This window comes from Rhizobium sp. 22-785-1 (assembly GCF_053521965.1).
Map to the genome: position 1 here is coordinate 569355 of NZ_JBNWDI010000002.1, position 45538 is coordinate 614892.

Sequence of the window (45538 nt, forward strand, 5' to 3'; positions counted from 1 at the left end):
AGCCGCAAGGGCCTGACGGTGCAAATCGACAATACCGATGCCGAAGGCCGTCTCATCCTGGCCGACGCACTATCCTATGCCGATGAAGATCCGCCGGAACTGATGATCGACATGGCGACGCTGACGGGGGCGGCTCGCGTTGCGCTCGGACCGGATGTTCCGCCGTTTTACACCGATGATGAAGACCTTGCCCACAGCATTGCCGATGCCGGCATCGATACCGACGATCCGCTTTGGCGGCTGCCGCTCTATATGGGCTACGACAAGGATATCCGCTCGCGCGCGGCCGATCTTACCAACGCGCCCTCGGGCGGCATGGCTGGATCGATCACGGCGGCGCTCTTTCTCAAGCGCTTCGTTACCGAGACGAAGAAGTGGGTGCATTTCGATATTTACGGATGGTCGCTCAGCGAGCGACCGCATTCATCGATCGGTGGAGAGGCACAGGCTATCCGTGCTCTGTTCCACTATATTTCCCGCAGCTTCGTGAAGCGGTAGAACTGACCATACCAATTCATCATCCTCGCCATTACGGTGAGGATGATGAAACTCGGCCTATTCACCGACCAGAACGTCCTAAACCAGGACCTTCTGGTCTTTTCGGTCTTCCTGACCGAAGAATTTCAGATAGCGCTGCACCTCATCCGCCTCGCCTGTCGCCTTTTGCGGATTGTCGGAGAGCTTGACTGCGGGGCGTCCGTTGGCATCGCTGACTTTGCATACGACCGAGATCGGCTTCAAGCCCTCGATGGTTTTAGGCGCGCAACCGGCAAAATCGTTTGTGAGATTGGTGCCCCAGCCGAAGCTCATGCGCACGCGTCCCTCGAAATGCTTGTAGGTGTCGATGATGGCATCGACATCCAGGCCGTCTGAGAAGATGAGGAGCTTCTTCTTCGGGTCCCGGCCCATTTTTTTCCACCACTCGATGATCTTTTCGCCACCTTCGATAGGCGGCGCGCTATCCGGTCTGAAGCCTGTCCAATCCGCTACCCATTCCGGCGCGTTGCGCAAAAACGCTGCAGTGCCGAAGGCATCGGGCAGGACGATCAACAGGTTGCCGCCATAAAGCCGGTTCCAGTCCTTCATCACCTGGTAGGGTGCCGCGGCCAGTTCCTCGTCGTTCTGCGCCAGAGCGGCAACGACCATGGGAAGCTCATGCGCATTGGTGCCGACCGCTTCAAGATCGGAATCCATCGCCAGCAAGACATTGCTGGTGCCAGTGAAAGCGGGGCCGATACCTTCCTTCAGGGCTTCGACGCACCAGCGCTGCCACAGGAAACTATGGCGGCGGCGCGTGCCGAAATCGGAGATGCGCAGGCCAGGGAGTTCGCGAAGGCGCTCGACCTTTGCCCACATCTTGGCTTTGGCGCGGGCATAAAGGACGTCCAGTGTGAAGTAGCCGAGTGAACGCATGGCGCTTCTCGAGCGCAATTCGTTGACGATGGCGAGTGCTGGAATTTCCCATAGCGTGGTATCCATCCACCGGCCATGGAAATTTAGCTCATACTGCCCGTCGCGCTTGAACAGCTCGTATTCCGGCAATTGATAGCTCGACAGCCAGGATAGGAACTCCGGCTCGAAAATCTGCGAGCGGCCATAGAAGGTGTTACCGGCAAGCCAGATCGCTTCCTTTTTCGTCAGTCGCAGGCTGCGAGCGTGATCGAGTTGTTCGCGCAGTTCTACCTCGTCGATCTCCTCTGCGAGCCGAACGGTCTTTGTTCTGTTGATGAGGGAAAACGTTGCGTTGACCTCTGGATAGAGCTTCCAGATCATCTGCAACATCAACAGCTTGTAGAAATCCGTATCGATGAGGCTGCGGATGATGGGATCAAGCTTCCAGGTGTGGTTGTGAACACGGGTCGCTATGTCTGTCTTCGTCATTGCTGCTGCTATCCCCCGCGCCAGACCCCTGCACCATGTAAGTCCGGCATCGCCGCGCATTTTCAGAGGTCATCGACCTTGTGGGTCAAAGACTTATCTGAAAAACGCATGGCAAGTCCAGACCAGTTCACCCGAGTGCGGTACGTTGGGGAGCGGTCTTACCTCTCAGAAATCCGTAGCGGGAGGATTGATCCCCGGATACCAGTCCTTCGATGTCGGGACCCTGGTGCCGAAATAGGACGTGCCGGACGAGCCGGAGCAACGATAACCCTGAACCGGCAGGCCATCGCTACCGAAGAGATCGCGATAGGGGCCGATGGGCCTGCTGGACTGAACAGTCGTCGAGTAGCAATGATACCGCTCCATTGGCTTGAGCGTCTTGGGGTCCTTCACGCCAGGCAAATTGGCATAAGCGTCTGGTGCGGGAAGATAACCGTCCTTGTAAACGGTCTGCGCCGTGCCAGCCTGCGGCAGAGCGAGAGCCACCAGGCAAAGAGCCAGGCCGGAAAAAGCGCGCTTCAAACGTCTCATCATGTCGCATCCCGATGCAAGAGAAGCTCTATATAAGCCATGCAAGTGGTGTGCGCAGGATGTCGCTTCGAAACGTTTTCGTGAGCAAATCAAGGACGGCGATAGGCGGTGGGCCTGTCATAGAGCCAGCCTATGCGCTGAATAGCCTCGTCCAGGTTCTCGCGTGCAACATTCATCGTATGGCCGTTGGCATGCAGCAGCGTCGTTTCATCTTCCATGATGCCGACATGACCCTTCCAGAAGACCAGATCGCCGCGGCGCAGTTCTTCGCGCTCGATCTCGGTTCCGAGAGACTTCACCTGCATATCCGTATCGCGCAGTGCGAATTTGCCCGTCATCGCCATGGACAGTTGGACGAGACCCGAACAATCGATGCCGAAGCCGGAGCGGCCACCCCAGAGATAGGGTGTTTCGAGAAAGCGAAGTGCGACCGAGACATAATCATCGCAGACGAAGCGATCGACGGGGAGACAATGGGCAGCAATTACACCCTCGCCTTTCGCCGTCATCAGGTAACGCGTCCCACGCTTTTCCTCTTCGCCGACGAAGGTCAGGCGGCTTCCCATGGAAAGGGCCGAAACAGGCGGCTTTCTGAGTTCTGCTGCTGGATAGAGAAAGGTGCGGGGAGCAATGACGGTGTGTGTTGCCACCTCTACCGCGCCGATCGCGACCTGTGGCATGTAACCGACATAGCCATCCGCCTCCGCCTGCACGAATGCCCAACCATCGGCTCGGTCGAAGACGCGGATCGCCTCCCCCATAAGCAGTTCGGTATCGATCCCCGATACCATCTCCGGCTTTGGCCGAAGTCCGACCACCGGAAGAGCGACCTGTGCGGGCTCGCCCGTGATGAAACGCTCTGCCTGGACCCTGCCCTCAAGCTTCGCATCCGCTAGATCGGGGCGAATGACATTCAGACGGCGGTCAAGGGTTTCGGCGGATGTCATGGTGATTTGGTCCTGGTTTGAAAGAATAATGCCAGCGTTCATCGAACGGCAATGCGGCGACTTTTTAACATCAAGTCTCGCGCGCCTTATCAATAATCAGATCGCCGAATTTTTCTAGATAGAGAGCGCCTGCGACCGTGCGTTTGATCACCACATTGCGGCGATCCTTTTCGTCGCGTTCGCGATCGACAAGGCCCAAAGCACCCATACTGTCCAGTGCGCGAGTAATCACAGGCTTGGTGACGCCCAGAACACTCGCCAGGGCTCGCACGGTGTGCGGCGGCGGCACCAGATAGATATGGAGCAGGATCGCAGTCTGTCTCAGCGTCAGGTCGGGCGCTTCGCCTTCTACCTGAGCCAGCGCGACGCGGTGCCACAAGCCGAGCGCCTGGCTTGGCGACAATTCCACTGGCACGTTGGAACTCTCCGTTCTTTGAAAAATCCCCATTATCATCGCGCCAAGCGGTGAATAAAAACAAAACCGCCGCCATCGAAGTTGTCTCTTCGAAATGGCGGCGGTCTCGATAGGCTCGTTTTGAGCTCTCGCGTCCCCTCTGGACTTGAACAACCAAGAAGCAGGAAGCGTGCCAACCCGCGATCAAGCCGAATCAGACGCTGAATGCCCTCAATTCCCATTGGTCGCGAAGGGCGAGAGATCATTTTTTAATCGCCGCGCAAAATTAAGACGCAGCCCTCCGCCTGTTAAGGCAGAGGGTCAGGTGCTTCGTCAGACCTTGGCACCATGCGCGGCACCGACTTCGCGGGCCTTTTCCTGCTTATTATAGCGGATGGAGGACCACAGCGCGATGCCGATAAGGGTCGCGCCGCCAAGACCGGTGATCACTTCCGGAATATGGACGAGGCTCTGCGTGTACATGATCACCGAAAGGATCAGGATTGCGTAGAAGGCGCCATGCTCGAGATAGCGATATTCGGCAAGCGTTCCCTTCTCCACCAGCATGATGGTCATGGAGCGCACATACATGGCGCCGATACCAAGACCGATGGCGATGATGAAGAGGTTCGATGTCAGCGCAAAGGCGCCGATAACGCCATCGAATGAGAAGCTGGCATCCAGCACTTCGAGGTACAGGAAGGCACCGAAGCCGCCCTTTGCCGCGCCTTCCAGCATCTGCTGGCTGCGATCGAGAACGCCGCCAAGGACTTCGACCAGAAGGAAGGTCAAGAGGCCCCAGATCGCCGAGGTGAAGAAGACATTGGCCGCTTCCGGACCGAGCTCGGGATTGGCGCTGTTGCTGATGATGCGGGTGAAGACCAGCATGATGATCAAGACGAAGGCGATCTCGATTCCCTTGATCGAGGAATAGGTGGCGATCTTCTCCTCGAACCAGCGCACCCAGTGAACTTCCTTCTCATGGTCGAAGAAGAAGCTGAGGCCCACCATCATCAGGAAGGTACCGCCAAAGGCCGCAATCGGCAGATGCGCGTCCTTCATGATCTGGGCGTAGCGATCCGGCTCGGTCGCTGCCATGACCATGGCCGTCCAGGGGCCGACATTTGCGGCGATGACGACGATCAGAAGCGGGAAGACGATACGCATGCCGAAGACGGCGATCAGAATGCCCCAGGTGAGGAAGCGATGCTGCCACTCCGGCGTCATGTCCTTCAGCTTGTTGGCATTGACGATGGCGTTGTCGAAGGAGAGCGAGATTTCCAGCACGGCCAGCACCGCGCAGATGAAGAAGATCGTGGCCGTGCCACTGACGGTGCCGGTCATTTCCCAGCCGAGATAGCCGCCGAGAATGAGGCCGACGACGGTTACGATAAAGGCCCACTTGAAATAGGAGAGCGTGGATTGCGTGGTGGGCGTCATCACAAAGCCCCCGCAACATTAGAGCAGAAGATGTGCGTGACGTCGCGCGCCAGCACCGAATGCATGGTTGAGTTGTTCATGGGTGTTCATCCGCCGGCGTCATAAGCAGGCGGTACCGACATCGCGAGAGCGCCGTAAAACTCTCGCCAGAGGGGCCCGGCACCAAGGTTTCATCCTGCCCGATGTCAGGGGCAGAATGTCACTCTAGTCTCTCAACTTCGTGATGCCGTCAAGATTAAAGTTGTTTTTCGGCTACCTGTCGGCCTTTCTTCGCTGCGATAAGCCCTATTTTACTTCTCAAAGGTTGTATTTACATCCAAGGGTACAGGTTTGTTGTTCACCAGAGGATCAGACCAGATCTTCGACGGGCTGAACCGCCGTCCTGGCCTGCTTGCGCTTCACAGCATTTTCCCGGAAGAAGATGTAGAGTCCCGACAGGACGATCAATCCGGCCCCGATGACGATGCTGATTTGCGGTACATCGCCGAAGATCAGCCAGCCGAAAATGACGGCCCACAGCAGCAATGTGTATTGCAAGGGCGCAACCGTCGCCGCGTCGGCGAGTTTGAGCGCGCGATTGACCAGCACATGCGCGGTCATCGCCACGATGCCGAGAAGTGCGAGCAGCGACAGGTCGAAACCGGATTGTATTGGAATCCAGCCGGACGGCGTGACGAGAATGGCGACGATGCCGGCAAGCCCTGCCCCGATAATCTGCCAGAAGGCCAGGACCGTGTCCGGCGTGTTGCGAAGCTGCCGGCCGGACAGCATCATGAAGGCAAAGGCGGCACTGCCAAGGATGGAAAAGAAGGCTGCACTTGTTAAAGACGCAGAGCTTGGTTTCAGCGCGATCAGCACGCCGACAAAACCGATGCCGATGGCCGTCCAACGCCGCCAGCCGACTTTCTCACCCAGAAGGAAGGGTGACAATGCGGCCACATAGATAGGGGCAGCCAGCCAATAGGTCATGACGTCAGCCAGCGGAAGCGCTGCGACAGCGAAGTAGAAACAGAAGAGTTCGGCTGTTGAAAAGAACACACGTGCTGCCTGAAGGCCGGGGCGCTCGACATTCACCAGTTTCGGCAACCCTGCCCTCCAAACGATCGGCAGCAGGATAATGACGGCCGCGATGCTACGCACGGCAATGACCTGACCGAGGCTGTAGGTGGAAACGAGGAACTTGCCCATCGCATCGTTGAGCGCGAAGAGCACCATGCCGAAAAGCATGACCGCGACGCCGAGACCCGTCGGCGAAAGCTGGCGAAGAAAATGTGGCATATGTCTCAAACTCCCTGACCGCAATGACTCGGCGAGCTTGTTCTCCGAGTCAAGGTCGTCCGGCGCTTATATTAGCGTCACATAGTGATGTCAGACGGACAAAAGCTGCCGCATCGTGTGCTGGAAGCGACGCGCGATCTCATCGCGGCGAATATGGGCGCCATCTCGCACCACCGCCTTACCGCCGATCCAGACAGTACGTGGCTTGACGAGATTGCCGAAAATCCAGCCATCGAGAATGTCATCACATTGCAGGTAGGGGGCCGCGTCTACGTTGAGGGATGAAATATCCGCGGCCATGCCCGCTGCGATCCCGGCCTTTACACCCAAGGCCTTGGCGCCACCCGCCAAGGCGCCATCGAACAGGGTACGGCCCGTCGAGCCATTCGCTGGAGCGATGACATTGCGCGCCCGGTGGGACAGGCGCTGCGAATATTCGAGCTGGCGCAATTCCTCGCCGACGCCTATCAGCACGTTGCTGTCCGAGCCGATGCCGAAGGCGCCGTCATGTTTGAAGTATTCGACGGCAGCAAAAGTGCCATCCCCCAGATTGGCTTCCGTGATCGGGCAGAGACCGGCGACTGCTCCCCTCCCGGCGACGCCTCGCGTTTCCGCTTCGGTCAAATGCGTCGCGTGGATCAGGCACCAGCGATCCGTCACCTCTGCATTGTCCAGCAGCCATTCGACCGGTCGCTTGCCCGACCAAGCGATGCAGTCCTCAACCTCTTTCACCTGCTCGGCAATATGAATGTGAAGCGGCGCGTCAGGGGCGAGTTGGGCGGCAAAGCTTAGCTCTTCCGGCGTTACGGCTCGCAGGCTGTGCGGGGCCACACCCACCACGCTTTCGGGCAGGGCTGAAACCGCCTGACGGCAACCCTCCAGCAGACGCTCGAAACTATCGGGCGAATTGACGAAGCGGCGCTGGCCTTCCACCGATGGCTGACCGCCGAAGCCGGAATGGGCGTAAAGGACTGGCAACAGTGTCAGCGAAATCCCGGTTTGCGCGGCGGCTGCCGCGATCCTTTCGCCAAGCTCGGCGAGATTGGCATAATGAGCGCCATCCTTATCGTGATGGAGATAGTGAAACTCGCCCACACGACCGAAACCGGCCTCCAGCATCTCCATGTAAAGCTGAGCTGCCACCGCCTCCACCTGCTCCGGCGTCATCGACAGGGCGAAGCGGTACATCAGCGTGCGCCAGCTCCAGAAACTGTCTTGCGTGGCACCGCGCCGCTCCACCATGCCGGCCATGGCGCGCTGAAAGGCGTGGCTGTGAAGGTTCGGCATGGCCGGCACGAGAACCGCATGCCGATCATCGCCGGCCGCCGCTTCCACGTCCGGCGTGACCGACATCACCTTGCCATCGGCAATCTCGATACGGACATTGTTTGCCCAGCCTGTCGGCAGCAAAGCGGTTTCAGCATGGATGAACATGTCGGCTCCTCAATTTCCTCGAACAGGCTCTTGCCTCTACCTCCTTTATGTATATACATATTGATCAGAAGGGAAGGAAAAACTGATGGCAAACCGGAATTCCACCTCAGACGGCAACGGCATTTCGCTTTGGCGAAACGCCCGCATTGCGACGCTCGATCCTTCCCGCGACGGCCTCGGCATTATCGAGGGCGGCACGATTGCCGCCAAAGACGGGCGGATCGTATTTGTCGGCCCAGAATCCGAGCTTCCCTCCAGCCTGATCGACCAGGCAGAGACCGTCGATTGCAAAGGTCGTTGGATCACGCCCGCGCTGATCGACTGCCACACCCATCTCGTTTTCGGCGGCAACCGCGCCATGGAATTCGAAATGCGCCTGAATGGTGCAAGCTATGAAGAGATCGCCAAGGCCGGCGGCGGGATCGTTTCCTCCGTGCGCGACACCCGCACCAGGAGCGAAGACGAACTGGTGGCAGAAGCTCTTCCGCGTCTGGACACGCTGCTTGCCGAAGGCATTTCCACCATTGAGATCAAATCCGGTTACGGGCTCAATATCGAGACCGAATGCAAGATGCTGCGCGTGGCGCGCAGGCTCGAAACATTGCGCCCCGTTCGCATCCTCACCAGCTATCTCGCTGCCCATGCGACGCCTGCCGAATATAAAGGGCGAAATGCGGATTACATAGCCGACATTGTATTGCCTGGTATGGAACACGCTCATCAGGAAAAGCTCATTGATGCCGTCGATGGCTTTTGCGAGGGCATTGCCTTTTCCGTTGAAGAAATGCGCACTGTCTTCGACAAGGCCAAAGCGCTCGGTCTTCCCGTCAAGCTCCATGCCGAACAGCTTTCCAATCTTCACGGCGCGGAACTGTCAGCCTCTTATCGTGCGCTCTCCGCCGATCATCTGGAATATCTCGATGAGTCCGGTGCGAAAGCGCTCGCCCAATCCGGCACCGTTGCCGTTCTTCTACCGGGTGCCTTCTATGCGCTGCGCGAGACGAAGCTGCCGCCCATACAGGCTTTGCGAGATGCGGGTGCCGATATTGCGCTTGCCACCGATTGCAATCCCGGCACCTCGCCGCTGACATCGCTGCTGCTGACCATGAACATGGGCGCGACGCTTTTCCGCATGACGGTGGATGAGTGCATAACCGCAACGACCCGCAATGCCGCAAAGGCTCTCGGTGTTCTCGCCGAGACCGGAACAATCACGGTCGGCAAATCCGCCGATCTCGCCATCTGGAACATCGAGCGCCCAGCGGAGCTCGTCTACCGCATCGGCTTCAACCCACTTCACGCACGCATCTTCAAGGGACGGACGATCTGACCATGACCATCATTCTTCATCCGGGCGCTGTGCCGCTTGCCGATCTGGCGACAATCTATTGGGGGAATGGTGCTGCCAAGCTTCATCCATCCTTCGATGCGGGTATCGAAAAGGCGGCCAAGCGCATTGCCGATATCGCCGCCGGCAATGCGCCGGTCTATGGCATCAATACCGGCTTCGGCAAACTTGCCTCGATCAAGATCGATGCCGCAGATGTGGCGACCCTTCAGCGCAATCTGATCCTTTCCCATTGCTGCGGCGTGGGCGCGCCCCTGCCGGAAAATGTCGTGCGGCTGATCATGGCGCTGAAGCTGATTTCGCTTGGTCGTGGCGCATCTGGTGTCCGGCTGGAACTGGTGCGGCTGATCGAGGCCATGCTGGAAAAAGGCGTCATTCCGCTGATCCCGGAAAAGGGCTCCGTCGGCGCTTCGGGCGATCTCGCGCCGCTGGCGCATATGGCAGCGGTGATGATGGGCGAAGGCGAAGCCTTCTTTGCCGGAGAGCAGATGCCAGCTCGCGATGCGCTGGCAAAGGCCGATCTCGCGCCTGTGGTTCTGGCTGCCAAGGAAGGTCTGGCGCTGATCAATGGCACGCAGACTTCGACGGCACTGGCTCTCGCCGGTCTCTTCCGCGCCCATCGCGCGGCACAGGCAGCACTCATTACCGGCGCGCTGTCCACCGATGCGGCCATGGGGTCTTCGGCGCCTTTCCATCCGGACATCCACACGCTTCGCGGCCATAAGGGCCAGATCGATGCGGGCTCGGCCCTTCGCCAACTGCTGGAAGGCTCGGAAATTCGTGTTAGCCACATCGAAGGCGACGAGCGGGTTCAGGACCCCTATTGCATCCGCTGCCAGCCGCAGGTGGATGGCGCATGCCTCGATCTTCTACGCCAGGTGGCGAAGACGCTCGAAATCGAAGCCAATGCGGTGACCGATAACCCGCTAGTTCTTTCCGACAATTCCGTCGTATCCGGCGGCAACTTCCATGCGGAGCCAGTGGCTTTTGCAGCGGACCAGACCGCTCTTGCGATCTGCGAAATCGGTGCAATCGCCCAGCGGCGCATCGCCCTTCTCGTCGATCCCGCCCTCTCCTATGGATTGCCTGCTTTTCTTTCGAAGAAGCCCGGCCTGAACTCCGGTCTGATGATCGCCGAGGTGACATCGGCTGCGCTGATGAGCGAGAACAAGCAGATGTCGCATCCGGCGTCTGTCGACTCAACACCGACCTCAGCCAACCAGGAAGACCATGTGTCTATGGCATGCCACGGCGCGCGCCGCCTGCTTGCCATGACGGAAAACCTCTTTGCCATTCTCGGCATCGAGGCGTTGTCTGCCGTGCAGGGCGTCGAATTGCGCGGACCGTTGAAGACGAGCCCGCAGTTGCAAAAGGCCATGTCGGTCTTGCGCGCTGCCATCCCGTCACTGGAAGAAGACCGCTACATGGCGCCCGATCTCAAGGCTGCAGCCGACTTGATCGCCACCGGCGCGCTGGTCGATGCAATTTCGGACGGCATTCTGCCAAGGCTGGAGGCGTAAGATGTCAGTGGTCGATATCCATCAGGGGAGTTCGCCCGTCATTCTCGGCCTGCCGCATACGGGAACCGACGTTTCGGTCGCGATCTGGGAGCGGCTGAACGACAATGGCCGCCTGCTTGCGGATACCGACTGGCATATTCATGAACTCTACTCCGGTTTGCTGGACGACGCGACGACGGTGCGGGCCACCTTCCATCGCTATGTGATCGATGCTAACCGCGATCCGTCCGGCACAAGCCTCTATCCGGGCCAGAACACCACTGGCCTTGTTCCCGAAACCGACTTCGACGGCAAAGCGATCTGGAAAGACGGGCAAGCGCCAAACGAAGCGGATATCGCTTATCGGCTAGAGCATTTTCATGCACCTTATCACGCAGCACTTACAGCGGAAATCGAGCGCGTGCAGGCCATCCATGGCGTCGCCGTTCTCTATGATTGCCATTCCATCCGCTCGCATATTCCCTTTCTCTTCGAGGGCAAGCTACCGGATTTCAATATTGGCACGGATATGGGCAAGACCTGCGATCCGGCCGTTGAGGCCATTGCGGTCGATGTTACGACGGCAGCGGAAGGCTACACCTCCATCCTCAACGGTCGCTTCAAGGGCGGTTGGACCACGCGCCATTACGGCCAGCCAGACAAGGGCGTCCACGCGATCCAGATGGAGCTTGCGCAATGCACCCATCTCGCGACAGAGGCACCGCCGTTTGCCTTTGATGCCGACAAGGCGGCGACACTCCGCACCCATCTCAAAACCATTCTGACGCGCATGGAAGATTGTGCGCTCACACTCAGGACATAAGGGGAAAGACCATGACAAATCCGCGTCATAACGAACGTGAAGTCCGCGCACCACACGGTCCGGAACTGAATGCCAAGAGTTGGATGACCGAAGCGCCGCTTCGCATGCTGATGAATAATCTGGATCCGGACGTTGCCGAACGTCCACATGAGCTGGTGGTCTATGGCGGCATCGGCCGCGCTGCGCGCACCTGGGCAGATTTCGACCGGATCGTCGCCACGCTGAAGGCCCTCAACGAAGATGAGACGCTGCTGGTGCAATCCGGCAAGCCTGTCGGTGTGTTTCGCACCCACAAGGATGCGCCGCGCGTGCTGATCGCCAACTCCAACCTCGTTCCGCACTGGGCGACCTGGGAGCATTTCAACGAGCTGGACCGTAAGGGTCTCGCCATGTACGGCCAGATGACCGCCGGTTCGTGGATTTACATCGGCACGCAGGGCATCGTTCAGGGGACCTATGAAACCTTCGTGGAAGCGGGACGCCAGCATTTTGGCGGCGACCTGAAGGGAAAGTGGATTCTGACCGGCGGCCTTGGCGGCATGGGTGGCGCGCAGCCGCTCGCCGCCGTCATGGCAGGTGCCTGCTGCCTGGCTGTCGAATGCGACGAGACCCGCGTCGATTTCCGCCTTCGCACCCGCTATCTGGATGCCAAGGCCCATACGCTGGATGAAGCGCTGGCACTGATCGACCAGTGGACCAAGGCAGGCGAAGCGAAGTCTGTTGGCCTCATTGGCAACGCCGCCGATATCTTCCCGCAACTCGTCAAGCAGATGAAGGCGGGCGGTGCACGTCCCGATATCGTCACCGACCAGACTTCCGCCCATGACCCGATCCATGGCTACCTGCCCTCCGGCTGGAGCGTTGCCGAATGGCGCGCCAAGCAGGAGAGCGATCCGAAGGCGGTGGAGACAGCTGCCCGCGCTTCGATGAAGACGCAGGTGCAGGCCATGGTGGATTTCTGGAACGCCGGTGTTCCGACGCTCGATTACGGCAACAATATCCGCCAGGTTGCCAAGGAAGAAGGGTTCGAAAACGCCTTCGCCTTCCCCGGCTTCGTGCCTGCCTATATCCGCCCGCTGTTTTGCCGCGGCATCGGTCCGTTCCGCTGGGCTGCCCTTTCGGGCGATCCGGAGGACATCTACAAGACCGATGCGAAGGTCAAGGAACTGCTGCCGGACAACAAGCACCTGCACAACTGGCTGGACATGGCGCGCGAGCGCATCGCCTTCCAAGGCCTGCCGGCGCGCATCTGCTGGGTCGGCCTCGGCGATCGTCATCGCCTGGCGCTTGCCTTCAACGAGATGGTCAGGACTGGCGAGTTGAAGGCTCCGGTCGTCATCGGTCGCGACCACCTCGATTCCGGTTCCGTCGCCTCGCCCAACCGCGAGACCGAAGCGATGAAGGATGGTTCGGATGCCGTATCCGACTGGCCGTTGTTGAACGCGCTGCTCAACACCGCATCGGGCGCCACCTGGGTGTCGCTGCACCATGGCGGCGGCGTCGGCATGGGCTTTTCCCAGCACTCGGGTGTCGTCATCTGCGCCGACGGCACGGATGATGCCGCGCGCCGTTTGGAGCGCGTGCTGTGGAACGACCCGGCGACGGGCGTGATGCGCCACGCGGATGCCGGTTACGACATTGCGCTCGATTGCGCCAAGGAGAAGGGCCTTCGCCTGCCCGGCATTCTGGGGAACTGAGCAATGAAGCGGCTCAGCACCTCTGACTACAAGCGCATGCCGTGGAAGAACGGCAAGGGAGAGACGGTGGAAATCGCCGTCTTTCCTCCCGGCGCATCCATGGATGTTTTCGAGTGGCGGATCAGCATGGCGAGTGTCGCCAATAACGGAGCTTTCTCGCTTTTTCCGCAGATCGATCGAACGCTATCGATTCTCTCCGGACACGGCATGTCACTCACCATCGACGGTGCGGCACCGGTTCTTTTGGCGATGGGAAGCGATCCGCTTCGTTTTGCCGCCGATGTCCCTGTCGACGCAACGCTTGTGGATGGTGCGATCACCGATCTCAACGTCATGACGCGTCGTGGACGATTTGTGCATAGAGTTGAGCGACGTGCTGGTTCGTTCTCGGTGCGTCGCTGTGAGCGTGGGGAGACGGTTTATGTTCTAGCGACAGGCCCCGTTATGGTCACCAGTGCGGGCGAGAAGGTGAAGCTGGAAGCGATGGATTGCGTGCTCGTTGAAGAGGATGCCAGCGTTAAGGCTGAGAATATCGTCTGCTATGAAATCCGATTTCAAGAGGCCGCTTAACGCTCGACCAAGAGATGCTTAAGCCACGCTCTGCTTGAAGATGACGGCCAACTTCCCTCTCCGCCGTCATCCTCGGCCTTGAGCCGAGGATCCATAAGACATTAATGCCGTTGGGAAAAATGGATCCTCGAGTCGAGCCCGAGGATGACCGGAGGGAGAGTTTGGGGCCGCCAAAAGAAAGGCCCCGCGCAAACGGGGCCTCCATTTTCAAACTTCAATCCGCATCACTTCATCGTCGGCATGACGAATTCAGCGCCAGACTTGATGCCCGATGGCCAGCGGGCAGTGATCGTCTTGGTTTTGGTCCAGAACTTGATCGAGTCCGTGCCGTGCTGGTTGAGGTCGCCGAAGCTCGAAGCCTTCCAGCCGCCGAAGGAGTGATAGGCGAGCGGAACCGGGATCGGAACGTTGATGCCGATCATGCCGATATTGATACGCGAGGCGAAGTCGCGGGCGGCATCGCCGTCGCGGGTGAAGATGGCGACGCCGTTGCCATATTCATGCTTCATCGGCAGGTCGAGCGCTTCTTCGTAATTCTGGGCGCGGACGACGGAGAGAACCGGTCCGAAGATCTCCTGCTTGTAGATATCCATGTCAGGCGTGACGTGGTCGAACAGGCAGCCGCCGACGAAATAACCGTCCTCATAGCCCTGCAGCTTGAAATCGCGACCGTCGACCAGAAGCTTGGCGCCCTGCTCCACACCACTGTCGATCAGGCCCTTGACGCGCGTCTGCGCTTCCTTGGTGACGAGAGGACCCATGTCGGCCTTGTCATCGGTATAAGGGCCGATCTTCAATGCCTCGATCTGCGGGATCAACTTTTCAACCAGACGGTTGGCGGTCTCTTCACCCACCGGCACGGCAACAGACACAGCCATGCAGCGTTCGCCAGCCGAACCGTAACCGGCACCCATCAGCGCGTTGACCGCCTGATCGAGATCGGCATCCGGCATGATGATCATGTGGTTCTTCGCGCCGCCGAAGCACTGGGCGCGCTTGCCGTTCATTGCGGCGGTACCATAAACGTAACGGGCAATCGGCGTGGAGCCGACAAAGGAGACCGCGCCGATATCCGGGTTGGTCAGAAGGCCGTCCACTGCGCTCTTGTCGCCATTGATGACGTTGAGAATGCCGGCGGGCAGACCTGCTTCGATCATCAATTCTGCGAGACGGATCGGCAAAGATGGATCACGCTCGGATGGCTTGAGGATGAAGGCGTTGCCGCAGGCGATTGCCGGGGCGAACATCCACATGGGGATCATGGCAGGGAAGTTGAAAGGCGTGATACCAGCACCGATGCCGACAGGCTGGCGGATGGAATACATGTCGATGGCCGGGCCTGCACCTTCGGTGAACTCGCCCTTGGCGAGATGTGGAATGCCGCAGACGAACTCGCAGACTTCCAGGCCGCGAATGATATCGCCCTTGGAATCTTCGACCGTCTTGCCGTGCTCGCTGGAGAGCAGCACCGCCAGCTCATCCATGTTCTTGTTGAGGAGTTCGACGAACTTGAAGAAGACGCGGGCGCGACGCTGCGGGTTGGTCGCTGCCCATTTCGGCTGCGCGGCCTTGGCGCTCTGTACCGCCGCGAGGATTTCCGCGTCGCTTGCCAGCGCCACGGTCGCCTGCACTTCGCCGGTTGCCGGATTGAAGACATTCGACGTGCGGCCGCTTGTACCTGCTACGCGCTTGCCGTCGATGAAATGGCCGATCTCGTTCATGGTGTCCTCCAGGGATTCTTGATGACCCACCATCCTGTTTTCAGTTGCACAAAGCAATGGTCAGGAATACGCATCCGTTGTGCATAAAACGAAATAAGGGCGCAGCGATGGACTGGGACGATGTGCGAATTTTTCTCAGCGTAGCGCGCAGTGGTCAGTTTCTGGCTGCCGCCAAGATTCTGGGCGTCAATCACGCGACGCTCAGCCGTCGCATGACAGCACTGGAAAAGGCGCTCAGTGCCCAGCTATTCATCCGGACAACGACCGGCTGCATTTTGACAGAGGACGGGAATCAGTTTCTGGTGGCGGCGGAGCGGATGGAAACCGAAATGCTCTCGGTGCAGGCAATGCTTGGCCAAGGTGTGGCGGGCATCAGCGGCACCGTGCGCATCGGCGCGCCGGACGGTTTTGGTGTTTCGTTTCTTGCGCCACGCCTGGGAGAGTTGACGGCGGCTCACCCGGAACTGAGAATCGAGCTCGTGCCGGTGCCGCGATCCTTTTCGCTTTCGCAGCGCGAGGCGGATATTGCGATCACCATCGAGCGGCCCGAGCAGGGGCGGCTGATCTACTCGAAGCTGACGGATTACTCGCTCGGTCTCTACGCGTCGAAGAGCTACCTCGAGGGGAACCCGGCGCCTGAAAAGGTCGAAGATTTAAGGCAGCATCGGCGGATCGGTTATGTCGAGGATCTCATCTTTTCGCCGTCACTCAATTTTACCGCAGAGGTTCTCCGCGACTGGGATGCGACCTTCGCGATTTCCAGCGCCATAGGCCAGACCGAAGCAGTACGCTCCGGTGCCGGGATCTGCATCCTGCATGATTACATTGCCCGCAACGATCCAAGCCTTGTACGCCTACTTCCCGAGATATCGATTCGCCGATCCTACTGGACCGCCTATCACGAAAATGCCCGTCAGCTTGCGCGGGTAAGAACGGTGGTGCAGTTCCTGCAGGATATCGTCGCGAAGGAGCGTCGCAGCTTCTCGTGAACGAATAGCCTATCGGGTCGATATGCTGCTCTGCAGGAGAGCGAGCAGGACCGATCCCGCCTCCTCGATCTCGCCGCTATTGTCGATGGTCGTCACGTCGAAACTATCGCAGATTGCCTCCACCTTGCGGTCGAGCCGGCCCATGATTTCCGACATGCTCTCGCGGCCCCGGTTCGCCAGCCTGGCGGAGAGGATTTCCGGCCGTGCTGTGACCACCACCACTTTCAAGTTGGGGAAGGCTGCTCTGAAGTGGGGAAGTGCGGAGCGTGAGCCATTCGCCACCGCCACGCCGCCCTTCTTCAGATGCTGCTTGACCGAAGCGGGTATTCCATAATGCAGACCGTGGGCACTCCAGGACACACAAAATTCGCCGGCTACCTTTTTTCGTTGGAAGGTCTCTTCGCTGCAACCCTCATGGTTCTCGCCACCCGCGTCACTGTCTCGGGTAATGATACGCCGGACGAAATGCACATCTGCCTGATCACGCAGCCGCTCGGCCGCGTAGTCGATCAGCGTGTCCTTGCCGGCACCGCTCGGACCGACAACGACGATCATCGTTCCGAGGGTGTCCAAATTCGGCGGAAATGCGTCTGACGATACAACGCTCATGCGACACGTTTTCCCTGCCGCCAGACGCTGCGCACCACGGGCACACCGCTTTCGCGACGCACCCGTACGAGGTCGGCGCGCAGTCCTTCGGCAATAGAACCGCGATCTGTCAGACCAACCGTCTTTGCCGGTGTTGCCGTGACCATCGCAAGTGCCTTGGGAAGGGTAATCCCGTCCACCTGATCGGCGAGCAGGAAGGGCGCGTAGAGCAGGCTGAAAGGCACGTAATCAGAGGACAGCACATCGAGAACGCCGAGTTCGGCGAGATCGCGCGCAGCAATATTGCCCGAATGGGATTTGCCGCGAACGATGTTCGGCGCGCCCATCAGAACACTCATGCCCGCCGTGTGCGATGCTTTTGCGGCTTCGACGCTGGTGGGAAATTCAGCAAGCCGCACACCATGGCCGATCGCCTCCTCGACATGGGCTTCAGTGGCGTCGTCATGGCTGGCAACGGTGATGCCGCGTTCGGCGCAGCGGGCGGAAAGGTAATCGCGGTGCTTGCCGGAATATTTCCCGGAGGCCGAGACGCGCCGGTCGACAAAGGCCCTGAAGGCCTCATCGCTCAGACCGCGCTTTTTCTGGTAGAACATGATGTACTGGTCCATCGTCTGAAACTGACGCTGGCCCGGGGAGTGATCCATCAGCGAAATCAGCCGCACATGCGGATCGTTTTCGAAATCCTCGAAATGCTCCAGCACGTCGGCGGAAGCAACCTCGCAGCGCAGATGCAGCAGGTGATCGGAGCGAAGGCGATCTTCACCCTTGGCCTTCTCGATGGCATCGGCCATGTCGCGCATCTCGCCGCGCTCGAAGCCGCCATCCTCATCCGAGCCGAGGCGCAGACAATCGAAGACGGTCGTGATGCCGGAGGACGCGACCTGCGCATCATGGGCCTGAATAGCGGCAATCTTGTCCCAGGTGACGCCCGGGCGCGGGGAATAATGCTGTTCGAGATGGTCGGTGTGAAGCTCGACGAGGCCGGGGATCAGATAGTCCCCTTCTAAGTCTTCGCCGGTTTGCGATGCGCCTTCGCTGATATCGGCAATCACGCCATCGCGGATCAGGACGGAACCTTGGATAACATCGTCGGAGAGGACGATGCGCGCATTGGATAGGACATGTTCAGCCATTTCGGACGTCTTTCGTATTGGAAGCAGCCAGTGGCTGCCAGCTATGAACGGTAAAGGCTTCGCCTCGCTCTTTCTCGACAAAAAGGCCGAGGCCGGAGATGGTCAGGGGGCGATGGATGAAGCCGGAAAATGTCTCGGCCAGGATGTCGGCCATCTCTTGCCTACGTGCCTCACTCACCGGCCCTGTCAGTGTCATGTGAAAGCGGAAATCATCCATCACATAAGGGTAACCCCAGCGATGAAGATTGGCGCGCTGGCTTTCGCTGAGCGTTTCCGGCTTACGGCGGGCAATATCGCGCTCCGACAACGGCGCGCGGAAGGGCTCGAAATGTCTCACCACATCGGCGGTGAAATCCTGGAGCGGCTGATGGAGCGTGGCCGGAACCAGTGCGAAGAAAGGCCCGAGTGAGCCGATGACGATTTCGGGAATATCGAAGGCGGCGTGTGAAGCTGCAAAGGCGGAGAATGCCTCCACCAACTCGCTCTCATGTCTGCCTTCGGCCAGTTCGAAAGGCGCTTTCAGCGTGGCGTGGAAACCGTAGCGTCTTGGTTCTTCGGTGAGGTCAGCGAAGCTTTCATAGTCGTCAAAGCCCTCACCGGAAAAGGCGTTGCGTCCCAGCCACCGTGACGCTGTCTCAGTCAGCGGATCGCTGCCGGGGGGCGAAAAATAGATTGCGTAGCGCACAGGGTCGCACTTTCAAACGTCATGAAAACAGCGGAAGCGTCATTTGAGACGACTTGTCTCGGCCCCGCAAGGTCAGAAGTGCGGGGTAGACCTTTTCCATGACAGAATGATGATACCGGGCAGGAAATTTGCCGGATATCAGTGGCATGTTTAGTGATGCGTTTTGCCGATGAGGCGCGAGCGGATCGCGTTGGACATATTGTCGAACAGGAAGACGACGATGAGGATCAACAGCACCATATAGGCGACCTTGTCCCAATCCTGATTGGTGCGCATGGCCTCCAGTAGCTTGAGGCCGATACCGCCTGCGCCCACCGCGCCGATAACCGTGGCGGAGCGGGTGTTGCTTTCCCAGAAATAAAGCGATTGGGAAATGAACACAGGCAGCACCTGTGGAATGACCCCAAAGCGGTTGACGATCATGGGTGACGCCCCGACGGATTTCACGCCCTCTCGCTGTTTGTCATCGACATTTTCCAGAGCCTCGGCATAGACCTTTCCGAGCGCACCCGTGTCGGTGAAGAAGATTGCGGCAATGCCGGGGATCGGTCCGGGACCGAAGCTTCTGGTGAAGAACAGCGCCCAGATCAGCATGTCGATGGAGCGCAGGAAATCGAAGAGCCGCTTCATGCCCCAATTGGCCGCCTTGTTGGCAGTGATGTTGCGGGCGGCGATGAAGGCCAGAGGAAAGGCGAAGAGCGTACCGAGAAGCGTACCAAGGAAGGCCATGACCAGCGTCTGCAACAGCTTGGACAAGATATCCTCATGCTGCCAGGCATCGTTGCCGAGGAAATCATCGGCCATCTTTGAAATATTGGACTGGGCCGGATCGACGCGATTCTGCCATAGCGCCAGCGCTGCCAAGTCGCCCCAGCTCTTGCCCCAGAACTGCGAACGGGTGTCGAAGAAGAAATTGGCCCAACCGAGGAAGCGGCGCTGGACATAAAGCTGCGAGGTGCGAATTTCCGCCTGACCGGCAAAGCCGTACTCGACGACGACCTTGTTCTCGTCCTGGCGGATTTGAACAGGCGCGCCGGCCGGGGCTGTGACGCGGTCAGCGCCGATGGTCACGGGATAGAGCGTGCCGTCGACGTAGACATTGGCCTGCGTCGGGGTGATGTCGATGCGGTTCTGCTGATCGCCATAGGTCACGCTATAGCCGCCATCCGGCAGCGGCTGGAGCCAGCTAATATTGGCGTTGGCTGGATACTGCCCGCGGCTCGTCCATTGCGGCACGACCTTGCCATCATCGAAGCGAAGCCGTGGCTGGGCGCGCCAGGAATACCAGTCCTGAATATAGCTGGAAGCGCGGTCCCAGCGACCGTTGGTCAAGGCCGGGCCGACATTGAAGGCGAAGAAGCAGATGACGAGATAGGCGATGGCTGCAACCAGACCGACGAACAGTCCGTATCGGCGCATGAAGCCCTGCTGAAAGACCTGCGGATATTGGGACAGAAGACGTTCGCGGTCCGCACCATTGATGACAAAGCTTGTGGACATCAGGCCGCTCCCCGTCCGAATTCAAAGGATTGCTGGCCGATTAGCCGACGGCGCAGCCAGCCGGAGAACTGGTCAACAGCAATGATGGTGATCAGCAGCATGATGATGATGGCATAGGTCTTCGCGGCATGATCGTTACCGATCGCCAGGCGGAAGACCTCGCCGATACCACCGCCGCCAACAGCACCGATGATGGTGGAGGCGCGCACATTGATTTCGGCGCGCAGCAGCGCATAGGAAACGAAATTCGGCAAAACCTGCGGTACGATGGCAAAGCGCACACGCTCCAGCCAATTGGCACCCGATGCCCGCAAGCCTTCATCCGGCTTCATATCGGCATTTTCGACCACTTCGAAGAACAGCTTTCCGAGTGCGCCGACGGTATGGATGGTGATGGCGACGATCGCGGCAATGGGACCGAGCGAGAGAATGGCGGTGAGCAATCCGGCAATGACGATTTCCGGAAAGGCGCGCATCACTTCCAGCATGCGCCTGACGGCAAAACGCACCGCACCGGCACCCACCAGATTGGTGGAGGCGAAGAAACACAACGCGAAGGCTAAGGCCGTGCCGATCAGCGTCGAGACCACCGCGATGTTCAGCGTGATAACGAGTTGGTAGAAGAAATGCGGAATGTAAAAACCGCCACCAATATAGACCCGCTCAGACACATAGTCGTATTTCAGCGATCCATCGGCATAGGGCGATGGCAGGTCGAACATGGCACGAACGACTTCCATCGGACTGTTCGGCAGGAAGGTCTTCATGAAGTCGAAGAAATAGGGCAGCCGCTCGAAGAACTTGCCGGAATTGGCGCTGTTGGCGAAATCCAGCGATGCGAAGAGAAGTGCCAGAAAGACGACAATGGCGATGCCTGTATAGATACGCCGCGTCAGCAGCTGTTGCTGGTAGTGACGCATGACCTTTTTCGAGGTCTCGTTCAGGCTGTCGTGCGTGATTGGCGTGCTGGCCATATCCTGGCGTCCCTTGCGCGAGCGTCTCGGTGACGAGATCTTATCGCCACTGCCCCGACTTACGGTTTTCCTACATGTCCGGGTGCAGGCCAAAGCCAAGCTCGCCGGAGATGCGCTTTAAAAAAACGGCGGCGTCATTTTCGACGCCGCCGTCTCATGCAATTGTCGGCAATCAGCCGCCGATGACGGCCTTACGGGCGTCGACGATCGTCTGATAGAAGGACGCATCGACCTTGATGTATTCCTTGTTCTTGCCCTGGGTGAAGCCCTGGAAGCAGGCCAGATCCTTCTTCGGCAATTCAAGGAAGAAGTTCTCGATCTTCTGCTTCATCGGCTCACCAACCTTGTTGGCAACCATCAGCGGGCCGTTCGGGATCAGTGGCGACTTCCAGACTTCGACCAGATCGTCCATGTCGAGGTTACCCTTGGCGACCATCTGGTGAAGGTTGCCGGAGGTATAGCCTTCTTCCCACTTGCCAACGCCGGAGCCGAAGGTGGTGCCGACATCGAACTTCTTGTCGAGAACGGCGAGAACGAGGTTCTCATGGCCGCCACCGAAACCCGTTTCGGAGAAGTATTCCTTGACCGGCTTGCCGGTTTCCTTCGGCAGCGCGACGTTCGGGATCAGGTAGCCGGAGGTGGAGTCAGGATCGGCAAAACCGAGCTTCTTGCCCTTCGCGTCTGCCAGCGACTTGATGCCGGAATCCTTGCGGGCAACCATGATGGTGTAATAACCGCTGGAGCCGTCAGCGCCAGTGTAGGTCAGGATCGGATCGACAGCCTTCGGGTCCTGAATGGCGATCTTGGCGTAGGAGGATGCGCCCATGGAAGCAATGTCGATGGTGCCGCCCAGCAGACCCTGGATAACGCCGTTATAGTCCGGCGACGGGAAGAGCTGAACCTGCTCGACACCGGTTGCAGCCTTCAGACCATCGGCAATGCACTGGGCGTTGCGAAGTTGGTCGTTGGAGTTTTCGCCGCCATCGAGACCGATACGCAAAACTTTGACGTCCTGGGCAAGAGCCGAACCGGCCAGAAGGCCAAGCGCGACCGCAGAAAGAAGAGCTTTCTTCAACATGGATGTATCTCCTGTTTTTCCGGCAAGCCGGAGTTTTGCATGATGTGGGCTTTGATACGGGCGCCCCTGACGCGGGCGGATCGATGCTGTGCAGTCCTTACAGCCCAGCCATGGAAAGGGGCTTCAGAGCAGTAGCTTCAGGACCGGCAGATGGGTTTTGGACGCGGGCGCTGAGCTCTGCGCCTTCAATGGTGATGCTGGTCGATGTCATGGTTTCGTCGATACCGGCACCGTGCGAATCCGTGCCGTAGATGTCCTTGACCGCGCGCGCATCAAGCTCGGCCGGCGTGCCGTCGAAGACCACGCGACCGCCTGCCATGCCGATGATGCGTTCACAATAATTGCGCGCCGTATCGAGCGTATGCAGGTTGGTGATGACGGTGATGCCTTCGCGCTCATTGATATCGCGCAACGCATCCATGACGATCTTGGCGTTCAGCGGGTCGAGCGACGCAATCGGCTCGTCGGCAAGGAGCATGCGCGGCGACTGCATCAGCGCGCGCGCAATGGCAACACGCTGCTGCTGGCCGCCGGAAAGCGTTCCCGCAGGCTGCATTGCCACATGCTCGATGCCGAGGCGCTCCAGTGCGGCGATCGCCATCAGACGCTCTTCGGTGGTGAAGATGCTGAGCAGGCTCAGGACCGTGGAGCGGTGATTGAGGCGACCCAGCATGACATTGGTCAGAACGTCGAGACGCGGCACGAGATTGAACTGCTGGAAGATCATGGCGCAATCGCGCTGCCAGTGGCGCAGGGCAGCCCCTCGCAGTGACGAAACCTCAAGATCACCGAAATGGATGGAGCCGGATGTCGGATCGACCAGACGGTTGATCATACGCAGCAGGGTGGATTTGCCCGCACCCGAACGTCCGATGACGCCGACCATCTGACCCTGGGGAATATCGAGCGTCACGCTGTCGACGGCGGTCGATTTGCCGAAGCGGCGCGTAACCTGCTTGAGGTGAAAAGTCATAGGCCAAATCCAGTCTCGTTATTTCGGATTCGGCCTATCAGGGGTGCGTGAAGCGTGAATGTCAGTTTGATGAAGAAATTATTACAAGGCTGACGTTACGGGAGATGGTGTTCGTTTACCCGTCATACTTGGCAAGAAAGGCCTCCGCTTCGAGCGAACGGAAATCATCGAGGGCAGCGCGAAGCCTCGCGTGATCCCAATCCCACCAGGCCAGTCGGTCCATGCGCTCGCCGATCTCTTCTGGAAAACGGCGCCGGATGATTTTGGCCGGGACACCGCCGACGATGGTATAGGGTGCGACATCTTTCGAGACCACCGCACCGGCCCCCACCACCGCGCCATTGCCGATGGTGACGCCGGGCAGAATTGTCGCACCGTGGCCGATCCAGACGTCGTGGCCGATGACGACGCGCTTTGCCCGCCTTGCGGCAAAGAAATCGATCTCGTCTTCAGCGTCGTCCCAATAGTTATGGGCGCGGTAGGTGAAGTGGTGGAGCGTCGCGCGCGACATGGGGTGATTTGTGGCGTTGATGCGCACCGAAGCGGCGATATTGACGAATTTGCCGATGGTGGCGCACCAGACGGCACCGTCCTGCATGATATAGGAATAGTCATCCATCTCCACCTCTTCGATGCGGCAGCGCTCCGATACTTCGGTGTAGCGGCCGATCTTCGAGTTCGTGACACGGGCAGTCTCGTGGATCACAGGTTCAAGTCCGACTTTGACACTCATGCTGCGATCTTTCTGGGGGAGAACTGCGAGACATCGAGAATACGATTGGCCACGGCTTCACGCACTTCCTCATCGTGAAAAATGCCGAGAAGGGCCGTTCCTTCGGCCTTCTTTTGCTGGATCATCTCCACCACCACCTTGCGGTTGGCGGCATCGAGCGAGGCCGTCGGTTCGTCCAGAAGCAGGATGGCATGGTCGGTAATGAAGCCGCGGGCAATGTTGACACGCTGCTGTTCGCCGCCGGAAAAGGTCGCGGGTGGCAGAGACCACAATTCCCGTGGCAGATTGAGTTTGGACAGCAACTCCCCTGCCCGTTCGCGTGCCTCTTCGACCGGAACTTTTCGAGCGAGCAGCGGCTCCGCCACCACATCGACGGCGGCTACGCGGGGAACGGTGCGCAGGAACTGGCTGACATAGCCAAGGCTGCGGTGGCGGACTTCGAGCACGGTGCGGGGCGCGGCACTGCCGATATCGACCATCTGTCCCTCATGCTTGATGAGTATCTGGCCGCTATCGATGGCGTAATTGCCATAGAGCATCTTGAGGATGGAGCTTTTGCCGATCCCCGAAGGCCCGCCAAGCACGACGCATTCGCCGGCCTGGACGGAGAAGTTCACATTGCGCACGACGGGCAGTTCAATCCCGTCACGCAGATGCATGGTGAAGCTTTTGAAGACTTCCGAAACGATGAGGGGGGTCGGCATGTTACACCTGCAGGATGGAGGAAACGAGGAGCTGAGTATAGGGCTCACGCGGGTCGTCCAGCACGCGGTCGGTCAAACCCTGCTCGATGACGTTGCCGTCTTTCATCACCATCATCCGATGCGACAAGAGACGTGCAACCGCAAGGTCATGGGTGACGACGATGACGGATAGACCAAGATCGTTGACGAGGCCGCGAACGAGATCGAGAAGCCTCGCCTGGACCGAGACATCCAGACCGCCGGTCGGCTCGTCCATGAAGACGAGGCGCGGCGAGGTGACGAGGTTGCGGGCGATCTGCAGGCGCTGGCGCATGCCACCGGAAAAGGCACGCGGCTGATCATCGATGCGATCGGTGCTGATCTCCACCCGCTCCAGCCATTCGCTGGCGGTGTTGCGGATATTGCCATAATGGCGGTTGCCGACCGCCATCAGCCGCTCTCCGACATTGGCGCCCGCCGAGACCGTCATGCGCAGACCGTCAGCCGGATTCTGGTGCACGAAGCCCCAGTCCGTGCGCATGAGAAAACGCCGCTCCGCCTCTCCCATGTGATAGAGGTCGCGGACCGAGCCATCCCGCATGCGATATTCGACGCTTCCCGTCGTCGGCATCAGCCGGGTGGAAATGCAGTTCAGCAGCGTCGTCTTGCCTGAGCCGGATTCACCGACGATCGCCAGAACCTCTCCCGGCCAGAGATCGAAGGAAACGTTGCGGCAACCTGCGCGGTCGCCGTAATATTTCGAGACGTCGTGGACTTTCAACAGCGGTTGGTCGCTCATTCTGCGGCCTCCTTCACATCGGCCAGCAGATGGCCGCGATGGCCATGGTCGCGCCGATCTTCGCAATGATCGGTATCGGAACAGACGAACATGCGTCCGCCCCGATCATCGAGGATGACTTCATCGAGATAGACATTGTCCGCGCCGCAAAGCGCACAGGGCTTGTCGAAGGTCTGGATCTCGAAGGGATGGTCGTCGAAATCGAGGCTGACGACTTCGGTGAAGGGCGGCACCGCATAGATGCGCTTTTCACGACCAGCGCCAAACAGTTGCAAGGCCTCCGACATATGCATTTTCGGATTGTCGAATTTCGGCGTTGGCGACGGGTCCATGACGTAGCGGCCCGCAACCTTCACCGGATAGGCGTAGGTGCGGGAAATCCGGCCATTATGGGCAATGTCCTCATAGAGGCGCACATGCATGAGGCCGTATTCTTCCAGCGCATGCATGACGCGGGTTTCGGTCTCACGTGGCTCGAGGAAGCGCAAGGGTTCGGGGATCGGCACCTGATAGACCAGCACCTGACCTTCCGTTAGCGTTTCTTCCGGAACGCGGTGACGCGTCTGGATGACGGTGGCCTCCTTGGTATGGGTGGTGACAGCGACAGTGGCGACCTTCTGGAAGAAGGCGCGGATGGAGACGGCATTTGTCGTATCATCCGCCCCCTGGTCTATGACCTTCAGTACGTCCTTTGGCCCGAGGATTGCCGCCGTCACCTGCACGCCGCCCGTTCCCCAGCCATAGGGCATGGGCATTTCGCGCGAGGCGAAGGGCACCTGGTAACCCGGTATGGCAATAGCTTTAAGAATAGCGCGGCGGATCATCCGCTTGGTCTGCTCGTCCAGATAGGCGAAATTGTACGTTGCGAGACCTTCATTCTTTAGGTCATTCTCAAATGAAACTTCTTCAAGCATCGTGCGTTGTCCTTCCGTAAGTCACAACGGATGTCAGGAGTAAATGATCATGGAGATCGGAATTCTCATTGCGCTGTTCTTCACTGTATTTGCAGCATCGAGCGTATTTTGCGCTTACTGGTTCAACGAGCAGCGATAAGACCAAGTCTTTATTCGGCAGCATCGTTCAACCAACCCTCTTGTGTTTTTTGCGCAGCCTCGAAATCGGCGCGCATCTTTCTGACAAGACCAAGCTCAGCCTGGAAATCGACGTAATGCGGCAGCTTTAAATGCTCGACAAAGCCCGTCGCCTGGACATTGTCAGCATGTGAAATCACAAACTCTTCGTCTTGGGCCGGTGCGGTCCTATCTTCACCGAACTCGTCAGCACGCAGAGCACGGTCCACGAGCGACATAGCCATGGCCTTGCGTTCGCTCTGGCCGAACACCAGCCCGTAGCCGCGGGTGAATTGCGGCGGTGCCTTGGCCGAACCCTTGAACTGGTTGACCATCTGGCATTCGGTGACCTGAACATCGCCGATGGAAACGGCAAAGCCGAGTTCGGGAATATCCAGCTCCACCTCGACCTCACCGATTCTCACCTCGCCGACAAAAGGGTGGGTGCGGCCGTAGCCGCGCTGCGTTGAGTAGGCCAGAGCCAGAAGAAAGCCTTCATCACCACGGGCAAGCGATTGCAGGCGCAGGTCTCGTGCCATGGGGAACTCCATGGGCTCGCGGGTCAGGTCGCCGGGAACATGCTCCTCCGGCATTTCGCCGTCGCTTTCGATCAGACCTTCTTCCGCCAGAATTTCCGACACCCGCATGATATGTTCCGGCTCTGAATCGCGCAGGACAGGCTCATCGACCTCGCCATCCTCAAGAAGGGATGGATCGAGAAGGCGATGGGTGTAATCGAAGGTGGGGCCGAGCAACTGTCCGCCGGGCAGATCCTTGTAGGTTGCGGACACGCGGCGTTCAACCAGCATCTCGCCGGTTTCGACCGGCCTGGAGTAGCCGAAGCGCGGCAGGGTGGTGCGATAGGCGCGCAGCAGAAAGATAGCCTCGATCATATCGCCGCGCGATTGTTTGACCGCGAGCGCGGCGAGCGCCCGATCGTAGAGCGAGGCTTCGGCCATCACCCGGTCCACGGCAAGGCCGAGTTGCTCAATGATCTGGCCGATCGTCATGGCGGGCAGGTTGCGATCTCCACGGCGCCGGTCGGCAAGCAGGCGATGTGCATTGGCAATGGCGGTTTCTCCGCCCTTAACGGCAACATACATAGCTTAGGCCTCCAGCTCGATACGAATGGAACGCGGCAGGCATATGAAGTGGCTGCCGCAGGTGAGGATCACATCGACTCCACGCGGAAAGACGGCGCGGTTCTCGCTCCACAGACGAGGGAAAATGTCAGGAAGGCCTGTAGGCTCTATGATCTCGCTGTCCCGAATGCCGGGGCCGGTAAGCCGGAGCTTTGGACCGCCTGTCAAATCCTGCACTTCGATGATGATCGTTGTGGAGCGGTCAGGATATTCCTGCGTGCCTTGGGCGAAAAGATCGAAAGAGGAGAGCTGGCTTGCGGCATCGAGCACCGCAAAACGGGCTTCGGCTTTGGTTGCCGCCATTTGCGCTCCCGTGTGAAAGGAGAGCCAGCGCGGCACGACCGATTTCGAGAAGGCGCCATTCATCCAGACGGGGGTTTCGTAATCTGAAAGCGTCAGGAGAATGCCGCCGGCAGCCTTGCAGAGCGGGCTTGGCGGCTGGATCGGCAGATCGAAGGATTGCACCTCACCTGGGCGTGCCATGCCATCCATGACGGCTTTGAAAATGTGCTGGGAATCGAAGACCGGATCGGAAAAGCCGCCGGTTACGATATTGGCGTTGGCGGACATTAGTCGTCTCCCCGTACCATGGTGAAGAAATCGACGCGGGTTGCGGCGGTTTGCTGAATGGCATTGGTCTTGCGTTTTTCAAGACGAGATGCGACCACAGAGAGGACCTCGCGCTCAACGAGAGGACGGGTCGTCTCTTCCTGCCAAAGCGCATCGGCGATTGCCGCGTACCACGCCTGCTTGCGGCTCGTGCCGAGCGCATGGGCATGGCCGATCGTGCCGGAGGCAAGCTTGACGGTGGCGCGTGTCACGGTCGCTTCTCCGAGATTGAAGGGTGAACCGCCGCCACCAATCTTTCCGCGCACCATGACGAGCCCGGTTTCCGGTCCACGTACCTTTTCGACTCGCGGCTTGGCATCCAGAGCGCTCCAGCAATTGAGAAGCTCTTCAACCGTCGCACGGGCCAGCAGCCCTGCGGCCCGCTTTCTCGCCTCTTGAATTTCGGTCGGTTCGTTCATTTTATCCTCAAACGTCTATTGATATAGACAACCATACAAGATAGCTTAGATGTAAGCCTCCAGCATGACAAGCGTGTGACATGACCCTGACGAACAATATGCGAAAGAAGAATGGCGTGGCGCTTTGGCGCCAGATCGCCGACCGGATCAGAACGGCGATTGCTGCGGGCGAATATGACGGCACCGGCATGTTGCCATCAGAGATGGTGCTGGCAGAACGTTTTGGCGTTAACCGCCATACGGTCCGGGGTGCCATCGCAGCACTTGCGGATGAAGGTATCGTTCAGGCGCTGCAAGGCCGGGGAACAATCATCACCCGAAAAGATCGCCTGAATTTCCCGATCTCGAAGCGAACGCGTTTTACCACTGGTCTTGGCGATCAGGCACGGGAGATGGAAGGGTTGCTCTTGGCGCATTCCCTCGAGGGAGCGACGACAGCTCTTGCCGAGAAGCTGAATGTGGCGCCGGGCACGCCGCTCATTCGACTGGAGTTGCTGCGCAAGGTCGATCAAAAGCCGGTGTCGCGTTCGACATCCTGGTTTCCGGCTGAGCGCTTCGCCGGCATCGCCACTGACTATGAAGACACGGGCTCAATTACAGAGGCGCTGAAGCGATCCGGCGTGGCCGACTATGTCCGGGCTTCGACCACAGTCTCTGCCCGCCATGCGGAAGCCGACGATCTGGCCGATCTCGAGCTGTCGCCGGGTGCCATTCTCCTCGTCTCCGATTCCCTGAATGTCGACATGGACGGACATCCGATACAGTTCGGCACCAGCCGCTTTCCGGCTGATGTCGTGCAATTCACCGTGGAGAGTTGACAGCAGGAGGAACACGATCGTCCTGCGAGCGTCCGCTACCTGACCTGCACAGGAAGGACGAAGGACGTCTGCGCACCGGGAGGTGGCGTCGAAACCGATGCCTTGCCGATCGACGATTTGATCTTGGCGTCGACTGCCTCATCGCCTGTGGATTTGACCACGCTCAGCCGGCCGATAGAACCGTCATTCTGCACCACGAAGGATACCGTCACCGTCATGCCGGAGCGGCCCGCACCGCGAACGATGCGGCGAGCGACAGCGCTTTGAACTTTCGACGCCCAGTCTGCCGGAGAGATTGAAGACGATGCAGAGCCCGCGCTGTTGCGAGACGCCGCCGTTCTGTCCGACTGCGTCGCCTCAGCCTTGGCGATATCGCGGCGCTGAGATTGCTGGGGCGCCGGCGTCGGCTTTTGCACTCGCTTCTTTTCCGGCTCTTTTTCCTTCTCCACCTTCTTTTGTACCGGTGGCGGAGGTGGACGAAGCACAGGAAGCGGAACCTCTACATTTTCGAGTTCCGCTACCTGCTGCTGCTCGATGGGATCGACCTCCTGCACCGGTTCTGGAGGCGTGGGCTCCTCCACAGGCTGCTGCACCACCTCCGGCGGCACTTCGGGGGTAGGCTCGGGCTCCACTGGCGGCTCTTCAACGACAGGCTCCGCAACTGGCTCCGGCGGAGGTTCTACGGGCGGCGGTTCTTCGACAGGCTGGGTGACGTTGCTTTTGACCTCTTCCGTCTCGACCTCGTCATTGGCTTCGACCGTTTCTTCGGTATTGGCGGCCTCAGGCAGGGCGGCAAGCTCAATCATGATCGCCGCCTGAGGTGCGTTATCGCCCTGCTCTTCCGGCTTTTCCTGCATGAGATAGTAGGCGCCTGCGGCGTGCACCGAGACCATCACCAGTGCCGCCGCGGACCAGAGTGCGATCTCTCCGAAGCGGGATTGTCTGGAACGAGGGTAGACGGTTTCCGTCACTGCGACCCTCCATTCGGGCCAGATGCAGGCTGGCTGACCTGCGGCTGACTGTAATCAGAGGCCGGCGCACCTGCTGGAGTTGCGCCCGCAACGCCCTCCAGCCCGACAAGCGCGATCTTCAGATAGCCGCTGTCACGCAGCAGGTTCATGATCTCCATGAAGTGGCCGTAATCCACCGCCTTGTCAGCGCGCAGAAAGATACGTGTGTCCTTCTTGCCCCCCGTCTTGGCGTCGAGGCTGGAGGCCAATGCTTCGCGCCCCACCGCATCATTGCCGAGATTGAGCGACAGGTCGTCCTTCACCGTCAGATAGAGCGGCTCGTCCGGACGCTCGGCGGGTTTTGCCGTCGAGGCCGGAAGGTCGACATTCACATCCACGGTCGCAAGCGGTGCAGCCACCATGAAGATGATAAGCAGTACCAGCATCACGTCGATGAACGGCGTGACGTTGATTTCGTGGTTTTCGGGAAGCTCTTCCCCGTGGCTCTCTCGGATACCGCCTGCCATGATCTTATCGTCCCACCAGTGAGACCTGGGGCTTGCTGGCACTGCCCGGCGGGATGCGGCGGAAATCGAGGTCGCGGCTGACGAGACGCTCCACGCCTGCGGCAACATCGGCCAGCAGATGACGATAGCCGGTAATGGATCGGGCAAAGACGTTGTAGATCACCACTGCCGGAATAGCAGCAACCAGACCGATCGCCGTCGCCAGCAAGGCCTCGGCGATACCGGGCGCAACGACGGCAAGGTTAGTTGTCTGCGATTCCGAGATACCGATAAAGGCGTTCATGATGCCCCAGACCGTGCCGAAGAGGCCAACGAAGGGTGATACCGAACCGATGGAGGCCAGAACGCCCGTGCCGCGCGACATGCGGCGACCCGCATGGGTTTCGATGCGCGAGAGGATTGAGGAAACCCGCTCCTTGATGCCACCGCCATCCGTGTGAGCAACGACTGCATCCGACAGGGTCATTTCGTGGGTTGCCATGCGCAGCATCAAGGCGGCAGGACCGCCCTTGTTTTCGACGGCTTCAGTGGCTTCAGCCAGCGTCTTTGCCTTGTGAACGATCTTCAGTGTTGATCCTGCACGCACGCGCGCGGCGGCAAGCTCGATCGACTTCGCCAGCCAGACCGTCCAGGTTGCGAGCGAGGCGAGAGCAAGGCCGATCATGACGCTTTTGACGACCCAGTCTGCGGCCATGAACATGCCCCAAGGGGACAGGTTGTGAGGAATATCGGACCGTTCATCCGCGCTCACCTCTACCGGAGAAAGCGCCTCACTGGATGGGCCTGGCTGTGCTGCTGGCGGTGTCTGCGCGCCAGACGGTTGAGCCGGAGCCTCGGTCGCCGGAGAGGGAGCGGTCGCAGCAGGCGCCTGCTGATCCTGTGGGGCGGCTTGCGGCACCTGCGTCGCTGGCGATGGCTGAACGGAAACGGGCGGAGCAGAATTCGTAGCCGGCGAAGGAGCCTGGGTCTGCGGTGCGGCTGGCACGCCTTGGGATGGCGCAGCCGTCTGAGCGACAGCCTGGACAGAAGAGGCGCAGATCATCACGGTCATTGCCAGCGCCGCGTGTCGGCAACGCATCCATGGCGCTATTGCAGCTTTGGACGAAGAAATCGAGAGTATGGAGGTCATCAGATGGTCCCGGGTTTTCTGTACTGCACGACGACCAGACGCATCGGCATTGCCCTCACCCGCACCCGAATAGCAGACATGCAAGCCCGATCCGCTATAAGTGGAGTAAGATTAGCAACTAATACATTGCATAAACCGGAGCTGTAAACTCATCTTTTGGAAAAACATGCGTGACGAAGCGATGTTTTTACATTCGCGATCGCGGAGGATCACTGCTGCTGCATGGGCAGGAATTGCGCCACGAGTTCATGGCGCTCGCCCGGATACGTTACCGTGACGTGGGTCACGTAGGTCTGCCCGTGCCAGGTTCGCCGCTCAACGACGAGGCAGGCGGTACCGACGGGAATGGCAAGCGCATCGGCAATCCGGCGATCCGCCGATATGGCGCGGATGCGATGCTCGGCAGCGCTCCAGGGTACCATCTGCAAAAGCCATGAACCCGGACCGACGGAGGAGAAATCCGCATCTTTGGCCTCTGGCACGGCTGAGACGTTGATGATGCGGTCCTCGAGGCAAAAGGGTGTGTCGCCGGTGAAATGCCGGCAGGTCAGCGAGAGAATACTGGCGCCCGCCTTCACCTCCAGCGCAGCGCGATCTTGAGACGTTGCCTTGCGCAGTTCGCGATCGTCCAGCCGATAGCCATAGACAAGTCCCATCTGCTGGACTTCACGCTGGATATCGTGAATTGCCAGAACGGCGGATTGGACATGCGGACGGGTCACGAAACTGCCGGAACGGCGACGGCGCTCGATCAGGCCTTTCTTGACCAGTTCGGTCAGCGCCTTGTTCACCGTCATGCGGGAGCAATCATACTCCTTCGTCAACTCGTGCTCGAAGGGAATACGATAACCGGGCGGCCATTCGCCAGACAGAATCCGCCCCTCCACGTCGCTCATGATGCGCTCGTGCAAAGACTTTTCCTGCGGTGCGGCCGTTTCAGCCATGGTCTTCGTTCCGTTACAGCGCCGGCTAAAAAATCGAAATCGATTTTCTGAAATGCACGATGCGTCTAATCAAAAGGTGAAGCGTGCTTTGTGTGTCCTGTCGGACGCACGGCGCTTCCATGGCCCGCCTGATATCACCGTCTCCCGTGCTTAGCCATGGGCTGCCGCCGCAATGGCTTCTTCACGGATTTCATCGGTGAGCCTTGCACGCAACTCGGAAAATTCCGGGCTAGCCTTGACCGTGTAATGACGCGGATGCGGCAGATCGACCGGGGTGATGGACTTAATGCGGCCCGGACGCGCCGACATCGTCACCACTCGGTTTGCCATGAACACCGCTTCCTCGATATCATGGGTGACGAAGATCACCGTCTTCTGCTCCCGCTCCCATATGCCGAGAAGCAGTTCCTGCATCAGGCCGCGCGTCTGGTTGTCCAGCGCGCCGAAGGGTTCATCGAGCAGCAGAATGCGCGGACCGTTGGCCAGCGCTCTGGCAATCGCCGTTCTCTGCTGCATGCCGCCAGACAGTTGTTTCGGCCAGTGGTTCTCGAAGCCTCTCAAACCCACCTTATCGATGTAGCTATCGACGATCTCCCACTTCTCCTTCTCCGCTACCCCGCGCTCGCGCAGGCCAAAGGCCACGTTTTCGCGGATAGTGAGCCAGGGAAACAGCGTGTAGGACTGGAAGACCATGCCGCGATCGGCACCTGGTCCCTTCACTTCCTGGCCAGCCAGCAGGACCTTGCCGGTGGTCGGGCGATCGAGGCCAGCGATGATACGAAGCAGCGTCGATTTTCCGCAGCCGGATGGCCCGAGAATGGTGACGAAGTCGTTCCTGGGAATTTCGAGATCCGTCGGCTGCAGGGCAAGTGTCGGCGTGCCGCCGCGCACGCCCGGAAAGGTGCGGCTCACGCCCTGGATGACGAGTTCATTCATCAGGCAAGCCTCCAGGCGAACAGTTTGCGATTGAGAGACTTGAAGGCAAAGTCCGAGATGAGGCCGATGACACCGATGACGATGATGCCGAAAATGATCTGGCCCGTCGCCATCAGCGCCTGGCTGTTGATGATCATATAGCCGATGCCGGACGACGCGCCGATCAATTCGGCGACGATGACATAGGTCCAGGCCCAACCGAGAACGAGGCGCAGAATCTCGGCAATATCCGGTGCATTGGCGGGGATGAGGACCCGGCGCACAACGCCGCGATCCTTGGCGCCGAGCGTATATGCAGCCTCGACCAGATCACGTCTTGTGCCGGCAACGGCAACGGCGATCATAAGGATGATCTGAAACACCGCACCGATGAAGATCACCAGCAGCTTCTGCATTTCGCCAATGCCAGCCCAAAGGATCAGAAGCGGGACGAAAGCCGACGCCGGTAGATAGCGTGCGAAGGAAACGAAAGGCTCAAGCAAAGCTTCGACCGGCTTATATGCACCCATGGCAATACCGAGAGGAACGGCCACGATCGCTGCCAGAACGAAGCCGCCGACCACGCGCCAGATGGTCATGCCGATATCGTAGGCGAAACCCTGCTCGGTCAGGAGATAGATCCCGTCCTTCAGCATGGTGATGGGGTCAGCGAGAAAGGTGGGCGACACGAACCCACCCAGCGTTGCGATACCCCAGGCGAGGAAGAACAGCACGAAAAACAGAATGCCGAGCGCAATCCGCGTGCTGTGTCTGATGGGCTGTAGTGGCTGCATGTGTATCCCGGCAGTCATGAGGCGGGGCGCGGCGGCAGGCCGCGCCCGAGGTCATTGCGTGATGGCCGATTACTTGATGAAGGAGGTATCGGCGAGCGTAGAAAGGTCGGGTTTCGACTTGATGACGCCGATTTCCAGAAGCAGATCGGCAGCCTTTTCCGAAAACGTCTTGAACTCGCCTTCGAAGAACTTCTGGTTGGCCGCCTTGTCCTGCCATTCGAGGAACTTTGCGGAGTTGCCGAAGGCTTCGCCAGACTGCTTCACATCCGCGCCCATTGTCGCGTAGGCTTTCTCGGGGTCGGCCTTGATAGCTTCAAGCGCCTCGAAGTAGCTCGTCGCCAGCGCCTTCGCCGCTTCCGGGTTGGTTTTCAGGAATTCCGGCGTGCAGCCGAATGTGTCCATAACCGCCGGATAATCCAGCGTGGTAGCAATAATCTTGCCCTTGTCGGGTGCGGCACGAACCGTGGAGAGATAGGGCTCATAGGTCATCGCGGCGTCATTCTGGCCCGCGACAAAAGCCTGCGCAGCCGGGCCGGGCTCCAGGTTCACCACCTTCACATCCCTCAGCGTCAGACCGTTTTCCTTAAGGATCCACGCGAGGAAGAAGTACGGCGAGGTGCCGGGTGCCGATGCGGCAATGGTCTTGCCCTTGAGATCGGCAATCTTGGCGATATCGCTGCGAACCGCCATGCCATCGGCACCGTGGGACTTGTCCATCTGGAAGATCTGCGTGGATTTCACACCATTGGCGTTCCATGCAATCCAGGTTTCCACGGTGGTCGCGGCGCACTGAACGTCACCCGAGGCGAGCGCCAGGTGACGGCTTGCCTGCGGGATCTTCTTGATCTCGACCTTGAGTCCGTTCTTTTCGAAAATACCCGCTTCTTTGGCGAGCGTCAGCGGCGCAAAGCCCGTCCAGCCAGACATGCCGATCGTGACGGATGTTTCGGCATGGACCGTGCTGGAAAACAGTGCGGCGGCGAGAAGGGTAAAACCCAGCGTCTTTCTCATGATAGATCCCCTGTTGCTTTATTTTTGAGCGTCGATTTTCGCCGCTTCTTTAGGGGGCATTAATTCACAGGGAAAATGACTTGTCTAGACAAAATGCTTCAGTGACCTGTACGCCGCGCTACTTTGGTTTCCAGCATCGAAAGCGTGCTATGGATCAAAATGGCGAGTGCGGCCACAATCAAGCCACCCTGCAGAATGAAGGCAAGATTGTTGGATTGCAGACCGGCGATAATGACCTCGCCCAACGTGCGCGCCGCAACCGTTGAACCGATCGTGGCAGTCGAAAGGCTGATCACTGCGGAGAGGCGAATACCGGCAAGAATTGCCGGCATGGCAAGCGGCACGTCAATTCTCCAAAGCCTTTGCCAGCCGGTCATGCCCGCGCCGCGTGCGGCTTCGATGATTGATGCCGGAACCGTCGTCAGCCCCGTGAGGGTATTTTCGAAGACGGGAAGAAGCGCATAGAGAAACAGTGCAACCAGTGTGGGCTTCTGGCCAAAGCCCATGATCGGCACCGCCAGCGCCAGAACGGCGACCGGCGGAAAGGTCTGCCCAATGTTGACGATGCTGCGCGACAGCGGCAGAAATTCCCGACCGAATGGACGACTGACGAGGACGGCAAGCGTGGCGGCAACGAGTGTTGCAGCCAGCGTCGCCACACCCACGATCGCGAGATGGGACAGCGTAAGCGACAGAAGATCGGCTTGCTGGTAAATGGCCGGTGCGTTGGTCTGGACGAGCGGCGCGAAGATCGGCGCAAAAGTGTTTGGGCTGACCAGGAAGACGGCAAGCAGAAGCGCGAGGCCCAGCAGAAGGACCGGTCCAAGCAACGCTCTCTTGTCCGCGCCTCTCACGAGCGGCCCGCGGCTTGCTGCAGCAGCGTATCGCGCCGAATGCGTCCGATCTTCTGTCCATCGCTACCGATAACCGGTAGGCTGTCACGTCCTGCCCAGAGCATGGCGGAAAGCGCATCGCGCTGGCTTAACGCATCGGGCAGCGGTTCGCCTTCCGCTTCTCCGGCCTCGACGATCTCCGACACCGTCGCCACGGATAGCAGCCTCAGAGGCCTTTCCCGCTCACCGATCAGCGTCCTGACGAAAGGCGTAGCCGGGTTCAGAACAAGCTCTGCCGGCGGCCCATATTGCACGATCTTCCCTCGATCCATGACGGCGATCCGATCTGCCAGGAAGAACGCTTCGTCCATGTCGTGGGTGACGAGGATAATGGTGACGCCGAGTTTCTTTTGTATCGCCACGAGATCTTCCTGTGCCTTGGCGCGGATGATCGGGTCGAGTGCGCCAAAGGGCTCATCCATCAAGAGAATATTCGGCTCTGCTGCCAACGCGCGTGCCACGCCGACGCGCTGTTGTTGCCCGCCGGACAATTCGTTCGGGAAGCGATCGGCGTACAGATTCGAATCGAGTTGGAAAAGCGTGAGGAGTTCTTCGACTTTGGCAGAAATCCGCTGGCGGTCCCAGCCAAGGAGTTCCGGCACGGTTGCAATGTTTTGCGCAACCGTCCTGTGTGGGAAAAGTCCGTGTCCCTGGATAGCGTAACCGATGCTGCGTCGAAGCTCGAAACCAGGTAGATCGAGAACGTTGCGCCCATCGATACGGATGACCCCGGCGGTCGGCTCAACGAGGCGGTTGACCATCCGCAGAAGCGTCGTCTTTCCCGAGCCCGACGTGCCGACAATGACCGTGACGCTTCTCGGGCGCATGGAAAGGCTCACATTGTCGACCACAGTGGCTTCGCCATAACGCTTGGTGAGGTTTTCGATCTCGATCATGCGGCTTTTCCTCCAGACAGGAGATTGCTGTCGATCAGGGCATCGAGCAGAATCGCTGCAGCAAACCCTAAGATGACGGTTGGGATGGTCCCCAGAAGAACGAGGTCCACAGCCGTTTGGCCGATGCCCTGAAATACGAAGACGCCGAAACCACCGCCGCCGATGAGAGCTGCAATCGTCGCAAGCCCGATATTCTGCACCAGCACGATGCGGATGCCGGTCAATATGATGGGAAGCGCCAGAGGAAACTCGACCTTGATCAGCCTCTGCCAGGCCGTCATGCCAATGCCCCGCGCGGCATCGCGCACCGCAAGCGGAACGCCCGCGAGACCGACGACGGTGTTTGAGACGATCGGGAGCAGCGAATAGAGAAACAGAGCGACGAAGGCAGGCGCCGCGCCAATGCCCCTGATGCCGATGTCCGAGGCGCCAGGAACATGCGTGCCGATCCAGCCGAGCGGCGCAATCAGGAGGCCGAAGAGCGCGATGGATGGGATCGTCTGGATGATGTTGAGACTGTTCAGCATGACGGCGCGGATGCGCTCCACCTTGAAACAGAGCACCCCCAGAGGAATGCCGGCCAGCATGGCGGCGAAGACGGAGCCCAAGGCCAGTTGAAGGTGGCGCTGCGCTTCCGTCCAGAAGATATCGGCGCGGCTTTGGTACTCTTTCATGATGGAAAGATCGTCCCACAGGCCGGAGAGCAGGAAGGCGCTAAGAAGCAAGAGAGCCAGCCCGAGCAGGATGAGACGCGTCAGCGGCTTGGGGTCAAGTCTCGCGATCGCATCCGTTGCCAGAACCACCAGCCCAGCAAGCACCAACCAGAAACCACTGGCTATCGAGACGCGGGCGTAGGTATTCTCAGGCGGAATGAGAGAGGAGGCAGAAAGACCGACGGCAAGCGCCAGCGCGACCAGGGCAGCAAAAGCGGTTGCCAGACGGATTTTCTTGTTTGCCACAAACAGCGCCACTGCTGCGGCCAAAAAGATGATTCCGATCAGGCCATAGCCAAGAGAGGTCGGCATGCTGTCCAGGAGGAAGCGCCCTTCTCCCTGGACGATCCGGTTGGCACGGAAACTGACAAAGGGCGGAACGAATGCAGCATAGAGAAGCAGGCCGCATATCAGCACGCCGACCTTATCGATATGTCGCGTGACGCTCTGCGGCTTCTGCAAGGCGGTCTCTTGCTGCAACGCCACCTCTTACTTCACGAAGCCGTTTTTGGTGAGAAAATCGAGCGCAACGGCCTTCGCCTGCTCTCCGCCCACCTGAACGCGGCCATTGAGCTCCTGAAGGGTGGTGAGATCGAGCTTTTCAAAAACGGGTTTCAACACCTTCTCGATGTCGGGATGCTTTTTAAGCACCTCTTCGCGAATGATCGGCGCGGGCTGGTAGACCGGCTGCACGTTCTTGTCATCCATCAGGACAACGAGACCGGAAGGCGCGATGCCGCCGTCCGTGCCATAGACCATGGCGGCATTGGCATTGTTGGTCTGGTTGGCTGCTGCAGCAATGGTGGCCGCCGTATCTCCTCCGGACAAGGTGATCAGTTGCTCCGGCTTCAGCGTGAACCCGTAGGTTTTCTGGAAGGCCGGAAGAGCTGCTGCAGAGTTGACGAACTCGGACGATGCGGCAAGGACGATCTGGCCGCCACCTGCAACAAATTTGCCCAGGTCGCTCAATGTCTTGAGGTTGTTCTTGTCAGCTACGTCCTTGCGAACCGCGATGCCCCATGTGTTGTTGGCGGGCGATGGAGACAACCAGACGATCTTGTTGGCATCGTAGTCCAGCGTCTTGGCCTCTTCATAGGCTTTGGCTGCGTCCTTCCAGATGGGATCGTCTGCCTTTTCGAAGAAGAAGGCCGCGTTACCCGTATATTCCGGGTATATATCGATCTCGCCTGCGATGATCGCCTTGCGCACGACAGGCGTTGCACCCAGCTGGATACGATCGGTGGTGGCGATATTGTTGACGTTCAGAACCGACTGGATGATGTTGCCAAGAACGCTTCCTTCGGTGTCGATCTTGGACGAAACGACGACTTGCGCCTGGGCAATCGATGCATAGAGAGCAAGTGCGAATCCGGCGCCAGCCAGCTTCATCAGACGGTTCATGGGCAATCTCCACTCGGAATGATTATTCGGGCAGGACAATGCCTCGTCTTTCTGACCAACTCTGATGAGTGACTGTCCCCGGTTCAGCAGGACGTAACGAAGCGGACTGCAAAAAGGTTGCAGGGAAATATCGTGGCTGAGAAAAAAAGGGCGACAGCCGTTGCCTTTCAACGCCCGCGCGCTTGCTTGCCAATGACGAAAGGCATGAGCACCGACAAGAACAGCAGGCGCAGCACATGGTGCGAGCCGACATAGACAGTGTCCGCGTGCATCATCACCGCCATGGCGGCCATGGTCTCAAGGCCACCAGGCGCGAAAGCAATCATGACCGCGTTCAGCGGAACACCTGTCACGTCTGAGATCAGTACGGCAATCGAGCAAGCAAGGACGACAACGGCAACAGTCACGACGGCACCAGCCAAAAACGCCTTCCTCATATCCTTCAGCGAAGAGCGCGAGAAGCGGGTGCCAATCAGGCTTCCAAGAACGATGTAGGTGGGGATGGCAAGCCAATCCGGGACGCCGCCGCTGGAGAAGCCCGTGACGTGCGAACCGATTGAAACAGCGACACCACCGAGAAGCAATGCGGCAGGAAAGCGCCAGCGCATGAAGAGAAGGCCGACGACCAGTGACGCCAGCAGCGTCAATCCAAGTTCCAGCGCTGGCATGGGCGGCGGCAAAATGGAGGGCGCGACGCCGACAAGATCGAGATACTTGACAATGAGCGGCACGGACAGCGTCAGCGCCAGAACACGGACACTCTGGATTACGCTGACGGTTGCCAGATCGCTTTTCGTTTCTGCCGTAAGACTAATAATGTAGCTCAAGTGGCCGGGCGACGCTCCAAGCATTGCCGTCGTATGGTCATAGCGAAAGACAAAACGCAGGATCCAGTAGGCCGTGTAAAGAAGAACCACGACCGCTATCAGCACCGCAACGAAGCTGAGGGGCCATGTTCTAGCGGCTTGAAAAACATCCGGTGTGATGTTCGCTCCCATCGATACGCCGACAATCACGAAGGTTGCATTGCGCAGGTTCTTCGGAACCGAAAGTGTCAGGCCCAGGAGGCTTGCAGCCGTGACGGAAAGGGCCGGTCCGCAGAGAAACGGCGCTGGCAAGCCTACCAGCACTCCGAACAGCGCACCGAGACTGCCGATGGAGACAGTCAGGGCAAGTCGATAGAGTTCGGATGTGGAAATCATGGCACCAGTGGGAATCAGGACGCAGGCATAAGGTTTCCACTTGTCCCTTCATCGCTGGCGAAATCAAGCTCTTGAAACACAAAAGCCTGCCGGCAATCTTGCAGGCAGGCTTACGGGCACTTGCTTGAAGCTCTGATCAGGCGGCCGCAACCGGCGGCGTATGAACGCGCGGCGCCAGCTGATCGAGGCCGAGCAGGAAGTTGATTTGCGGGCGGGCCTTGACGAGATCGTCGATGGAGTACTCGGTCAGGACGTCGAAGAACGCATTCAAGGCCTTGCGAAGCGCAGAGTTGAGGCCGCAGCTATCGACGAGCGGACATTCGACCGCGCCATCCTCGAAGCATTCCGCCATCGCAAAGCTGTCTTCCGTGACCTTGACCACGTCGAAAAGGCTGATCTTGTCGGACGGCTTGCCAAGCTTCACACCTCCGTTGCGACCGCGAACGGTTTCGACGAGGCCAGCCTTGGTCAGCGGCTGAAGAATTTTGAAGAGAAACAGCTCCGATACGCCGTAAGCCTTTGCGATCTCAGGAATGCGGCTGAGATTGCCGTCATTGGCGGCGCAATACATCAACATGCGGACTGCATAGTTGGTCTGTTTGGTCAAACGCATGCTGATCTCCTAGTCGGTAATGTGGAGTTATATAGTTTGTTTTTCACTTTAGAACAATTCCAGAAATGAAAAAATCTTCCTCCCCGGCGCAAACTCCGGCGGTTCGCCGTTGACGCTTCTGCCGATTCATGAACAAACAACTCCACTATTCAACCCTACTGCATCGGCTCGAAAATCGGAAACGGTTTTCGGAAAACACGATGCGTAGATTCAACGGGAATCGCGCGTCCTCTTGCATCCACAAAAATGGACGCCCGGCGCGCTGCGGGAGACCTGTGGTATGGCACGCTTGAAAACCAGCTTTCTAACGCTCGGTATGGCGTTATCTGTCGCTTGTGGCGCAGCAACCCCATCCTTTGCCGGTGGTGAGGTCAATGTCTACTCCTACCGGCAGCCGGAATTGATCCAGCCCCTGCTTGACGCTTTTACCAAGAAGACCGGCATTGAGACCAATGTCCTGTTTCTCGACAAGGGTCTGGTCGAGCGCATCCAGGCAGAAGGCGTCAATTCTCCCGCCGACATTCTGCTGACCGTCGATATTGCCCGCCTCGTGGAAGCCAAAGAAGGCGGCGTCACACAACCCGTGCTGAACGACCCTATCATCGAGAAGGACATTCCGGCCAATCTTCGCGATCCGGAAGGCGAATGGTTCGGGCTGACGACCAGAGGGCGCGTGGTCTACGCCTCCAAGGAGCGTGTGCCGCAGCAGAGCATCACCTATGAAGAACTGGCCGATCCGAAATGGAAGGGCAAGATCTGCATTCGCGACGGCCAGCATTCCTACAACATCGCCCTCTTCGCCTCGATGATTGCCCATCATGGACTGGATTATACCCGCACTTGGCTCACCGGCTTGAAGAACAATCTGGCACGCAAGCCGGATGGCACGGATCGCAGCCAGGCGAAGTCCATCTATTCCGGCGAATGCGATATTGCGCTCGGCAACACCTATTACGTCGGCCTGATGCTGACCAACGAGCAGGAACCGGAAGAGAAAGTCTGGGCAAACGCCGTCAAGGTCATCTTCCCCAATGCTGACGACCGCGGCACGCACGTCAACATCTCCGGTGTCGCCATGACCAAATACGCACCGAACAAGGAAAACGCCCTGAAGCTGATGGAATTCCTTGCATCAGGAGAGGCGCAGGAAATCTACGCCAAGCAGGTGTATGAGTATCCCGTCCTGCCCGGTGCGCAGCCTTCCGATGTCGTCAAGGGTTTTGGTCCGATCAAGCCCGACACCTTGTCGCTGACGGAGATTGCCGCGCACCGAAAGGAAGCATCCGAACTGGTCGATGAAGTAGGTTTCAACGACGGCCCATCGCAGTAAGGTTGGCGTCTAGAGCATTTACAGCAAAAGTGCGATCGGTTTCGCGTCCGGAAATTTTTAAAAACAAAGAGTTAGAGGAGTGTAGGTGAACCCGTGTTCACCGGAGCTGCTCTAGCGACATCCTGCTTTAGCTAACCTTCGACACATACATACGCCCGCGGCAGATCCATCGCGGGCGTTTTTGTTTAAGTCGCAAAAAAACTCGGACGGTCAAGCGGCCTTGATCAGATCCCCATGCGGATCGAGAACGAACTTGGTCGCAGCACCCTGGTCGAAACTTTCGTATCCTTGGACCGCATCATCGAGTGCGATGATCTTGGCATTGACGATATCGGCTATCGGCAGGCGATCATGCAGAATAGCCTGCATAAGCTGCCGGTTATATTTCAGCACCGGCGTCTGTCCGGTGTGGAAAGACTGCGCCTTTGCCCAACCGAGACCAAAGCGCAGAGACAGGCTGCCTTGCTTGGCTGCATCATCCACCGCACCGGGATCTTCCGTGACATAAAGACCGGGAATGCCGATCGAACCGGCAGGGCGGGTGATCTCCATCATCTGGTTGAGAACGATAGCAGGCTGTTCGCCCCCGGCGTGACCGCGTGCCTCAAAACCAACCGCATCGATCGCGCTATCGACTTCATTGGTTCCGACGATCTCGGCAATCATGTCACCCAGCCGATCGCCCTTCGACAGATCGACAGGCTCAAAACCGACTTTTGCAGCATGGGCTAGACGATCCTTGTTGAAGTCGCCGATCATCACCACGGCCGCACCAAGAATGCGAGCCGATGCTGCAGCGGCGAGACCGACCGGACCGGCGCCAGCGACGTAAACCGTAGAGCCGACACCCACGCCGGCCTTGACCGCGCCATGGAAGCCGGTCGGAAGAATGTCAGACAGCATGGTGAGGTCGCGGATCTTCGACATAGCCTTATCGCGATCGGGGAATTTCAAAAGATTAAAGTCGGCATAGGGGATGGTGACGTACTTCGCTTGTCCACCAATCCAGCCGCCCATATCAACATAGCCGTAGGCACCGCCCGCGCGGGCTGGATTGACCGTCAAGCACACGCCGGTATCTTGCGACTTACAGCAACGGCAACGACCGCATGCCACGTTGAATGGAACGGAGACAATATCCCCGACTTGCAGCATCTCGACATCGATGCCCTTTTCAATAACTTCGCCGGTAATCTCGTGGCCCAGCACGAGGCCCGGCATGGCGGTTGTGCGACCGCGCACCATGTGCTGGTCAGATCCGCATATATTGGTTGAGATCACCTTCAGGATCACGCCATGCTCGATCCTGCGTCCATCCGGCGCCTCAAGCTTCGGATCGTCAATATCACGAACCTCGACCTGACCCGGCCGCAAGTAGACAACGCCTCTGTTCTTGCTCATATCCATCTCCTCCATGGCTTGAACATCAATGTCTCAGCCGTCAGGGCTGAGACATTCTCGACTGTCAAACGATCAATGGGAGGTTCGACCAAGACTGGTCACTCCCAGTACCCACCAATAATCCTCCCGCCTGATCATCAACTTCACCGGCTGAGCCCGGTCATACACGCAAGTCACGCCACCTCCTCAAGTAGCGTTTCGATACGAACAGGAGACCACGCGAGACGGAGGCGAGCGGTTTGGATTACGACACGCCTTGTGTGCTCAACGACACGATATTTATCCCGAAGGTAAACCTGTCGCATATTTGGGCCTGCTTCCGGCTTTTCCTAAGGATCAGTATTTGGAGCGCAGAGAATAATTGGCGAGCGTTATCGACCGCTATCGGAGTTGCGTGGGCAAGTTTTTGATTTAGGCCGCTGAATATCAAGCACTCTCAATGCAATTCCTTGATGCGCCTGAAAGGCTATGGTTAGGACAAAGCGGCCTGCGCTTAACGCTGCCCTATATCGATTTCGCCCTGAGCGATCGGAGGAATCAGCCAAGCCGGCATTTCAACGCGACCAACGAGATGCAGAGTATCAGCCAGACATGGATGATCGATCGAAGCAAAGAGAGGGCTTCACTCGTTCCTTCGCGTCACGGATAGCTCCGATTGGCCAGGCACTGGAGGCTTATCATCCGATAAGGCGAAGTTTGAAGGCTCTGGGAATTGTACGAGATCCACGGTGTAATTTGGCCTCAACCTCTCCGGCACCAAGGTGCTTAATCGAATGGCGTGACCGAACGACCTATGCCTGCATGTCCTGTCAAAGATGCCGCTCGATAGCCCTTCCGTCTCGAGCGCCGCGGAGGTTATGCGTGAAGGAATGCCCTGCGCCAAAATACACAAAAGCCCCAAGGCATCTGCCAAGGGGCTTTGTGTTTCGTATATTGCATTATTTGGTTGCGGGGGCAGGATTTGAACCTGCGGCCTTCAGGTTATGAGCCTGACGAGCTACCGGGCTGCTCCACCCCGCGTTGATTTTGAGCGATGTCCGAG

At 58.8% G+C, this 45538-nt stretch carries 45 protein-coding genes and 1 tRNA gene (1 of these 46 running past the window's edge); 9 read left to right on the forward strand and 37 right to left on the reverse strand.

Translation table 11 applies throughout. The annotated features are described in order from the left end of the window. Positions 1-498 carry the 3' end of a leucyl aminopeptidase family protein gene (locus ACQZ5M_RS07455; RefSeq protein ID WP_296077070.1) on the forward strand. It extends 900 nt beyond the left edge of the window, so the window shows 498 of its 1398 coding nt (coding positions 901-1398); its start codon lies off the left edge, out of view; its stop codon occupies positions 496-498. 78 nt (positions 499-576) lie between these two features. Here ACQZ5M_RS07455 and pncB read toward each other — a convergent pair whose 3' ends face one another. The 7 genes from pncB to ACQZ5M_RS07490 all read right to left on the reverse strand — a co-directional run bounded on the left by pncB (position 577) and on the right by ACQZ5M_RS07490 (position 7905). Then, positions 577-1881, reverse strand: a complete 1305-nt coding sequence (gene pncB, locus ACQZ5M_RS07460; protein WP_296041127.1) for a nicotinate phosphoribosyltransferase — start codon at positions 1879-1881, stop codon at positions 577-579. A 165-nt stretch (positions 1882-2046) separates the two neighbouring features. Further along, positions 2047-2415, reverse strand: coding sequence for a hypothetical protein (locus ACQZ5M_RS07465; protein ID WP_296077068.1), 369 nt, complete (start codon positions 2413-2415; stop codon positions 2047-2049). A gap of 86 nt (positions 2416-2501) precedes the next feature. Then, positions 2502-3359 (reverse strand): C40 family peptidase, encoded by an 858-nt coding sequence (locus ACQZ5M_RS07470; RefSeq protein WP_296077066.1) that lies wholly within the window; start codon positions 3357-3359, stop codon positions 2502-2504. Between the two features lie 70 nt (positions 3360-3429). Beyond that, complete coding sequence (locus ACQZ5M_RS07475) at positions 3430-3774, reverse strand: MarR family winged helix-turn-helix transcriptional regulator (RefSeq protein WP_296041136.1); 345 nt, start codon at positions 3772-3774, stop codon at positions 3430-3432. A gap of 312 nt (positions 3775-4086) precedes the next feature. Beyond that, positions 4087-5193 carry a DUF475 domain-containing protein gene (locus ACQZ5M_RS07480; protein ID WP_296077063.1) on the reverse strand — a complete coding sequence of 369 codons (1107 nt, stop codon included), beginning with the start codon at positions 5191-5193 and terminating at the stop codon, positions 4087-4089. Positions 5194-5541: 348 nt separating this feature from the next. Further along, positions 5542-6471 carry a DMT family transporter gene (locus ACQZ5M_RS07485; RefSeq protein ID WP_296077059.1) on the reverse strand — a complete coding sequence of 310 codons (930 nt, stop codon included), beginning with the start codon at positions 6469-6471 and terminating at the stop codon, positions 5542-5544. Between the two features lie 90 nt (positions 6472-6561). Continuing rightward, on the reverse strand, positions 6562-7905 hold the full coding sequence (locus ACQZ5M_RS07490) for a formimidoylglutamate deiminase (RefSeq protein ID WP_296077056.1): 1344 nt from the start codon (positions 7903-7905) through the stop codon (positions 6562-6564). Between the two features lie 85 nt (positions 7906-7990). On the opposite strand from ACQZ5M_RS07490, the gene hutI reads away from it, so the two are divergent. From hutI to ACQZ5M_RS07515, 5 genes are read left to right on the forward strand one after another with little or no spacing between them, the layout of a single operon-like run. Continuing rightward, positions 7991-9235 carry an imidazolonepropionase gene (hutI, locus tag ACQZ5M_RS07495; RefSeq protein WP_296077054.1) on the forward strand — a complete coding sequence of 415 codons (1245 nt, stop codon included), beginning with the start codon at positions 7991-7993 and terminating at the stop codon, positions 9233-9235. Then, a complete protein-coding gene (gene hutH, locus ACQZ5M_RS07500; protein ID WP_296101674.1) occupies positions 9232-10773 on the forward strand; it encodes a histidine ammonia-lyase in 1542 nt (513 codons plus the stop codon). The genes hutI and hutH overlap by 4 nt, the downstream gene beginning before the upstream one ends. Position 10774: 1 nt before the next feature. Further along, positions 10775-11575 (forward strand): N-formylglutamate deformylase, encoded by an 801-nt coding sequence (gene hutG / locus ACQZ5M_RS07505; protein ID WP_449079344.1) that lies wholly within the window; start codon positions 10775-10777, stop codon positions 11573-11575. An 11-nt stretch (positions 11576-11586) separates the two neighbouring features. Next, a complete protein-coding gene (gene hutU / locus ACQZ5M_RS07510; RefSeq protein WP_449079345.1) occupies positions 11587-13272 on the forward strand; it encodes a urocanate hydratase in 1686 nt (561 codons plus the stop codon). Between the two features lie 3 nt (positions 13273-13275). Further along, on the forward strand, positions 13276-13842 hold the full coding sequence (locus tag ACQZ5M_RS07515) for a HutD/Ves family protein (protein ID WP_449079346.1): 567 nt from the start codon (positions 13276-13278) through the stop codon (positions 13840-13842). A gap of 224 nt (positions 13843-14066) precedes the next feature. On the opposite strand, the gene ACQZ5M_RS07520 is transcribed toward ACQZ5M_RS07515, so the two are convergent. Further along, on the reverse strand, positions 14067-15563 hold the full coding sequence (locus tag ACQZ5M_RS07520) for a CoA-acylating methylmalonate-semialdehyde dehydrogenase (RefSeq protein WP_113175728.1): 1497 nt from the start codon (positions 15561-15563) through the stop codon (positions 14067-14069). 107 nt (positions 15564-15670) lie between these two features. Between ACQZ5M_RS07520 and ACQZ5M_RS07525 the strand changes: the two genes are divergently transcribed. Next, on the forward strand, positions 15671-16552 hold the full coding sequence (locus ACQZ5M_RS07525; RefSeq protein WP_449079347.1) for a LysR family transcriptional regulator: 882 nt from the start codon (positions 15671-15673) through the stop codon (positions 16550-16552). 9 nt (positions 16553-16561) lie between these two features. Here ACQZ5M_RS07525 and phnN read toward each other — a convergent pair whose 3' ends face one another. The 14 genes from phnN to phnG all read right to left on the reverse strand — a co-directional run bounded on the left by phnN (position 16562) and on the right by phnG (position 28959). Further along, complete coding sequence (gene phnN, locus ACQZ5M_RS07530; RefSeq protein WP_296105467.1) at positions 16562-17161, reverse strand: phosphonate metabolism protein/1,5-bisphosphokinase (PRPP-forming) PhnN; 600 nt, start codon at positions 17159-17161, stop codon at positions 16562-16564. Next, entirely contained in the window at positions 17158-18294 is a 1137-nt protein-coding gene (locus ACQZ5M_RS07535; protein ID WP_449079348.1) for an alpha-D-ribose 1-methylphosphonate 5-triphosphate diphosphatase, read from the reverse strand. The genes phnN and ACQZ5M_RS07535 overlap by 4 nt, the downstream gene beginning before the upstream one ends. Next, entirely contained in the window at positions 18287-18979 is a 693-nt protein-coding gene (locus ACQZ5M_RS07540) for a DUF1045 domain-containing protein (RefSeq protein ID WP_296084633.1), read from the reverse strand. The genes ACQZ5M_RS07535 and ACQZ5M_RS07540 overlap by 8 nt, the downstream gene beginning before the upstream one ends. Positions 18980-19129: 150 nt before the next feature. Beyond that, the gene (phnE, locus tag ACQZ5M_RS07545; protein ID WP_449079349.1) at positions 19130-20479 is read right to left on the reverse strand and encodes a phosphonate ABC transporter, permease protein PhnE; all 1350 of its coding nucleotides are present in this window, start codon (positions 20477-20479) and stop codon (positions 19130-19132) included. After that, the gene (gene phnE, locus ACQZ5M_RS07550) at positions 20479-21453 is read right to left on the reverse strand and encodes a phosphonate ABC transporter, permease protein PhnE (protein ID WP_296073887.1); all 975 of its coding nucleotides are present in this window, start codon (positions 21451-21453) and stop codon (positions 20479-20481) included. The genes phnE (ACQZ5M_RS07545) and phnE (ACQZ5M_RS07550) overlap by 1 nt, the downstream gene beginning before the upstream one ends. 172 nt (positions 21454-21625) lie before the next feature. Then, a complete protein-coding gene (gene phnD / locus ACQZ5M_RS07555) occupies positions 21626-22531 on the reverse strand; it encodes a phosphonate ABC transporter substrate-binding protein (protein WP_296015714.1) in 906 nt (301 codons plus the stop codon). 97 nt (positions 22532-22628) lie between these two features. Continuing rightward, the gene (gene phnC / locus ACQZ5M_RS07560) at positions 22629-23504 is read right to left on the reverse strand and encodes a phosphonate ABC transporter ATP-binding protein (RefSeq protein ID WP_449079350.1); all 876 of its coding nucleotides are present in this window, start codon (positions 23502-23504) and stop codon (positions 22629-22631) included. A gap of 115 nt (positions 23505-23619) precedes the next feature. Then, entirely contained in the window at positions 23620-24237 is a 618-nt protein-coding gene (locus ACQZ5M_RS07565; protein ID WP_449079351.1) for a DapH/DapD/GlmU-related protein, read from the reverse strand. Beyond that, positions 24234-24941, reverse strand: coding sequence for a phosphonate C-P lyase system protein PhnL (phnL, locus tag ACQZ5M_RS07570; protein WP_296015711.1), 708 nt, complete (start codon positions 24939-24941; stop codon positions 24234-24236). Before phnL ends, ACQZ5M_RS07565 begins: the two co-directional genes overlap by 4 nt. Before the next feature lies 1 nt (position 24942). Then, positions 24943-25719, reverse strand: coding sequence for a phosphonate C-P lyase system protein PhnK (gene phnK / locus ACQZ5M_RS07575; protein WP_449079352.1), 777 nt, complete (start codon positions 25717-25719; stop codon positions 24943-24945). Continuing rightward, complete coding sequence (locus ACQZ5M_RS07580; RefSeq protein ID WP_296084626.1) at positions 25716-26633, reverse strand: alpha-D-ribose 1-methylphosphonate 5-phosphate C-P-lyase PhnJ; 918 nt, start codon at positions 26631-26633, stop codon at positions 25716-25718. Before ACQZ5M_RS07580 ends, phnK begins: the two co-directional genes overlap by 4 nt. A 149-nt stretch (positions 26634-26782) precedes the next feature. Next, the gene (locus ACQZ5M_RS07585) at positions 26783-27892 is read right to left on the reverse strand and encodes a carbon-phosphorus lyase complex subunit PhnI (RefSeq protein WP_449079353.1); all 1110 of its coding nucleotides are present in this window, start codon (positions 27890-27892) and stop codon (positions 26783-26785) included. Positions 27893-27895: 3 nt separating this feature from the next. Beyond that, the gene (phnH, locus tag ACQZ5M_RS07590; RefSeq protein ID WP_449079354.1) at positions 27896-28501 is read right to left on the reverse strand and encodes a phosphonate C-P lyase system protein PhnH; all 606 of its coding nucleotides are present in this window, start codon (positions 28499-28501) and stop codon (positions 27896-27898) included. After that, the gene (gene phnG, locus ACQZ5M_RS07595) at positions 28501-28959 is read right to left on the reverse strand and encodes a phosphonate C-P lyase system protein PhnG (RefSeq protein WP_296038509.1); all 459 of its coding nucleotides are present in this window, start codon (positions 28957-28959) and stop codon (positions 28501-28503) included. The genes phnH and phnG overlap by 1 nt, the downstream gene beginning before the upstream one ends. Positions 28960-29039: 80 nt before the next feature. Here phnG and phnF point away from each other — a divergent pair, with 80 nt between their 5' ends. Further along, a complete protein-coding gene (gene phnF / locus ACQZ5M_RS07600) occupies positions 29040-29777 on the forward strand; it encodes a phosphonate metabolism transcriptional regulator PhnF (RefSeq protein WP_296074349.1) in 738 nt (245 codons plus the stop codon). A gap of 35 nt (positions 29778-29812) precedes the next feature. Here the strand turns inward: phnF and ACQZ5M_RS07605 are convergent, their stop codons facing one another. The 13 genes from ACQZ5M_RS07605 to rirA form a co-directional block, all read right to left on the reverse strand. Beyond that, positions 29813-30748: a TonB family protein gene (locus tag ACQZ5M_RS07605; protein WP_449079355.1), complete on the reverse strand. Its 936-nt coding sequence runs from the start codon at positions 30746-30748 to the stop codon at positions 29813-29815. Beyond that, a complete protein-coding gene (gene exbD / locus ACQZ5M_RS07610) occupies positions 30745-31254 on the reverse strand; it encodes a TonB system transport protein ExbD (RefSeq protein ID WP_296076025.1) in 510 nt (169 codons plus the stop codon). The genes ACQZ5M_RS07605 and exbD overlap by 4 nt, the downstream gene beginning before the upstream one ends. 4 nt (positions 31255-31258) lie before the next feature. Beyond that, positions 31259-32383 carry a tonB-system energizer ExbB gene (exbB, locus tag ACQZ5M_RS07615; RefSeq protein ID WP_296076022.1) on the reverse strand — a complete coding sequence of 375 codons (1125 nt, stop codon included), beginning with the start codon at positions 32381-32383 and terminating at the stop codon, positions 31259-31261. Positions 32384-32592: 209 nt separating this feature from the next. Next, positions 32593-33327 (reverse strand): histidine utilization repressor, encoded by a 735-nt coding sequence (hutC, locus tag ACQZ5M_RS07620; protein ID WP_296105443.1) that lies wholly within the window; start codon positions 33325-33327, stop codon positions 32593-32595. A gap of 150 nt (positions 33328-33477) precedes the next feature. Continuing rightward, positions 33478-34263, reverse strand: coding sequence for an ABC transporter ATP-binding protein (locus tag ACQZ5M_RS07625; RefSeq protein ID WP_449079356.1), 786 nt, complete (start codon positions 34261-34263; stop codon positions 33478-33480). After that, positions 34263-35036, reverse strand: coding sequence for an ABC transporter permease (locus ACQZ5M_RS07630; protein WP_296016644.1), 774 nt, complete (start codon positions 35034-35036; stop codon positions 34263-34265). Before ACQZ5M_RS07630 ends, ACQZ5M_RS07625 begins: the two co-directional genes overlap by 1 nt. Before the next feature lie 69 nt (positions 35037-35105). Continuing rightward, positions 35106-36047, reverse strand: coding sequence for an ABC transporter substrate-binding protein (locus tag ACQZ5M_RS07635; protein WP_449079357.1), 942 nt, complete (start codon positions 36045-36047; stop codon positions 35106-35108). Positions 36048-36145: 98 nt separating this feature from the next. Next, positions 36146-36877 carry an ABC transporter permease gene (locus ACQZ5M_RS07640; protein ID WP_296038522.1) on the reverse strand — a complete coding sequence of 244 codons (732 nt, stop codon included), beginning with the start codon at positions 36875-36877 and terminating at the stop codon, positions 36146-36148. Between the two features lie 20 nt (positions 36878-36897). After that, positions 36898-37836, reverse strand: coding sequence for an ABC transporter ATP-binding protein (locus ACQZ5M_RS07645; protein ID WP_449079358.1), 939 nt, complete (start codon positions 37834-37836; stop codon positions 36898-36900). Continuing rightward, entirely contained in the window at positions 37833-39029 is a 1197-nt protein-coding gene (locus tag ACQZ5M_RS07650) for an ABC transporter permease (protein WP_449079359.1), read from the reverse strand. The genes ACQZ5M_RS07645 and ACQZ5M_RS07650 overlap by 4 nt, the downstream gene beginning before the upstream one ends. A 9-nt stretch (positions 39030-39038) precedes the next feature. Next, positions 39039-39950: a glycine betaine ABC transporter substrate-binding protein OsmF gene (osmF, locus tag ACQZ5M_RS07655; protein ID WP_296016651.1), complete on the reverse strand. Its 912-nt coding sequence runs from the start codon at positions 39948-39950 to the stop codon at positions 39039-39041. 167 nt (positions 39951-40117) lie between these two features. After that, complete coding sequence (locus tag ACQZ5M_RS07660; protein ID WP_449079360.1) at positions 40118-41152, reverse strand: AbrB family transcriptional regulator; 1035 nt, start codon at positions 41150-41152, stop codon at positions 40118-40120. Positions 41153-41288: 136 nt separating this feature from the next. Beyond that, the gene (gene rirA / locus ACQZ5M_RS07665; protein WP_296016655.1) at positions 41289-41765 is read right to left on the reverse strand and encodes an iron-responsive transcriptional regulator RirA; all 477 of its coding nucleotides are present in this window, start codon (positions 41763-41765) and stop codon (positions 41289-41291) included. A gap of 280 nt (positions 41766-42045) precedes the next feature. On the opposite strand from rirA, the gene ACQZ5M_RS07670 reads away from it, so the two are divergent. Continuing rightward, positions 42046-43095, forward strand: a complete 1050-nt coding sequence (locus ACQZ5M_RS07670) for a Fe(3+) ABC transporter substrate-binding protein (RefSeq protein WP_449079361.1) — start codon at positions 42046-42048, stop codon at positions 43093-43095. 210 nt (positions 43096-43305) lie between these two features. Here the strand turns inward: ACQZ5M_RS07670 and fdhA are convergent, their stop codons facing one another. Further along, positions 43306-44496: a formaldehyde dehydrogenase, glutathione-independent gene (fdhA, locus tag ACQZ5M_RS07675; protein ID WP_296038529.1), complete on the reverse strand. Its 1191-nt coding sequence runs from the start codon at positions 44494-44496 to the stop codon at positions 43306-43308. A gap of 943 nt (positions 44497-45439) precedes the next feature. Beyond that, positions 45440-45516, reverse strand: a tRNA-Met gene (locus ACQZ5M_RS07680). Between the last annotated feature and the right edge of the window lie 22 nt (positions 45517-45538).

What these genes read in the sequence shown, in the direction of transcription:
- pncB (WP_296041127.1), bottom strand. Translation starts at nt 1,881, where the DNA reads ATGACGAAGACAGACATAGCGACCCGTGTTCACAACCACACCTGGAAG.
- ACQZ5M_RS07465 (WP_296077068.1), bottom strand. Translation starts at nt 2,415, where the DNA reads ATGATGAGACGTTTGAAGCGCGCTTTTTCCGGCCTGGCTCTTTGCCTG.
- ACQZ5M_RS07470 (WP_296077066.1), bottom strand. Translation starts at nt 3,359, where the DNA reads ATGACATCCGCCGAAACCCTTGACCGCCGTCTGAATGTCATTCGCCCC.
- ACQZ5M_RS07480 (WP_296077063.1), bottom strand. Translation starts at nt 5,193, where the DNA reads ATGACGCCCACCACGCAATCCACGCTCTCCTATTTCAAGTGGGCCTTT.
- ACQZ5M_RS07485 (WP_296077059.1), bottom strand. Translation starts at nt 6,471, where the DNA reads ATGCCACATTTTCTTCGCCAGCTTTCGCCGACGGGTCTCGGCGTCGCG.
- ACQZ5M_RS07490 (WP_296077056.1), bottom strand. Translation starts at nt 7,905, where the DNA reads ATGTTCATCCATGCTGAAACCGCTTTGCTGCCGACAGGCTGGGCAAAC.
- hutI (WP_296077054.1), top strand. Translation starts at nt 7,991, where the DNA reads ATGGCAAACCGGAATTCCACCTCAGACGGCAACGGCATTTCGCTTTGG.
- hutG (WP_449079344.1), top strand. Translation starts at nt 10,775, where the DNA reads ATGTCAGTGGTCGATATCCATCAGGGGAGTTCGCCCGTCATTCTCGGC.
- hutU (WP_449079345.1), top strand. Translation starts at nt 11,587, where the DNA reads ATGACAAATCCGCGTCATAACGAACGTGAAGTCCGCGCACCACACGGT.
- ACQZ5M_RS07515 (WP_449079346.1), top strand. Translation starts at nt 13,276, where the DNA reads ATGAAGCGGCTCAGCACCTCTGACTACAAGCGCATGCCGTGGAAGAAC.
- ACQZ5M_RS07520 (WP_113175728.1), bottom strand. Translation starts at nt 15,563, where the DNA reads ATGAACGAGATCGGCCATTTCATCGACGGCAAGCGCGTAGCAGGTACA.
- ACQZ5M_RS07525 (WP_449079347.1), top strand. Translation starts at nt 15,671, where the DNA reads ATGGACTGGGACGATGTGCGAATTTTTCTCAGCGTAGCGCGCAGTGGT.
- phnN (WP_296105467.1), bottom strand. Translation starts at nt 17,161, where the DNA reads ATGAGCGTTGTATCGTCAGACGCATTTCCGCCGAATTTGGACACCCTC.
- ACQZ5M_RS07535 (WP_449079348.1), bottom strand. Translation starts at nt 18,294, where the DNA reads ATGGCTGAACATGTCCTATCCAATGCGCGCATCGTCCTCTCCGACGAT.
- phnE (WP_449079349.1), bottom strand. Translation starts at nt 20,479, where the DNA reads ATGTCCACAAGCTTTGTCATCAATGGTGCGGACCGCGAACGTCTTCTG.
- phnE (WP_296073887.1), bottom strand. Translation starts at nt 21,453, where the DNA reads ATGGCCAGCACGCCAATCACGCACGACAGCCTGAACGAGACCTCGAAA.
- phnD (WP_296015714.1), bottom strand. Translation starts at nt 22,531, where the DNA reads ATGTTGAAGAAAGCTCTTCTTTCTGCGGTCGCGCTTGGCCTTCTGGCC.
- phnC (WP_449079350.1), bottom strand. Translation starts at nt 23,504, where the DNA reads ATGACTTTTCACCTCAAGCAGGTTACGCGCCGCTTCGGCAAATCGACC.
- ACQZ5M_RS07565 (WP_449079351.1), bottom strand. Translation starts at nt 24,237, where the DNA reads ATGAGTGTCAAAGTCGGACTTGAACCTGTGATCCACGAGACTGCCCGT.
- phnL (WP_296015711.1), bottom strand. Translation starts at nt 24,941, where the DNA reads ATGCCGACCCCCCTCATCGTTTCGGAAGTCTTCAAAAGCTTCACCATG.
- phnK (WP_449079352.1), bottom strand. Translation starts at nt 25,719, where the DNA reads ATGAGCGACCAACCGCTGTTGAAAGTCCACGACGTCTCGAAATATTAC.
- ACQZ5M_RS07580 (WP_296084626.1), bottom strand. Translation starts at nt 26,633, where the DNA reads ATGCTTGAAGAAGTTTCATTTGAGAATGACCTAAAGAATGAAGGTCTC.
- ACQZ5M_RS07585 (WP_449079353.1), bottom strand. Translation starts at nt 27,892, where the DNA reads ATGTATGTTGCCGTTAAGGGCGGAGAAACCGCCATTGCCAATGCACAT.
- phnH (WP_449079354.1), bottom strand. Translation starts at nt 28,501, where the DNA reads ATGTCCGCCAACGCCAATATCGTAACCGGCGGCTTTTCCGATCCGGTC.
- phnG (WP_296038509.1), bottom strand. Translation starts at nt 28,959, where the DNA reads ATGAACGAACCGACCGAAATTCAAGAGGCGAGAAAGCGGGCCGCAGGG.
- phnF (WP_296074349.1), top strand. Translation starts at nt 29,040, where the DNA reads ATGACCCTGACGAACAATATGCGAAAGAAGAATGGCGTGGCGCTTTGG.
- exbD (WP_296076025.1), bottom strand. Translation starts at nt 31,254, where the DNA reads ATGGCAGGCGGTATCCGAGAGAGCCACGGGGAAGAGCTTCCCGAAAAC.
- exbB (WP_296076022.1), bottom strand. Translation starts at nt 32,383, where the DNA reads ATGACCTCCATACTCTCGATTTCTTCGTCCAAAGCTGCAATAGCGCCA.
- hutC (WP_296105443.1), bottom strand. Translation starts at nt 33,327, where the DNA reads ATGGCTGAAACGGCCGCACCGCAGGAAAAGTCTTTGCACGAGCGCATC.
- ACQZ5M_RS07625 (WP_449079356.1), bottom strand. Translation starts at nt 34,263, where the DNA reads ATGAATGAACTCGTCATCCAGGGCGTGAGCCGCACCTTTCCGGGCGTG.
- ACQZ5M_RS07630 (WP_296016644.1), bottom strand. Translation starts at nt 35,036, where the DNA reads ATGCAGCCACTACAGCCCATCAGACACAGCACGCGGATTGCGCTCGGC.
- ACQZ5M_RS07635 (WP_449079357.1), bottom strand. Translation starts at nt 36,047, where the DNA reads ATGAGAAAGACGCTGGGTTTTACCCTTCTCGCCGCCGCACTGTTTTCC.
- ACQZ5M_RS07645 (WP_449079358.1), bottom strand. Translation starts at nt 37,836, where the DNA reads ATGATCGAGATCGAAAACCTCACCAAGCGTTATGGCGAAGCCACTGTG.
- osmF (WP_296016651.1), bottom strand. Translation starts at nt 39,950, where the DNA reads ATGAACCGTCTGATGAAGCTGGCTGGCGCCGGATTCGCACTTGCTCTC.
- ACQZ5M_RS07660 (WP_449079360.1), bottom strand. Translation starts at nt 41,152, where the DNA reads ATGATTTCCACATCCGAACTCTATCGACTTGCCCTGACTGTCTCCATC.
- rirA (WP_296016655.1), bottom strand. Translation starts at nt 41,765, where the DNA reads ATGCGTTTGACCAAACAGACCAACTATGCAGTCCGCATGTTGATGTAT.
- ACQZ5M_RS07670 (WP_449079361.1), top strand. Translation starts at nt 42,046, where the DNA reads ATGGCACGCTTGAAAACCAGCTTTCTAACGCTCGGTATGGCGTTATCT.
- fdhA (WP_296038529.1), bottom strand. Translation starts at nt 44,496, where the DNA reads ATGAGCAAGAACAGAGGCGTTGTCTACTTGCGGCCGGGTCAGGTCGAG.